The 57,671-nt window shown below is 41.6% G+C and carries 52 protein-coding genes, 1 tRNA gene, 1 pseudogene and 1 riboswitch (1 of these 55 cut by a window edge); of the genes and pseudogenes, 29 read left to right on the top strand and 25 right to left on the bottom strand.

The genetic code is table 11. The features are described 5' to 3' along the window. On the top strand, nucleotides 1–749 hold the 3' portion of the coding sequence (gene glnA, locus U2718_RS29895) for a type I glutamate--ammonia ligase (RefSeq protein ID WP_342001106.1). Its footprint begins 667 nt before the window's first position; only the last 749 of its 1,416 coding nucleotides appear in the window; its start codon lies off the left edge, out of view; its stop codon occupies nucleotides 747–749. Nucleotides 750–1,190: 441 nt separating this feature from the next. Here glnA and U2718_RS29890 read toward each other — a convergent pair whose 3' ends face one another. After that, entirely contained in the window at nucleotides 1,191–1,391 is a 201-nt protein-coding gene (locus tag U2718_RS29890; RefSeq protein ID WP_016873337.1) for a hypothetical protein, read from the bottom strand. A gap of 485 nt (nucleotides 1,392–1,876) precedes the next feature. On the opposite strand from U2718_RS29890, the gene U2718_RS29885 reads away from it, so the two are divergent. Continuing rightward, entirely contained in the window at nucleotides 1,877–2,776 is a 900-nt protein-coding gene (locus tag U2718_RS29885; protein ID WP_342001104.1) for a ferritin-like domain-containing protein, read from the top strand. A 283-nt stretch (nucleotides 2,777–3,059) separates the two neighbouring features. Here the strand turns inward: U2718_RS29885 and U2718_RS29880 are convergent, their stop codons facing one another. From U2718_RS29880 to U2718_RS29870, 3 genes are all read right to left on the bottom strand, one after another. Continuing rightward, nucleotides 3,060–4,838, bottom strand: coding sequence for an FAD-dependent oxidoreductase (locus U2718_RS29880; RefSeq protein WP_342001103.1), 1,779 nt, complete (start codon nucleotides 4,836–4,838; stop codon nucleotides 3,060–3,062). A 321-nt stretch (nucleotides 4,839–5,159) separates the two neighbouring features. Continuing rightward, nucleotides 5,160–5,507, bottom strand: a complete 348-nt coding sequence (locus tag U2718_RS29875) for a hypothetical protein (RefSeq protein ID WP_342001101.1) — start codon at nucleotides 5,505–5,507, stop codon at nucleotides 5,160–5,162. Nucleotides 5,508–5,587: 80 nt separating this feature from the next. Further along, on the bottom strand, nucleotides 5,588–6,451 hold the full coding sequence (locus U2718_RS29870; protein ID WP_342001100.1) for an SHOCT domain-containing protein: 864 nt from the start codon (nucleotides 6,449–6,451) through the stop codon (nucleotides 5,588–5,590). Nucleotides 6,452–6,695: 244 nt separating this feature from the next. Between U2718_RS29870 and U2718_RS29865 the strand changes: the two genes are divergently transcribed. The 7 genes from U2718_RS29865 to hetR all read left to right on the top strand — a co-directional run bounded on the left by U2718_RS29865 (nucleotide 6,696) and on the right by hetR (nucleotide 14,424). Next, nucleotides 6,696–7,130: a helix-turn-helix domain-containing protein gene (locus U2718_RS29865; RefSeq protein ID WP_342001099.1), complete on the top strand. Its 435-nt coding sequence runs from the start codon at nucleotides 6,696–6,698 to the stop codon at nucleotides 7,128–7,130. Between the two features lie 29 nt (nucleotides 7,131–7,159). Then, nucleotides 7,160–7,495, top strand: coding sequence for a PIN domain-containing protein (locus U2718_RS29860; protein WP_342001097.1), 336 nt, complete (start codon nucleotides 7,160–7,162; stop codon nucleotides 7,493–7,495). A 48-nt stretch (nucleotides 7,496–7,543) separates the two neighbouring features. Beyond that, nucleotides 7,544–7,693 (top strand): hypothetical protein, encoded by a 150-nt coding sequence (locus U2718_RS29855; RefSeq protein ID WP_342001096.1) that lies wholly within the window; start codon nucleotides 7,544–7,546, stop codon nucleotides 7,691–7,693. Nucleotides 7,694–7,784: 91 nt separating this feature from the next. Continuing rightward, nucleotides 7,785–8,834, top strand: coding sequence for a zinc-dependent dehydrogenase (locus U2718_RS29850; protein WP_342001094.1), 1,050 nt, complete (start codon nucleotides 7,785–7,787; stop codon nucleotides 8,832–8,834). A gap of 128 nt (nucleotides 8,835–8,962) precedes the next feature. Then, nucleotides 8,963–10,222, top strand: coding sequence for an inorganic phosphate transporter (locus U2718_RS29845; RefSeq protein WP_342001093.1), 1,260 nt, complete (start codon nucleotides 8,963–8,965; stop codon nucleotides 10,220–10,222). A gap of 653 nt (nucleotides 10,223–10,875) precedes the next feature. Further along, nucleotides 10,876–12,786 carry a DMT family transporter gene (locus U2718_RS29840; RefSeq protein WP_342001091.1) on the top strand — a complete coding sequence of 637 codons (1,911 nt, stop codon included), beginning with the start codon at nucleotides 10,876–10,878 and terminating at the stop codon, nucleotides 12,784–12,786. Between the two features lie 738 nt (nucleotides 12,787–13,524). Beyond that, complete coding sequence (hetR, locus tag U2718_RS29835) at nucleotides 13,525–14,424, top strand: heterocyst differentiation master regulator HetR (RefSeq protein WP_342001090.1); 900 nt, start codon at nucleotides 13,525–13,527, stop codon at nucleotides 14,422–14,424. Nucleotides 14,425–14,647: 223 nt separating this feature from the next. Here hetR and U2718_RS29830 read toward each other — a convergent pair whose 3' ends face one another. After that, nucleotides 14,648–15,364, bottom strand: coding sequence for a hypothetical protein (locus tag U2718_RS29830; protein WP_342001089.1), 717 nt, complete (start codon nucleotides 15,362–15,364; stop codon nucleotides 14,648–14,650). Between the two features lie 633 nt (nucleotides 15,365–15,997). Between U2718_RS29830 and rpsD the strand changes: the two genes are divergently transcribed. Next, nucleotides 15,998–16,606 carry a 30S ribosomal protein S4 gene (gene rpsD, locus U2718_RS29825; RefSeq protein WP_342001087.1) on the top strand — a complete coding sequence of 203 codons (609 nt, stop codon included), beginning with the start codon at nucleotides 15,998–16,000 and terminating at the stop codon, nucleotides 16,604–16,606. 63 nt (nucleotides 16,607–16,669) lie between these two features. Here the strand turns inward: rpsD and moaA are convergent, their stop codons facing one another. Then, nucleotides 16,670–17,659 (bottom strand): GTP 3',8-cyclase MoaA, encoded by a 990-nt coding sequence (gene moaA / locus U2718_RS29820; RefSeq protein WP_342001086.1) that lies wholly within the window; start codon nucleotides 17,657–17,659, stop codon nucleotides 16,670–16,672. 341 nt (nucleotides 17,660–18,000) lie between these two features. On the opposite strand from moaA, the gene U2718_RS29815 reads away from it, so the two are divergent. From U2718_RS29815 to U2718_RS29790, 6 genes and pseudogenes are all read left to right on the top strand, one after another. Further along, nucleotides 18,001–19,179 (top strand): phosphoserine transaminase, encoded by a 1,179-nt coding sequence (locus tag U2718_RS29815; protein WP_342001084.1) that lies wholly within the window; start codon nucleotides 18,001–18,003, stop codon nucleotides 19,177–19,179. Between the two features lie 155 nt (nucleotides 19,180–19,334). Then, a complete protein-coding gene (locus tag U2718_RS29810) occupies nucleotides 19,335–19,661 on the top strand; it encodes a DUF433 domain-containing protein (RefSeq protein ID WP_342001083.1) in 327 nt (108 codons plus the stop codon). A gap of 3 nt (nucleotides 19,662–19,664) precedes the next feature. Then, nucleotides 19,665–20,006, top strand: a pseudogene (locus U2718_RS29805) (DUF5615 family PIN-like protein). Nucleotides 20,007–20,150: 144 nt separating this feature from the next. After that, nucleotides 20,151–21,182: a hypothetical protein gene (locus U2718_RS29800; RefSeq protein ID WP_342001079.1), complete on the top strand. Its 1,032-nt coding sequence runs from the start codon at nucleotides 20,151–20,153 to the stop codon at nucleotides 21,180–21,182. Between the two features lie 145 nt (nucleotides 21,183–21,327). After that, a complete protein-coding gene (locus U2718_RS29795; RefSeq protein ID WP_342001078.1) occupies nucleotides 21,328–21,591 on the top strand; it encodes a hypothetical protein in 264 nt (87 codons plus the stop codon). Nucleotides 21,592–21,787: 196 nt separating this feature from the next. Further along, nucleotides 21,788–22,132 carry a DUF760 domain-containing protein gene (locus tag U2718_RS29790; protein WP_342001077.1) on the top strand — a complete coding sequence of 115 codons (345 nt, stop codon included), beginning with the start codon at nucleotides 21,788–21,790 and terminating at the stop codon, nucleotides 22,130–22,132. Between the two features lie 288 nt (nucleotides 22,133–22,420). Here U2718_RS29790 and U2718_RS29785 read toward each other — a convergent pair whose 3' ends face one another. From U2718_RS29785 to hetF, 3 genes are all read right to left on the bottom strand, one after another. After that, nucleotides 22,421–22,786: a DUF2237 domain-containing protein gene (locus U2718_RS29785; RefSeq protein WP_342001076.1), complete on the bottom strand. Its 366-nt coding sequence runs from the start codon at nucleotides 22,784–22,786 to the stop codon at nucleotides 22,421–22,423. A gap of 93 nt (nucleotides 22,787–22,879) precedes the next feature. Beyond that, nucleotides 22,880–23,743: a tetratricopeptide repeat protein gene (locus U2718_RS29780; protein WP_342001075.1), complete on the bottom strand. Its 864-nt coding sequence runs from the start codon at nucleotides 23,741–23,743 to the stop codon at nucleotides 22,880–22,882. A 215-nt stretch (nucleotides 23,744–23,958) separates the two neighbouring features. After that, the gene (gene hetF / locus U2718_RS29775; RefSeq protein ID WP_342001074.1) at nucleotides 23,959–26,520 is read right to left on the bottom strand and encodes a cell division protein HetF; all 2,562 of its coding nucleotides are present in this window, start codon (nucleotides 26,518–26,520) and stop codon (nucleotides 23,959–23,961) included. Nucleotides 26,521–27,790: 1,270 nt separating this feature from the next. Between hetF and U2718_RS29770 the strand changes: the two genes are divergently transcribed. Next, nucleotides 27,791–28,117 (top strand): thioredoxin family protein, encoded by a 327-nt coding sequence (locus U2718_RS29770; protein WP_342001073.1) that lies wholly within the window; start codon nucleotides 27,791–27,793, stop codon nucleotides 28,115–28,117. Here the strand turns inward: U2718_RS29770 and U2718_RS29765 are convergent. Both U2718_RS29765 and U2718_RS29760 read right to left on the bottom strand, forming a co-directional pair. Beyond that, nucleotides 28,104–28,337 (bottom strand): hypothetical protein, encoded by a 234-nt coding sequence (locus tag U2718_RS29765; protein ID WP_342001072.1) that lies wholly within the window; start codon nucleotides 28,335–28,337, stop codon nucleotides 28,104–28,106. The genes U2718_RS29770 and U2718_RS29765 overlap by 14 nt on opposite strands. Nucleotides 28,338–28,426: 89 nt before the next feature. After that, nucleotides 28,427–30,277 carry a DUF5942 domain-containing protein gene (locus U2718_RS29760; RefSeq protein ID WP_342001071.1) on the bottom strand — a complete coding sequence of 617 codons (1,851 nt, stop codon included), beginning with the start codon at nucleotides 30,275–30,277 and terminating at the stop codon, nucleotides 28,427–28,429. A gap of 185 nt (nucleotides 30,278–30,462) precedes the next feature. Here U2718_RS29760 and U2718_RS29755 point away from each other — a divergent pair, with 185 nt between their 5' ends. From U2718_RS29755 to U2718_RS29735, 5 genes are all read left to right on the top strand, one after another. Next, the gene (locus U2718_RS29755) at nucleotides 30,463–30,891 is read left to right on the top strand and encodes a hypothetical protein (protein WP_342001070.1); all 429 of its coding nucleotides are present in this window, start codon (nucleotides 30,463–30,465) and stop codon (nucleotides 30,889–30,891) included. Nucleotides 30,892–31,088: 197 nt separating this feature from the next. Beyond that, nucleotides 31,089–31,430: a hypothetical protein gene (locus tag U2718_RS29750; RefSeq protein ID WP_411813388.1), complete on the top strand. Its 342-nt coding sequence runs from the start codon at nucleotides 31,089–31,091 to the stop codon at nucleotides 31,428–31,430. A gap of 45 nt (nucleotides 31,431–31,475) precedes the next feature. Beyond that, nucleotides 31,476–32,291, top strand: a complete 816-nt coding sequence (gene thiD, locus U2718_RS29745) for a bifunctional hydroxymethylpyrimidine kinase/phosphomethylpyrimidine kinase (protein ID WP_342001069.1) — start codon at nucleotides 31,476–31,478, stop codon at nucleotides 32,289–32,291. A 178-nt stretch (nucleotides 32,292–32,469) separates the two neighbouring features. Further along, nucleotides 32,470–33,036: a hypothetical protein gene (locus U2718_RS29740; RefSeq protein WP_342001068.1), complete on the top strand. Its 567-nt coding sequence runs from the start codon at nucleotides 32,470–32,472 to the stop codon at nucleotides 33,034–33,036. A 387-nt stretch (nucleotides 33,037–33,423) separates the two neighbouring features. Next, nucleotides 33,424–33,762 (top strand): P-II family nitrogen regulator, encoded by a 339-nt coding sequence (locus U2718_RS29735; RefSeq protein WP_016873782.1) that lies wholly within the window; start codon nucleotides 33,424–33,426, stop codon nucleotides 33,760–33,762. Nucleotides 33,763–33,948: 186 nt separating this feature from the next. Here the strand turns inward: U2718_RS29735 and rdgB are convergent, their stop codons facing one another. From rdgB to U2718_RS29705, 6 genes are all read right to left on the bottom strand, one after another. Beyond that, nucleotides 33,949–34,524: an RdgB/HAM1 family non-canonical purine NTP pyrophosphatase gene (gene rdgB, locus U2718_RS29730; protein WP_342001066.1), complete on the bottom strand. Its 576-nt coding sequence runs from the start codon at nucleotides 34,522–34,524 to the stop codon at nucleotides 33,949–33,951. A gap of 225 nt (nucleotides 34,525–34,749) precedes the next feature. Further along, on the bottom strand, nucleotides 34,750–36,189 hold the full coding sequence (locus U2718_RS29725) for a phosphoglucomutase/phosphomannomutase family protein (RefSeq protein WP_342001065.1): 1,440 nt from the start codon (nucleotides 36,187–36,189) through the stop codon (nucleotides 34,750–34,752). A 370-nt stretch (nucleotides 36,190–36,559) separates the two neighbouring features. Further along, on the bottom strand, nucleotides 36,560–37,090 hold the full coding sequence (locus U2718_RS29720) for a plasmid segregation centromere-binding protein ParR (RefSeq protein WP_342001064.1): 531 nt from the start codon (nucleotides 37,088–37,090) through the stop codon (nucleotides 36,560–36,562). 5 nt (nucleotides 37,091–37,095) lie between these two features. Further along, nucleotides 37,096–38,238 carry a ParM/StbA family protein gene (locus U2718_RS29715; RefSeq protein ID WP_342001063.1) on the bottom strand — a complete coding sequence of 381 codons (1,143 nt, stop codon included), beginning with the start codon at nucleotides 38,236–38,238 and terminating at the stop codon, nucleotides 37,096–37,098. Nucleotides 38,239–38,497: 259 nt separating this feature from the next. Then, a complete protein-coding gene (locus tag U2718_RS29710) occupies nucleotides 38,498–39,112 on the bottom strand; it encodes a DedA family protein (RefSeq protein ID WP_342001062.1) in 615 nt (204 codons plus the stop codon). 289 nt (nucleotides 39,113–39,401) lie between these two features. Then, nucleotides 39,402–40,493, bottom strand: a complete 1,092-nt coding sequence (locus U2718_RS29705) for a Gfo/Idh/MocA family protein (protein ID WP_289791499.1) — start codon at nucleotides 40,491–40,493, stop codon at nucleotides 39,402–39,404. Between the two features lie 449 nt (nucleotides 40,494–40,942). On the opposite strand from U2718_RS29705, the gene queC reads away from it, so the two are divergent. Beyond that, nucleotides 40,943–41,629 (top strand): 7-cyano-7-deazaguanine synthase QueC, encoded by a 687-nt coding sequence (gene queC / locus U2718_RS29700; RefSeq protein WP_342001061.1) that lies wholly within the window; start codon nucleotides 40,943–40,945, stop codon nucleotides 41,627–41,629. Between the two features lie 55 nt (nucleotides 41,630–41,684). Here the strand turns inward: queC and U2718_RS29695 are convergent, their stop codons facing one another. Beyond that, nucleotides 41,685–43,046, bottom strand: a complete 1,362-nt coding sequence (locus U2718_RS29695) for a hemolysin family protein (RefSeq protein WP_342001060.1) — start codon at nucleotides 43,044–43,046, stop codon at nucleotides 41,685–41,687. A gap of 124 nt (nucleotides 43,047–43,170) precedes the next feature. Continuing rightward, on the bottom strand, nucleotides 43,171–43,860 hold the full coding sequence (locus U2718_RS29690; RefSeq protein WP_342001059.1) for a hypothetical protein: 690 nt from the start codon (nucleotides 43,858–43,860) through the stop codon (nucleotides 43,171–43,173). Between the two features lie 193 nt (nucleotides 43,861–44,053). Here U2718_RS29690 and U2718_RS29685 point away from each other — a divergent pair. Beyond that, a tRNA-Ile gene (locus U2718_RS29685) sits at nucleotides 44,054–44,126 on the top strand. Nucleotides 44,127–44,323: 197 nt separating this feature from the next. On the opposite strand, the gene U2718_RS29680 is transcribed toward U2718_RS29685, so the two are convergent. Continuing rightward, nucleotides 44,324–44,800, bottom strand: a complete 477-nt coding sequence (locus tag U2718_RS29680; protein WP_342001058.1) for a hypothetical protein — start codon at nucleotides 44,798–44,800, stop codon at nucleotides 44,324–44,326. Nucleotides 44,801–45,059: 259 nt separating this feature from the next. On the opposite strand from U2718_RS29680, the gene pyrE reads away from it, so the two are divergent. Next, entirely contained in the window at nucleotides 45,060–45,674 is a 615-nt protein-coding gene (pyrE, locus tag U2718_RS29675) for an orotate phosphoribosyltransferase (RefSeq protein ID WP_342001057.1), read from the top strand. 106 nt (nucleotides 45,675–45,780) lie between these two features. On the opposite strand, the gene U2718_RS29670 is transcribed toward pyrE, so the two are convergent. From U2718_RS29670 to U2718_RS29660, 3 genes are all read right to left on the bottom strand, one after another. Then, nucleotides 45,781–47,058, bottom strand: a complete 1,278-nt coding sequence (locus U2718_RS29670; RefSeq protein ID WP_342001056.1) for an FAD-dependent oxidoreductase — start codon at nucleotides 47,056–47,058, stop codon at nucleotides 45,781–45,783. 81 nt (nucleotides 47,059–47,139) lie between these two features. Then, nucleotides 47,140–48,513 carry a phosphomethylpyrimidine synthase gene (gene thiC / locus U2718_RS29665; RefSeq protein ID WP_342001054.1) on the bottom strand — a complete coding sequence of 458 codons (1,374 nt, stop codon included), beginning with the start codon at nucleotides 48,511–48,513 and terminating at the stop codon, nucleotides 47,140–47,142. A gap of 7 nt (nucleotides 48,514–48,520) precedes the next feature. Next, nucleotides 48,521–48,617, bottom strand: a riboswitch (TPP riboswitch). A 99-nt stretch (nucleotides 48,618–48,716) separates the two neighbouring features. After that, nucleotides 48,717–49,589 carry a phosphodiester glycosidase family protein gene (locus U2718_RS29660; protein WP_342001053.1) on the bottom strand — a complete coding sequence of 291 codons (873 nt, stop codon included), beginning with the start codon at nucleotides 49,587–49,589 and terminating at the stop codon, nucleotides 48,717–48,719. Between the two features lie 204 nt (nucleotides 49,590–49,793). Here U2718_RS29660 and U2718_RS29655 point away from each other — a divergent pair, with 204 nt between their 5' ends. The 4 genes from U2718_RS29655 to U2718_RS29640 all read left to right on the top strand — a co-directional run bounded on the left by U2718_RS29655 (nucleotide 49,794) and on the right by U2718_RS29640 (nucleotide 56,315). Then, complete coding sequence (locus tag U2718_RS29655; RefSeq protein ID WP_342001052.1) at nucleotides 49,794–50,411, top strand: pseudouridine synthase; 618 nt, start codon at nucleotides 49,794–49,796, stop codon at nucleotides 50,409–50,411. 240 nt (nucleotides 50,412–50,651) lie between these two features. Next, nucleotides 50,652–52,325, top strand: coding sequence for a PAS domain-containing sensor histidine kinase (locus tag U2718_RS29650; protein ID WP_342001051.1), 1,674 nt, complete (start codon nucleotides 50,652–50,654; stop codon nucleotides 52,323–52,325). Between the two features lie 277 nt (nucleotides 52,326–52,602). After that, nucleotides 52,603–54,768 carry a serine/threonine phosphatase gene (locus U2718_RS29645; RefSeq protein WP_342001050.1) on the top strand — a complete coding sequence of 722 codons (2,166 nt, stop codon included), beginning with the start codon at nucleotides 52,603–52,605 and terminating at the stop codon, nucleotides 54,766–54,768. Nucleotides 54,769–55,103: 335 nt separating this feature from the next. Beyond that, nucleotides 55,104–56,315 (top strand): FHA domain-containing serine/threonine-protein kinase, encoded by a 1,212-nt coding sequence (locus tag U2718_RS29640; RefSeq protein WP_342001048.1) that lies wholly within the window; start codon nucleotides 55,104–55,106, stop codon nucleotides 56,313–56,315. A gap of 295 nt (nucleotides 56,316–56,610) precedes the next feature. On the opposite strand, the gene U2718_RS29635 is transcribed toward U2718_RS29640, so the two are convergent. Beyond that, the gene (locus tag U2718_RS29635) at nucleotides 56,611–56,829 is read right to left on the bottom strand and encodes a DUF4327 family protein (protein ID WP_342001047.1); all 219 of its coding nucleotides are present in this window, start codon (nucleotides 56,827–56,829) and stop codon (nucleotides 56,611–56,613) included. Between the two features lie 474 nt (nucleotides 56,830–57,303). Then, nucleotides 57,304–57,504 (bottom strand): hypothetical protein, encoded by a 201-nt coding sequence (locus tag U2718_RS29630; RefSeq protein ID WP_342001045.1) that lies wholly within the window; start codon nucleotides 57,502–57,504, stop codon nucleotides 57,304–57,306. Between the last annotated feature and the right edge of the window lie 167 nt (nucleotides 57,505–57,671).

Raw genomic sequence — 57,671 nt, 5'->3', positions numbered from 1 at the left:
GCTTCCGCTTTGGTAAGTTAATCGAAGCAGCTGATTGGTTGATGACATATAAGTACATCATTAAAAATGTAGCTAGTAAATATGGTAGAACCGTCACTTTCATGCCCAAACCAGTCTTCCAAGACAATGGTTCTGGGATGCACACCCACCAATCCATTTGGAAAGACGGACAACCTTTATTCGCAGGCGATAAATATGCTGGTTTGAGCGAAATCGCTTTGTACTACATCGGTGGCATCCTCAAACACGCGCCTGCACTTTTAGCACTCACCAACCCCACCACTAACTCCTACAAGCGCCTCGTGCCTGGATATGAAGCACCAGTAAACTTGGCTTACTCCCAAGGCAACCGTTCTGCTTCGATTCGTATCCCTCTGTCTGGCACCAACCCCAAAGCCAAGCGCTTAGAATTCCGTTGCCCTGATGCTACATCTAACCCTTATCTCGCATTTGCTGCCATGCTCTGTGCTGGCTTAGATGGTATCAAGAACAAAATCGAGCCTGGCGAACCTTTGGATAAAAATATTTATGAACTCTCCCCAGAAGAACTGGCGAAAGTTCCTTCTACTCCTGGTTCTTTAGAATTGGCATTAGAAGCCCTAGAGAACGATCATGCCTTCTTGACTGAACCAGGCGTATTTACAGAAGACTTCATTGAAACTTGGATTTCTTACAAGCTAGATAATGAAGTTAACCCCATGCGGTTACGTCCCCATCCCTATGAATTTTCTCTCTATTACGACTGTTAATTTGCAGGGGCTAGGGGAGCCAGCGCCGTGCGGAGGCTCCGCTCCGTTAAGGCGACTGGCGTGCTAGGGACTAGAGGCTAGTAGTTCATCGCATTAATTACGATGGTTGTATTAATTTCGTAGTCAGGACTTTAGTCCTACTCTGAAAATAAGGCAGACGGCAGAAGGAACCCTAATTTTCATGGGTAATGCTTTACTGCAAATTCATAAGCTACTAAAGTCCATGAGCGCTAAAGCGCTTACTACGAACACCTCAAAACAATGCGATAGCTCACTAGGAACTAACATTTTAACGCTGACGGCAAAACTAGTCCCAATCAATGCATATGCATAAATTTAGCCACCCACTAAGGGGTGGCTTTTTTGGCTTTTTATTTGTTGGTCGTTGGTTGTTCATAACAACTACCACCTTTCAACTCCCAACTATCAACCTCTAACTATCTAGCTCATAGCTGCGTTGCTGCGATCATAAGTCATCCGAGCATTAGGATCTATTTTCCCTTGAATCGGGTTCCAGTAATGCGATACTTCTCCAGGAAGACCGATTTCTTCGCCTGTGCGTTCCAGCATCGACTGTTGACGATTTTTAATAAGCTGATAATGACGCATCATTAAAGCACGAGCTCTTTCTTGAGTAGACATAATATAACTTCTCCCTGCTGTTCTAGTATATTTTTCTCCTCTATTAATAATCTACCAAATCAATTCTGTATCAGTTGTTACTTATTGATACATTTTAACAAAAATTAATATTAGCTGCGATCGCGAGCCAGTGCGAATGGAGTAGTGGGCGTTGATTGCCAGATTAAAACCTCTGAAAATATTCCCATTTCGCCAAAAAACAAATAATGAATAACATCCCTCTTGAGATTTGTTTAACTTGGGATGTAAATCCTTCTTAAGGTGAATGATTTCTCAGTTAAAAATATTAAATTTAGGTAAATAAAAGTAAATCAAAACTACACTATTTCCATCTCTGATATTTTTATCAAGCTGAATTCAGGAAGGTTGTTAGCATAGAAAATCTACTATAAAGTTTGTCACAAAATATTAAGCTTAGATTTGAGAAATTAATTTTTTCCTACGTTAATATTAGAAATAAGTTTTACAAAACTTCATAAAAGCAGATGACTGTCGCTTATCCACGGAAATTTCAGAACGCTTTGAGTGCTAGGGATATTTTGAAAGGAGTGATCGGCGATCGCGAACTCCATCTCATCACCCTCAACCGTTATCGTTATAGTGAGCAACGTAGTTGCAAAGATCTCACAGAATTAATTGAAAAATTGGACGGCAAGCCAGCTCAACTGGTACGAGACTTGTCTCACCACATTAGTGATGAAGCTCGTCATGCTAGCTCGTTAACTGATCTGTTGGATGAGTTGGGAGCCAATGTTGGCAATCCCCCCGGAAATTCATATATCGATGAATTTGAACGGCTGCTTGATCACGAACAAAAAGATCCAGCCAAAGATCGTGACGACTTTGTAATTTCTGCCCTTGCCGCTATCAACGTCACAGAAAAACGAGGTTGTGAATATTTCTCTGCTCATATTTACGCTTTAAAACAAGCACCGCAGACAGAAGAAAATATTAAGATTCGCGAAACAATTGAAAAAATTTTGCCAGAAGAAGCAGGACACGTCCGTTGGGGCAATCGTTGGCTAGGGCAACTAGCAGACAAAAGTCCAGAACATCGACAAAAAGTCGAACAAGCCAAGCGTAAGTACGCTGCCATTGAACAAGCAGCATTTGAAGCTGGCATGGATATCACGTTGGGAGCAGAACTTCGACGACTAGCTAATTTGGTAGAAGTAGCAAATACAATGCCGCTTTGGCAGCGTCCTCAGTACCTAATGGAACGCTTACCTCAAACTTTGCTAGCTCCTGAGTTACAATTCACCAGAATTGAAGTAGCGCAGAGAGTTTGGCGGCGAGATCCACAAGCCTTTATCGAAAAGTTTGTGCCAATGTTTCTTAATGGCTTAAAGGCTAAGGATTACAACAGTCAGAAAACAACTGCTTAAGACAGGCAGAATTAATATATTCCTTTGACAATTCACAGGGGTTCTACAGCCTCTGATAATTTGTGTGGCGAACTACTCAATAAGGGCTGACGCGGAGAAATTCTCTGCGTCTTTTTCATTTTTCAATCAAATCGTTATTAACCTATAGGAATCATATTTGATTTTTGAAAAACACGTAGGGTGTGTTGTCGCAAAGCGCAACGCACCGTTTTCAACGGTTGGGTGCGTTAGACTTAATTTTTCAGTAATCAAACCGGATTCCTATAGATCTTGAAATATTTGTTTAGCAATCAATCTTTTCTACTAGCAACCAGTTACCAGCATGATTTAAACTTCCGTATATTTTAAGCGTTTGCTGGTTGTGGAGACTATTTTGTAATTGCTCATCTATGTGCGATCGCAAAGTTACAAGCTGCCAAGTTTGCCCCTGATATGGGGTTGGCACAGTAATGGTAAATCTGTAATCTTGCGGTGTCAGTTTGTGTAAAATTCCTACAAAAAAGTTAAAATTTTGTCCTAGTATAGTATTTTCACTAACGTTAAAGTACTGAGAGTGTAATAAATCAGGACAATTGCCACTAATTGGATAAGCCTCTGGGTTGTCTAAATAATGTAGTTGCCATTGCAACCACTGAGGATGAAGAGGTGATAAGTTCAATAACGGAACAATTGCTGCGGGCGATCGCTGGCTTCTTAGTAAAGCTTGCTGCAAGTCTCTTATAGGTAAATCCCTCGGTTGGCAACTCAACTCTACACAAATAGCAGCAGCCATTCCCGCCGCTTGACCGATACCCATCACTACAGGTTGCAATCTCGTTGCTCCGTTAGCAATATGAGATACAGAAATATTCTTTTCACACACCAATAAACCATCTGTGTTTGCTGGAATGAGACAACCGTAGGGAATTGTAAAAGGAGTACCCGTCCAACGCCCACCCCAGCGAATAGATTTTGGTTGCAACTCAAACTTGACACCTGGATAGTGATGATCGTTAGCATAATTGCCAATAGCGATCGCATCTTCTTTTAGCGCTGCAACTCTAGCTCCTGTCATTGGTAAAATGTCTTGTTCTGTTACAGTCGTTAGCCCTACTAAGCGACGACTTTCCCGGTAGTAAGGATGAAGTGCAAAAGCGCCTATTTGATTTAAAATTTTGGGAAAAACATCATTTGCCAGACCAAAACGACGACCTAATTGGGATTGAATATAAAAGGCAAAATTTTGACTATGGTAGAAGCATTCTGTTTCAAACTCACGTCGCGCCATTTCAGACTCGATTAGTCGTGCTACTCCTTCAGCATAGTCATTGCCGCAAATAGGCCAATTAATCATAAACAGGCCCCCTGGCAACCGTCCATAATTTAAAAATGTCTCTGCACCGTAGTTATCCCAAGCGCCAGCAAACAGTGACGGATCGTAATTCGGTGCAGCCTGTATTTCTGGGGCAACAACCTCACCATAATTTTGTAACAAGACTACCCAAGTCGGAGCTTGCACTGGATATTTTTTGGTTAAAGCATTAAAACTAACTGGAGCGCTAGGTTCTCCCCACTCAGACTGTAATTCCCAACCCCAACGGTAAGGTATCTCAGCCAAATCCAACAAATCTCCTAATTCCGTTCCATCGAGAATCACCTTGGCTTGGACTGTAAAATCTTTAAATTGTACGGCTGTTACACAATTTCCTTCCCGAACAACCGAGCGCGGTACTTGTCCAGAAATCCAACTCAGATTTGGCACCTCCCGTACCCAATCTGCAAAAATCTCTGCACCAACACGCGGATCGTAACTAAAAAAGCTTACCCAACTGTTATCTAATCCTCCTGATTGTCGCTGCTGCAACTCCCTTAAAAACTCACCCCATAAACCTGTTTGAAAAGCTTCTAGCTCATTGCCATCAGGTGCAGATACTCCAGCAGAAGTTAGCATTCCTCCTAACCACGGAAATTCACTCACGAGGATAGTTTTTGCTCCCCGCCGCGCTGCTTGAATCGCAGCAGCAGTTCCCCCTGTTCCGCCACCGACAACTAAGACATCAGCTGTGTATGTCTGATTAATCATATTGTTTTATGTGTTTCAAACAAAAAATCCTACACCCTAAAAGGGTGAAGCTATACAAACCAAGCCTGCCTGCCAGGCTGAAATCTTCTAGCCCACGAAGGTGGGCTTTGTCTTAGTAGCGATACCCTTATAGGGTATTGGATCAAAATAGGAATGTTCCTCTAGTTTTAGAGCTACTGTCCGTTAAAACGAACTGAAAACCATACCCAGTCTACTTTAGTAAACTTTAGCTTTGAGCTAAGAAATTTCTTTCTTGGCAGACAAGAGCATAGATACAAAATCTGAGCAAGCCTTGCATTGATTTCAGATGCTATTTATTTTTCAATAATCGTGGAGTGGGGTAAGCGTTCGATTAGCCAAGCTTGAATAAGATAAATCACACGATCCATGTATATCGAGAAAACTATGGTTTGCTCCGTGAATAACTTCAAGACGAGAACCTCCACCGAGGTAACACAAACCTTGACGCGATCGCTCTAGCAGTTGCCTTTCTTCCTCGCCATTATCACCGTGGATAATCAGGATTGGACATTTAACTCTGTTTAGTAGTTGCTGCTGATTAATCTCTGCAAATTTCTTCAGCATTTGAGCTTCCACAATCAGAAATCCTGTCTTTACCAGTACTTGTAGCTGTTTGGGCGAATAGTATTCGTTCCAATTGTAGTGCATTAAACAAGTGTTAGCCTGCTGCGGTCGCCTCACTGATGGGAAGAGACAATCGCAGCCACAATCTACTTAAATGCTGACTTTTAGACAAGCAACCCTAGTTTTTTCTTCTCGAATTCTTCATGGGTAATGATTCCAGCATCTCTAGCGTTCTCAAGCTGCTTAATTTTTGCAGCAAGTTCGGATTGCTTCTCTATCGCAGCCTTCTTGCTCTCATACTCCTCTTGTGTCAGGACTCCCGCAGCAACAGCTGCATTGAGCTTAGAAATTTGAGCATCCAATTCTGAATTAGAAGATTCTCGCATCAATTCAGCCTTTTTCATCTCAAATTCACCCTGGCTTAAAATTCCTGCATCAAGTAAGCCCTTGAGTTTTATAAGTTTTTCTTCAGTATTGGCATTCTGCTTACTAGCTTGCATCTGAGCTTCCATTTCCAGCTTTTTGGTGTTGTAAGCAACTTCATCAATGAAGCCCTGTTCATAGGCATCTTTAAGCTGTTTGAGTTTCTCTTCCAAAGTGCTTTGAGTCTTCATGACAACTAATTCTTGAGTAGACTTAGCTTTTTCGCCAAACATCACTTTCTGATCGATGAAATTCCACAAATCACTCTCTATCTTCTTCGACCAGCCTGCTGTAAAGCCACTGATAAGTAGAGTAGCACCACCTGTCAAAACTGCTGCAATGCCGCCAGCGGCTAGATTTGATGCCCATTCACCAGTGCTAAGTTCCACAGAAAAATCATTCGTTTGTCCTTGAATCAAAACGTTGAATGCTCTGGATGCACCAACCGCTTTCCGCCACATCTCGGTTTTTGCAGCTTGCAAGAACCAAGCTCCGTCCGTTCTATTAGTTTGTGTCTGATAACCCTGTTCAGTGAACCAGGTTTCAATATCTCTAAACAAAGCATCTAGATCCCGATTTTTGTTATGGTAAGTTTTTTTAGCCATATTTTTCCCTTATGAATACTTGTATGCAGGATTTTGCAATCTGCCTTGCTTATGATTCCCTACGTCTAAGCCGGATTCACATTGACAATGCATAACCCAAACTTTTTACCAAAGTCGAGAAGAACAATTAGCCTTAAACTTATAGCTTATTTTTCGGATATTTCGTTTATGTAATATGTAGTATGTTATTCTGAATGAGCTAGAAGTATAAAGCATCATGTTAAGGCAACCAACAGAGTCAGTAATGGCTAAACAGCAAGAAGTGGAATCTATCAAGCAATTGGCACGCATACTGACACATGAAAGCTCCCAAGCAAAACTTGTAGGAGCTAACGGAGAAGAGATTTACATTCCTGAAAGTCTTTGTCAAGTGCTATGTCAAGTTTTCAGTGCAATGGCATCTGGTAAAGCTATATCTATAGTCTCCCAAGAGCAAGAGATGACAACACAGCAAGCTGCTGACTTTCTCAATGTTTCACGCCCCTATTTAATCAAGTTATTAGAACAGGGTGAAATCCCTTATATCAAGGTGGGTTCCCATCGGCGTGTGCGCTTAGAGGATTTGAGGAAGTATAAGGAACAGCGTGATAGTAAACGTCGGAAAGGGCTGAAAGAACTGACTCAGTTTCTGCAAGATGAGGGGTTCTATGATGAGGAGAGTTACGAATTAGACCAGTAAAATGGCTTTTCTCTCTGTAGTGTTGGACAGTGTTGGACTCCTGTGTCCTCTTTCCTATGCCTTTATGCGATACCTTATTACGTGCTGCTGAAGCAGGATTATACCAAGTTCATTTTTCACAAGAAATTTTAGATGGTGCTACTCGTAACCTTATTAACAAAGGAAGAATGACAGATGCCAAGGCAACACACTTTCCGGAAGCGATGGTGGAAGTATCCGATCGCCTAATTGCAGCGATGATAAATCATCCAAGCGATCACCATGTTGTTGCTGCTGCTGTCGTTGCTCAAGCAGAAGTCATTGTTACTTTTAATTTCAGACACTTTCCAGCAGAGGCATTAGCTCCTTGGGGTATTGAAGCATGACATCCAGACGATTTTCTGGTTTACCTTGACAACCTTTTTCCGGAAAAAATGATACAGGCAATTCAACAACAATCTGAGGATCTCAAAAATCCTCCCATGAGCGTGATTGAGTTGCTTCAAAGATTAGAAATAAATAATAAAGTACCGAAATTTGTAAGTAAAATTCGAGAGCGTGGCTTGGATGATGTTTTGTCGTAACACCAGCATTACAAACAAAAATTTCAAAATTCATAGCTTAAAGAACGCCTGTAGTGTTAAATCTAAGATCGTTGAGCGGTGAGAGATCAACGTGAAAGCACAGGTATTTAGAGGCGTCAATCAACTTTCTTACGAAGATATCCCCGAACCTACACTCCAAGCAGATGAAGTTCTGGTACAAGTGCGGGTAGTGGGATTGTGTCAGTCGGATATTAAAAAGATTCGTTATCCCTTATATGAACCACCGCGCATCTTTGGACATGAAACTGCGGGAACCATTGCAGCAGTGGGTGCAGAGGTAAAAAACTGGCAAGTTGGGCAAAGAGTAGCAGTGATGCACCATATCCCTTGTATGCGTTGCGATTACTGCCTAAATGACAATTTCTCGATGTGCGATACCTATAAAAATATCTGCACTACAGCAGGATTTGCACCCAGTGGGGGCGGTTTTGCCGATTATGTGAAGGTTCCTGGTCATATTGTCCGCAATGGTGGGTTAATTCCCATCCCCGATAATATCAGTTTTGAAGAAGCAAGCTTTGTTGAACCAACTAATTGCTGTCTTAAGGCAGTGAAAAAAGCTCAAATTGCTCCTGGGCAAACAGTTTTGATTACTGGGGCGGGGCCAATTGGGTTAATGTTTGTGATGTTGGTGAAATATTTTGGGGCGAAAGCGATCGCCACCGATTTACTACCGTCGCGCATTGACAAAGCTTTGGCTGTGGGTGCAGAAGCGGCATTTGATGCCCGCGATGCCGATCTACCGAATAAAATTAAAGCACTCACCAACGGTATGGGTGTTGATGTCACTCTGCTTGCCGTTCCTAGCGAAAAAGCTTTCTTCCAAGCCCTAGATTGTACTCGCAAAGGCGGTAAAATCCTCTTTTTTGCCGAGTTTCCTGATGAAGTGGAAATTCCTCTTAACCCGAATATCCTCTACCGTCGAGAAATTGACTTGATCGGCAGTTACAGTTCATCTTACCGCTTGCAAAGTCTATCGGCAGATATTGTCTTTAATCGCCGCATTGACGTGCAAGCATTAATTAGCGATCGCTATCCATTAAAAGATTTATCTCAAGCTGTAGAACAAGCGATCGCACCTACGCCGGATACGTACAAGATTTTGATTTATCCACAATGATTTAGGTATTGGAAATTGGGGATTGGGTACTGGGGATTGGGGATTGGGAAAAATTTTCATTTACATTCCCCTTGTCTCCTTGCCCCCTTGTCCTCTTCCTAGCCCCTAACCTCTAGCCTCTAGCCCCTATGCTCATAGTTGCCTTACTAGCTTTCTACCTCGCCTTCAACCTTGGCGCAAATGACGTTGCTAACGCAATGGGAACGTCTGTAGGTTCCAAAGCAGTTACTCTCAAACAGGCATTGATAATTGCTGGTGTATTAGAATTTACAGGTGCTGTTCTGTTTGGGCATAAAGTCTCGGAAACTCTAGCAACAGAAATTGCTAACCCCAGCTTATTTGTCGATACGCCACAAATGTTAGTTATTGGCATGGTGACGGTGCTGATCAGTTGCGGTTTATGGCTGCAAATTGCCACCTCACGGGGTTTACCTGTTTCTTCTTCTCATGCTACTGTTGGCGCGATCGCTGGATTTAGTTGTGTAGCTTTTGGAATCAGTGCGATTGATTGGTCATCAATTGGACTCATCACTCTCGGCTGGATTGTCACACCGTTAATCAGCGGTACAATTGCTGCTTTATTCTACAGTCAAATTAAACGCTGGATTTTAGAGCAACCGCATCAATTAAAACAATTAAATGAGTGGATTCCCTGGTTAAGCACCATTTTGCTAGGAATATTTGGCGTTATTGTCTTACCATCTGTCACTCAACCAATCGCTAATTTTTTGATTGGGGAAGTAGGAATCAAAGTACCTGCCCATGATATTCCATTATTTGTGGGAGGAATTGCAGCAGTTGGGCTTAGTCTTTACAGTTGGCGACACTTGGATCGGGGGGAAAGCAAGCCAAGCCAATCCAAATTTCAAAATCCTGTTGAAAGTTTATTTGGGAAATTTCAGTTACTAAGTGCTTGCTTTGTTGCTTTTGCCCACGGCTCTAATGATGTTGGCAATGCGATCGCCCCTCTAGCAGCGATCAATTACATTAATGCTACTGGTAGCGTACCCATCAATGGCATTACTATTCCCATCTGGATTTTAATTTTAGGCGGTGTTGGCATAGTTACTGGCTTGGCTATCTGGGGCAAAAAAGTTATTGCCACAATTGGTGAAAGTATTATTTCCTTGCAACCTAGTAGTGGATTTTGTGCTGAACTTGCAACTGCTACCACAATCCTACTCGCCTCCCGTCTAGGGCTACCCGTTTCCACTTCTCACGCTCTTGTCGGTGGTGTAGTTGGTGTTGGATTGATACAAAATCCTCAGTCAGTTCAATTGAAAACTCTTCAAGGTATCGCTGCTGCTTGGCTTGTGACTGTTCCTGTTAGTGCTGGACTAAGCGCTGCTATCTTCAGTATTGCCAGAATTTTAGATTTACAATTTTAGATGCAGAGTCAAATAACCTGGCAAAACCTATAAGTCAGAGAATTAAGCACTTCAATCAAAGAATTACAAATTCTTCAATCTGTTCCCTATCCCCTGCTCCCTGTGTTTCTTAAAAGTACAGGCAAGTTATACCAATTTTGGATTTTGGATTAAAACCATTGATTAGTAGGCTTGTCCAGAATTTTGAAACAAGACTCCCGCTTGCCTTTTAGTGTTACGCAAGTATTTCTTACCGATCATTATTTTTTTAAATCAGTCTTGATACTTTCACTAATACTGTAGATAGATGTACTAAAAAATACATTACTTTTACTTAAAATTATGCGGTCACGCGCTGTATGTAATCGTCATAAACAAAAAAGCCGTTTCTTATAGAAAGCAGTTCTAGTAGATTATTCAGGAAGTGAAAACTAAAATAGTGAGTAATCTTTCAAGAATCGCATGATAAAAATAATACTTTTAAATTCTTATATGAGAATTCAGAAAAATCATGGATTAATGTGATATTTTTTATCATAAAAAACAACCCAGAGTAATCGTTGATTTTAACTAAATGATTTATCTGACACAATATGGGAAATATTTAAGAAGCAAAAACGGCGACTAAGTGAATGAAAAGCAGCTTGACTGTTAAGGATCAGAGGTAAAAACCAATGGGGCGATTTGAGAAGCGATCGGAAAACTCCCGAATACAAGGTGATCCATTTGGAGACGCAGATACTGCTTTACGAGCTTTAACTGATGAATTGCAAATTATTCAAAGGACTTTACTCAAGTCTTTGCGGGAAGATGTCAAACAACTGCAAGGAGACAAAATTCGCTTAAGCGAGGATGTCAAACGTCTGCAACAAGAAAAAGAAGAACTGCTTCAGGGTTTGCAGGCAAGTGAAATGCAAGGATTGTTGCGTCAGTTAGCTCAAGTCTTAGCAACTCATATTTCCTCGCAACTCCAATCCTCACTAGAAGCTTTCGCTACTCAAGCTATTGAACCAAGTAGTGAGGGCAGAAGTAACTCCATAACCGAAAACGAAGTCAGACAACTGCTTGGATCTTTAGATGATAGTCTCACCATCACTTTTCACACTCTCCAACATGAGTTGAAAAATTATCAAAGCAGCCTTTCCCGACAATTGTCTCAGATGTCGATGCAACAACGACAAGGGGAAGAAATCTTAGCAGAGTTGGTGAATCGCTTACGCACAGAATTAGAAAAAACCACAACAGAATCTCTTCCAACTGTAATCCAAGCAGCATCAGCTATTGAGAATGAATTTTTTCAAAAAGGGCAGCAAGGTGGCTTTGAGGCTGTGACAAAATTGCAGGAAGATACCATGATCATAGAACCTAAAACGCCACAAACAAGTCTACCATCCACACCCTCAACAGCTAGTTCTCTTGTACCAAGAAAGCTACAAAACAGCGACAATATATCGCCTTCATCTTCTGCAATAACAATTACACCATCCCAGCCGCCATCGGTACCCAAGCAAAAAGTTACACCTACACCAGCACCAGCACCATCAATGCCAGTGACAACAACATCGTTGTCTGTAATTGGTGTTTGCTTATTAGTTTTATCTACGGTGGTTTCATCGCTGTATAACATAGCTATTAAAGTAATTTTCCATTCAGATACTCAGATCTTTGGAGTATTTGAGGTAAAGCAGCTGTTACTGCCAACGCTAGGTAATATACTGTTGATTTTAACACTGAGAATGGCAGTAGTTGTACCGATGATGTTGGTGCTAGCTCCCATACTACACTCCCAAGTCTGGGAAGACTTACAAACCTTGATGGAGTCCTCACAAAAAAAGCGCTACAAAGCTAATAGCAAATCTAAGCAAGTATTGCTTTTATCCGCACTGAGTGGATGCTTTTTATTTTTATCGCAAGTATTAATCTATTCTGCTGTTAGTCAAATTGCCACAGGAGAGGCGATCGCCTTGTTCTTTATTTATCCAGCAATTGGTGGGCTATTGGGGTGGTTTTTATTTCGCGAACGCCCTACTTCTGTTGGTTTGGTTGCGATCGCTTGTATTTGCTTGGGGCAGATGTTGGTTTTAGGAGCCTCTACAAGTATTGGTACGGATGTTGCTGGCGGTGGAATCATAGCGATCGCCTCAGGAGTAGCTTTTGCCATCTACGTGATTCTGACTCGTATCTGTGCTGCAAAAATACACCCAGTAACTTTTACATTGATCAACTTCGCTACTATGCTCCTACTATCCTTCGTTAGTTTGATACTCACACTACCGACTGACTGGAGCCTTCAACTTCAATCCAACAATTTCATAGAGTTAATTCTCAGTGCTTTCATCTTAGGTGTATTCACCCTATGCGGTTATCTGTTTAATAACGTTGGTATTCGCAAAGTAGGAGCTTCGCGTTCCTCACTTTTAGGTGCAACAGTTCCTGCTTTAACCACGATTTTCGCTGCGTTGATTATTCAAGAAACCTTGCAACTAGTACAAGTATTAGGAGTTGTATTTGTGACTTGTGGCGTAGCTGCTTTTAGCTATGAAAAAATGCGAAACAATACCAAAACTTCTCAAACAACTAGCTAATCAAAATCTAAAGAAAAACCAAAATTTTAGAAAAGCCTTTGGGGAGAAACACAAAAATTTTACAAAGCTGAGACATTGATAGAGGTTTAAGCCGCTTTAGAAATAAACGTTTGCACCAAAAAAGCAAATTTGTAAATGTTTTTACATATGAGCTGAATGAAAATTGCTAAGATAACCAAAAATCTTTATAAAAGACCAAAGGTTTCTTCTGCGTTGAATCATCACCTTAAATTTGAGGACTATGACTTTCCCTCAAGACAGCCCACCTTACAATCAAAACTTCACCATAATTTTGGCAATCCAAAACAGTTCGCGATACATATTGTGTTCTGTGATTGGCTAGAAGTACTAATGGCAAAGAGTTGGTCAACTCACGGTTTGCTGGGAATGGGAAATTTATTGTTGTTGTATCCTCATACTTGACTAAATTGCTATGATTTTCTGACAAAAAAATTTGCTTCTTCACAAGCATTGTGAGCTTCTAATTACACACATTGCCCAAACACAGACGTTTGGGCAAAACTTGCTTACAACGCCCCCAGAAGAAGAATTTGAATCAGGTAGACAATTCTGCCAAATTGCCAGAAAATACTGAATAAATCACTATTATGACTACCAATAATTCACATTGTTAAAGCATAATAGATCATCTGAGTAAAACATCGCTTTCAGTCGGGTGTATATCACATAATTCTCATTGACTGAAAACTGTAAACGTGCTAAACGGCTGTCTGTAATATGAGTAACGACGTAGATCTGATTAAACGCCTCGGCCCCAGTGCGATGGATCAGATCATGCTTTATTTGGCTTTTAGTGCCATGCGGACAAGTGGACACAGGCATGGGGCATTTTTAGATGCAGCCGCAACCGCAGCTAAGTGTGCCATTTATATGACTTATCTAGAGCAGGGACAAAACCTGCGCATGACAGGGCATTTGCATCACTTAGAACCGAAGCGGGTAAAAGCCATTGTCGAGGAAGTTAGACAGGCATTAACTGAGGGCAAATTGCTGAAGATGCTCGGTTCTCAAGAACCGCGTTACCTCATTCAATTTCCTTATGTCTGGATGGAAAAATATCCTTGGCGTCCAGGACGTTCCCGTGTACCTGGTACAAGTCTAACTAGCGAAGAAAAAAGACAAATTGAGCAAAAATTACCGCAGAATCTTCCTGATGCTCAGTTAATTACTTCCTTTGAATTTCTAGAGCTAATTGAATTTCTGCACAAGCGCTCACAGGAAGACTTGCCCAAAGAACACCAAATGCCTTTGAGTGAAGCCCTAGCGGAGCATATCAAGCGCCGCCTGCTTTATTCTGGTACAGTAACTCGCATCGATTCTCCTTGGGGAATGCCCTTCTATGCTCTGACTCGTCCTTTTTATGCTCCAGTTGACGATCAAGAGCGCACTTACACCACAGTGGAAGACACAGCTCGCTACTTTCGTATGATGCGAGATTGGGCAGAAAAAAGACCAAATACCATGCGAGTTTTGGAAGAACTGGATATTCCACCAGAAAAGGTGGAGCAAGCTATGGAAGAATTGGATGAAATTATCCGTGCTTGGGCAGATAAATATCACAAAGATGGAGGAGAACCAACAATTTTACAGATGGTTATTGGTAAAAAAGAAGACTAACTCTCACATACAAAAAAGCTGTCTTTATATTTATATTGGGAAATTGATAGCAGTAAATACCCGTACCTTGAGTCCACCAACTGGTGGATTCAAAGCCAAGATTATTGTGCTAAAGAAAATAGATACTGGCTTATAGAGCAAGATCCCAATCAGATCCCCTTTAACCCTTCATATACTATTAGGATTTGGGGAAACTGACTTATTGAAGATAATATTTTTAGTACTATCTGGGATTGAAATTCTCTGGTGGAACTGAACTTGGTTCTACCGGAACTGTATTTGGATTTTCCGGGGGAAATGTATTTGGTTCTACCGGAGTTGGTACAGTTTCAAAACTTGGTTGAAATGGTGTATTTGTGGGGTTGGCAGGAACAAAAGATGGCAAAAAGCCGGTAACCCCGAAATCGCTACCATCAATACAAGTATTCAAAGCTTGGGATGGATCTAAGTCGTTTGCTAAACGCAAACCCACCACACACTGAGCAAAGCGCACTGGCAACAAACTGCGACTGCAATAATCTAATACTGCTGGATTAACTGTCTCCTTCGTATTCTGACTAATAGAAACTACACATCTACGTAAATCATCAGGACGCCGCGCTTGGCGACAACGAGGAAGGGCATCCACTGCGGCAATTTGCGTCTGTCGTTCAATTCTAGTGACGCAGGACGATAAATCTCTGGGACGCAAAGCAGCTGCACAAGCTTGTGATGCTGGTTCTATAGCGATTCCCGCGTTTACAAGTTGATCTGCACAAACACGATAATCCTGAGGATTCCCGTAAGATTCGTATGAAGCCATACTGGGAAGAACCATTGCTACCCATCCCAGCATAGTCAACGTTGGTGCAGTTATAACAGTGCCAACAGCTCTCCAAGGGGCTAGTTTAGCTTTGAGCATAAATTTGTGTGGATATTTGCTGTTTCTTCTTTGTAGCATTTCCGTTCTGCTCCAATCACCCAATGTTATGCTATCCGATCTTAAAAGTTTGCTTGCGCTCCTTCCATTAAAATCAATGGTATTTCGGCAAGAAGCTTTAGAGTATGCCAACCCGCCAATAAGTGGAAGGCAGAGGGCAATCCCTACGAAACAAGTTTTACTTGCTAAAGATGAAAAAGGTTTTTTCTCCTCTACCCCTAAACCCTTACACCCCTACACCCTCTTTTAGATATAATGCGTAATGGCAACCTAAAATCTAAACCAAAAAGTACTGCAAAACTAATACTTGAGGTTTAAACAGTACGACGAGGCACGTCGAAGCTGGCTCTTAGCTAATAAGAGTGAACGCTTGGCAGGCACTGTGTTGGGGAGGCAGTCAATTACCCATTAAAATTTTTGAGTGATACAACCGCTTCTCAGAGATTTAGAGGGTTTCCTCCGTTGCAGAAACTACTGTTGACTCTGCTCGACGGTCTAACCAGTGCTCTAGACAAAAGCAACTTTAACATGGTGTAGGTAACTACATCAGATTTGAGTACGCGCAATCAACCAAGAATCTCTGCTCTTTTCGTCAGAGAATGTCACAATAAAAAATTTGGCAACATTTGAATCAGGATTAGATTAAGGAAACTCATGTCCCGATACAGAGGACCACGTCTTAGAATTGTACGTCGCCTGGGCGAATTGCCGGGATTAACTCGTAAAAGCGCCAGACGCTCTTACCCCCCCGGACAGCATGGACAAAACCGTAAAAAGCGCTCTGAATATGCTATCCGTCTCGAAGAAAAGCAAAAACTTCGTCTCAATTATGGCTTAACAGAAAAGCAACTACTGCGCTACGTGCGCAAAGCCAGACGTGTGACTGGTTCTACCGGTCAAGTGCTGCTACAACTGTTAGAAATGCGCTTGGATAACACAATTTTTCGCTTGGGTATGGCTCCCACTATCCCAGCAGCCCGCCAACTAGTAAATCACGGACACGTCACAGTGAACGGTCGTGTCGTTAATATTGCCAGTTACCAATGCCGCCCTGGAGAAGTTATTGGCGTTAGAGATAGGGAAGCGTCCAAAAAGTTAGTGGAAGCTAACTTGCAATATCCCGGTTTGGCAAACCTGCCCAGTCATCTAGAGTTTGACAAAAATACTTTAGTTGGTAAAGTCAATGGGGTGGTTGAGCGCGAATGGGTAGCTCTAAGTGTTAATGAACTGCTCGTGGTGGAATACTACTCACGACAAGCCTAAGGAAAGGATGAAGGATGAAGGATGAAAAATCTAATATTTCAGACTTCAAACTTCAGACTTTATTTACCCGCCAATTTGCGACATGGTGCGAGTATAAGCACCTGTCCTAGTTCCCGCAAAGCGCTGTTTAAAATTAATTTCTGGCTTGAGTGCCAATAATTCCCTCACTTGCTCCCGTAATTCAGCAGTACTGATGCCTGCACGAAGAGCAGTTTTTAAATCTATTTGCCCAGTTTCATTTAACAAACACGGACGCAACCAACCATCAGCAGAAAGGCGCATCCGGTTACAACGATCGCAAAAACACTCCGACATCTGACTGATAAATCCCAGTGTTCCCTTCGCTCTCGGAATCTGAAATACATCAGCAGGCCCGCTACCACGTACTTTACTTTCTGTCAATCCCCAACGTGCGCGGATGCTTTGCCGTAACTCTTGCGAAGATATCCAACCGCGATCGCCAAATAATTGAGCATTGCCAATCGGCATAAATTCAATAAATCGGACGTGCCATTGTTTATCAATGGTTAAGGCTGCCAGATCTAAAACTTCGTGGTCGTTGACATTGGGGATCACGACTACATTTAGTTTTAGGGGATCAAAGCCTACACGATAAGCTGCTTGAATTCCATTCCATACATCTTGCCAATGCGATCGCCCGCGATTGCCAATAATTTGGTCAAAAATATCGGGATCGAGAGAATCCAAACTGATATTAATGCGCCGCAAACCAACATCGTAGAGGCTTTGTGCCATTGGAGCGAGTAAAAACCCGTTAGTCGTCATTGACAAATCTTGGGTTTGGGGAAAAGAAGCGATCGCTCTCACCAACTCCACCACACGTGGACGTAAAAGCGGTTCCCCTCCAGTCAATCGAAACCGGGTAAATCCAACAGGAATAAACACCTCTTCAATCAGGGTGAGCAGTTCCTCATCAGTCAATAAATTTTGCTTGAGAATGTAGTCTAGTTCTGCTCCCTCTGGCATACAGTATTGACAGCGGAAATTACAGCGATCAATTAAACTAATTCGGAGGTAATCTACCTGGTTCATGATTTAATAGAGTTATATTATTGTCTCTATAAGTAAAAACACGATTTTGTCAAGTTAAAATTTCTAGTTATTTTGTAAATTTTACTGACTTTCTTTTAAGCTAGCTTGAATTTGACTAGTTTGCTAATTTAGCTTTGCTCAATCAAAATATCAATTATGCAACCTCTGCATACTTCTGAACGTTGAACCTCAAATTTTGCTTATATTCTTTTGAACAAACGCGTATTAATCTGGCATGATCTTTCCATTCGTTTCTAATTTTTTATTGAACATGTACAGACCCGGTTTCTGATAGGAACCGGGTTTCTTGTCCTCCATTTGTGATTTCGCAACTTTAACGTATGTTAGCAACTCTTACTCCTCCAACCACCAAGCCTAGCCGTCCGCATTTTTCCTCAGGCCCATGTGCCAAACGTCCTGGCTGGACTGTTTCTGCTCTGCAAGATGCTTTTGTAGGGCGCTCTCACCGTTCCGAAGGTGGGAAAGCCAAGCTCAAAGAAGTGATTGAGCTATCCAAGAAAATTTTGGGTGTACCCGCAGATTATCGCCTGGGTATAGTCCCCGCTTCCGATACAGGTGCAGTGGAAATGGCGCTGTGGTCAATGCTGGGAAAACTGCCCTTAGATATTTTGGCATGGGAAAGCTTTGGTCAAGAATGGGTAAAAGATGTAGTGGATGAACTACAGTTGCCCGATACTCGCATTCTCAAAGCACCTTACGGGAGTTTGCCAGACTTAGAGCAAGTCGATTTTAGCCACGACGTAGTATTTTTGTGGAATGGAACTACTTCCGGCGTTCGCGTACCGAATGGCGATTGGATTGCCAGCGATCGCGCAGGGCTAACTATCTGCGATGCCACATCAGCAGTTTTCGCAATGGACATACCTTGGGATAAGTTAGATGTAGTCACCTATTCTTGGCAAAAAGTCTTGGGTGGAGAAGCCCAGCATGGCGTCATAGTCCTTTCTCCCCGCGCTGTAGAACGTTTAGAAACCTACAAACCATCACGTCCCTTGCCCAAGCTATTTCGCATGGCCCAAAAAGGCAAGTTGATTGAAGGGATTTTTCAGGGAGATACCATTAACACCCCATCAATGTTGTGCGTAGAAGATGCATTAGATGGGCTGAAGTGGGCAGAAAGTATTGGTGGACTTTCTGGTTTAATTAGCCGCAGCCAAGCTAACCTCGCAGCTATTGCTAAATGGGTAGAGCAAAGTAGTTGGGCAGACTTTTTAGCTGAAAATCCAGAAGTTCGTTCTTGTACCTCAATTTGTCTCAAGATTACTGATGCTTGGTTTACTGAGTTAAGCCCAGAACAGCAAGGACAATGTGCGAAAAAACTAGCTAAACTCCTGGAAAAGCAAGAAGTAGCTTATGATATTGCTGCCTATCGGGCGGCACCTCCTGGAATCAGAATTTGGGGTGGTGCAACAGTCGAAACCGCAGATATTGAAGCTCTGTTACCTTGGTTAGATTGGGCATATGCTACTGTAAAAGCCGAGATGAAAGAAGCAGTATAGGTAAAGTAGGTAACAGGGTACAGGTTACGGGGAACAGGTAAAGTTGAACTCGTCTGTCCCCTGTATCCTATCCTCATCCTAAGAGTGCGATACTCCTTGCACCCTTGATAAAATTGTAAATACTGCCTTCCAATAAATTAGAGGATTTACATCCCGTGACACTCAAAGACTTAGAGCAATACCTTCTTGCCCTCAGTCCTAGTGAAAAAGTGCAGGCTATTGGGCTACTCGCTCAAAGTCTCAGTAGCAACTGGCAAGGAATTGAAAAAACCCCTGGAATCTGTGGTGGAGAAGCTCGTATTGCCAAGACTCGTATTCCCATTTGGGTACTTGTGGAAGCTCGCCGTCTTGGATATACTGATGCCGACCTTTTGAAGAGCTATCCAACCATCACAGCCACGGACTTAGCTAATGCTTGGACATACGCAGAAGCTCACCCTGATGAAATCGAACTGGCTATTGAGCGCAATGAAGTAGCCTAGCCGATGGCACGCTTTTATGCAGATGAGCAGTTTCCGTTCTCGGTTGTGGAATTATTGTGTACTTTGGGGCATGATATTTTGACAGTGCAAGAAGCAGGCAATGCAGCTCGAGGTATACCTGATGAAGAAGTATTGGCATTTGCCATCAGCTAAGAGCGCTCGATATTAACTATTAACCGAGATGATTTCATCCGGTTGCATCGTCGTGACTCCAACCACTTCGGCATTATTGTTTGCACTAATAATCGAAACTGGAAACAATTTGCAGCACAGATAGATGAGGCTGTGACAGCAGAGGGAACTTTACAAGGAAAACGGATTCGTGTGGTACGTCTAGCCAATTGAAGAAGGCAAGCTGCGATCGCTTGCTTGTGATTTGTCATACTTGTATTGTAAATGTGACAAGTAAAACATAGTAATGATATCGATTTCTAGATAGCAAGAGTATGTAATAATAAGCCGTCGCATACTTTAATTACTTTCCCAGCCGTGCAATCAACCGATAATTTCGATCACATAGCTGCTGCTTTACAACAACCTGTAGATTTAGATTTTGAGCTTCCCGATCCAGAGGACGAAGAAATTCCAGAAGTAGAATTTCAAAAGCAACTAGATATAGCTTGGCAGGTGTGCGATCGCTTTGATTTACAAACCGAAATCTGGCGGGGACGAATTTTACGGGCAATTCGAGATCGAGAAAAAAAGGGTGGAGACGGACGAGGCACGGGATTTCTCAAGTGGCTAAAAGAACGGGAAATTAGCAAAAGTCAGGCTTATGCTTGGATTCAACTAGCTAATAGTGCAGATACCCTCTTAGAAGAGGGAAAGCTAGATCCAAACGCGATCAACAATTTTTCCAAACGGGCGTTTGTTGAAACCGCCAAATCAGCGCCAGAAGTACAGGTAATGGTAGGTGAAGCGGCACAAAAAGGCGATCGCATTACCAGAAGGGAAGTACGTCAACTTACTGATGAATGGACAGCAATGTCCTCAGAATTGTTACCCGAACCAGTCAAGCAAAAAGCAGCAGAAAACGCTCTCCCTCCGCGTTACATTGCACCTCTAGTAAAGGAAATGGAGAAATTACCAGAATCACACCAAAAATCTCTGCAAAAAGAAATTGCTCAAAATCCTGATGTAGAAACTGTCAAACAAGTAACCGCAGATGCGCGGAGCTTGGCAAAATATCTCAAAGCAGCGGCTCAAGTTCAAGCCTTGAATGAAGAAGAAGTTGATATTGAAACAGCACTTATAGAAGCACAAAGAGTTGGTTGCTTAAGTATTGCTGCTGACTTGGTGAATCAGGCGTCACAGATAGAGCAAACAATTGGTAAGTTGTACATGACTTGGAAGCGGATCGGCAATCTAGCAGATCGGCTTTACGTAGATACCGGTGCAAGTACACCGCAGTTGCGATCGCTCTTGAATTGCTTGGAACCTCTAGGTGGTGAGGTGATGGAATTGCAACTTGGTAGTGTTGGGGAACGAACTATTCGTCTGCAAATTCAGGAAACGGCATGAATTGGCATATGAGAATATATTCTCTTGCTCATAGCCGAAATCCTCTTCAGAGGACTAGATTTTACTCCTATTAGTGATTACAATCCACTTAAGTGGACTTGAGCTATTAGCCAAGAAATAAATTTCTTGGCAGACAAGAGCTTAGATGCAAGATAAGACAATAGTTGTAGTCCGAAAGCAAGATGAAGTTTCTGGCAGTTGGAGCAAACTAAATAATAGACAAGCACCAACAATAAAAGCCATGACAACAGAAAAAACCAACAATCCCAAGCCCACCCAAAATCAGAGTGAAAGCAAACAAGATCTAAATCAAAAAACATCAGTTCAATTTTCGATTAGCCTGATCGTAGGAATTTTAGTAATTATCATTCTGGCTATCAGCGGCTACTACGGAATCGTAGGTTTCTAAGTCTTGGGTTGTAGGTTATTGGTTAGAGTCAATTAAAATAGCTAATAATCAATAACCTTCATAATTGTCTTTATTCACGGTAACTTAATTTGTAGAACAAACCGTCATTTTCTGGTTCGGTTAAGCTCACTATTCTTAAGTAAAAAAGTTGGTAAATTTATTAATAAGAGTTGTGTAAGAGCGTATCCATAGAACCGTGAACAATCTGTCAAATCACAACCCAGAATTCTTTGGTAGTGAGGTTTCAAGCAGTAACTTACTTTGGCAATACGTCAAATCCATGAGCCCAGAAACAGTTGCTCAATTGTCTAAGCCAACATCACCGGAAGTATTGCAAGCAATTGAACACACAATTATAAGTATGTTGGGTGGTTTACCTTCAGAAAACTTTAATGTGTTGATTACCACTAATCGGGATAATCTGGGAAGACTTTTGGCTTCTGCGATGATGAATGGTTACTTTTTACGTAATGCCGAGCAGCGGATGGAACTTGAAAAGTCTTTGCAATTCGTAGAAGCTGATGCATCAGATTCTCACTAATAAATTGAATTATGATGTAATTCTGTAAAAAACCTCAGTTAAAAAGCTGGGGTTTTTGATTACAGCAAATTTTATATATTTGAACCACAATTTTTTGTCCGGGTGAGTTTAGCAAATATCCTTTCGGTTTGAGTTAAAGATTGAAACAAAACCCGCCCTTACAGTATCGTGTGGTTTATTCATTTAAAAATGGCTATAAATAAACAAAAATATAGATTCCCAACTTATCTCAAAAGTAGGGAATCTTACAGAGCAAATTTTACCGTTTCATCCAGTTATTCTACTGACTTAGGCTTCATCGAGAGCGTGTTGCTTCAATTCATCTAAAGAAGCATATTCCAAAGCTGATGCGTGAGTGGCTGACAAAATTACAGGTGGTGCAACTCCAGCATCCAGTGCTTCCTTCCAGCGAGAAGCACATAAACACCAGCGATCGCCCGGTTTTAAACCTGGAAAGTCAAATATGGGAACGGGTGTACTCAAATCGTTTCCCCTTGACTTGGTAAATGCCAGGAACTCTTCTGTTAGTTGTGCGCAGACAACATGAGCACCAATATCACCCGCACCTGTGTTACATATTCCATCTCGATAAAAACCTGTCATTGGCGAGGTGCAACATATTTCTAATGGTTGTCCTAGTACATTATTCGTCATAGCAATAACTTGTTAATCCAATGCTTTCAATTGGTACATTACCGATATTTACTGTTTACAAACAAGATTGATATGAGCAGAGTTGAGAAAATATCAATATAAACAATTAGTTTCGCGTAGCAAGTCTCCCAGCAAACCTTGAGCTCGAACTACTTGTAAATCAGGATCTGTTTTCAGCAGTACCTGAAAATTAGGATTAATTAGCAACGCAGACTCAAGGCATTCTATTGCTAATGAAATATTTCCTAGTTGAGCGGCACAGCAAGCACTGTTATACCAAGCATATTCATCATCTGGTTTGATATCAATGGCTTCTTGATAGGTGGTAAGTGCAGCTTTATAACGCCCTACATATCTCAATACATCTGCTAGTTTGTAATTAGCCCAGAAATCATCTGGTTCTATCACTAATGCTTCATCGTAACTTTTAATTGCATCATTGTAACGACCTAGATGTCTCAAAGCATCTCCACGCCGAAACCAAGCCCAATAATCATCACGACGAATTGATAAAGCTATATCGTAATCAGCGATCGCTTCTTCGTAGCGGCCTAATTGTCGTTTGGCGTCTCCTCGACGAAAATATGACCAGTAGTCTTTAGGGCGTATTTCCAAAGCCTGATTAAAACTTGCGATCGCCTCTTCAAACAGATCTAAATCTTCTAATAAAATACAGCCTCGGTTGTACAAAGCCCAATAATCATTAGGGCGTACTATCAATGCTCGCTCAAAACTCGCTACCGCCTGTTCGTATTCACCTAATTCCCGCAAAACGCTGCCTCGATCATACCAAATCCAGTAACCCTCTAAACAATCTGCTAAAGCTTTGTCGTAACATACAATTGCTTCTGCATAAAGCTCTTGATTGTCGAACTGCTTGCCCTGTTCGTACCAGTACTGCCTGTCTATTGTACCCAGCGTTAGAATATCTGCCCTTGCCCCTGCTGCTTGACTCATCTTTGTTGCCCCAAAAAGTTATTGCAGCTACAGAAAAAATTACCCTCATATATTACCGCGTCTAAGCTTGTTTGGTAACATATTTGATGCAATAATTGACGCAACAAGATTCAAATCATAAGTAAAATTCTACTAGCAAATTCAGGAAACTCCTTTATCCTATGTTTGCTTTGATGGTGCTGTAGTTCGGTAGCAGGGATTGTAGTAGCAATAGCTTATGATTCTTCTTCCTGAGATGGAGGAGAGGGTAGCTGAAGGAGCGATTTCCAATCTGTAATTGCTTTTTCTGGCCATAGCCAATTGTTAGCTAATTTATGAATTTGAAAATGGCTTGGATCGTCTTTAACTACCATTTGGCGTAGCTTGATTGCTTCATTAAAATATCGCTCTCTTTTAGAAACTGGCTGGTTAAGGGCAGATTTATACAATCCAATAGCTAAACCAGCATAGGCAGTCAAAGCATCATGATTAACTTCTTTCGGTGTTGGTGCTATGGCACTGGCAGATGTATTTTGTTGTTTGATAGCTGCATTCAATGCCTTGAACCAAGCATCATTAGCACGATTAATATTACCTTCTGCATAGTAAGCAAAACCTAAAGCATTAGCATATAACAGCGAATCCGGTTCAGCTTTTACAGCACTTTCCCAATAACGGCGGGCATCATCAATACTATAGTTTTTATCTCCGGTTTGAACTGATTGCCACGCTAACCGTCCCTTGAAAAAGTTAACAGATGGATCTTCAATTTTATGATTGGGAACAAGAGCCAGAGCCGCTTTAGCATTAGAAAGAGCATTACGATTTAGTAGTTCTTCCACAGCTACTAGCCCATTTTGCAAGTCTCCTTTGCTTACTTTTTCAATTGCATAGGCTGTAACAATTCCAGTTTCCTCTGTCTTTAAATTACGTTCAGAGACATCAGGGTTAGGTTGAGACTGGACAGTCGGAGTTAATGGTAGATCAGGTAATTGTGACTTTTGGTGACTATTCCACACACTTAAACCAATAACTGCTGCGATCGCACTTACTCCTACAACCCCAACTCTAGACCAAAATCGACCTTGAGCGCGTTGTCTGGAATTAGTTTTTTGGGGTGGAGCGAAATTAACTGATGGAGGGAAATTATTGGGCAAATCTCTTGCCGAGTTAGCATCATTCAATAGTGCATGACGTTCTGCCTCAACTTGCCTGCCTTGAATAGTCTCCTCTGGCAGTTCTCCCCGCAAACTACTGCTGAGATTATGATCTGGTGATGAAACGTCTCCTAAAACCTCTTTGTTGTCAATATTCTCTTCCCCATCCTGCTGTACTACTTCCGGTGCGATCGCTGTTTCCTCATTCCCAACCGTTGATTGCTCTAATTGGCGCAATAAATCAGAAACTATAGCAGAATCTTCTGCATAGCCCGGATCGTCATACTCAATTTCATCGACTAAATCGCCCCAAGTATCTTCACCTAACCAGTCAGAAGACTCATCTGCCAAACCCGAAGGCATAAGTTCATCAATTGGTAAAGGCATATCGGCATCATCTGCCCTTGGCGAGAATATGGTTGAGGTGGAGTTTAAAGCTGGATCGTAATCGTTATAAAACTGCCCCATTTGGGGTAAATAAATTTCTGGGTTGAGATAACCGTCAAACTCACGCTGGAGATATAAAATTGGTAATGCCCAGTACATCTGGTGCGAACCATAGGCAGAAATTAATCCTTGGCGCACTCGACTTACACACAAATCCACTGGATATCCTTGAGCAAGATTCCGATAAAACAATTGTGTAAGTGTCAGCGCTACTTCGTCGGGAATGCGCTCTGACATTGCCAGAACGCCTCTGATCCCCCGCCTCACCAAACTTTCTGTTAAGTTACGTTCGCCAGTCTCTCCTTGGAGGTTGACAGTGGCTGGGTATGCTCCCAAGCAAGAATTAAATACAGCTATTTGAATATTATTATTGACAAGCAAACCGGCTAAATCATCACCACTCAAGATTTCTGTTAAACCAGTCCTCCTACTGACAAGATAAATTTCACCACCATTAGAACCAACATTACTATGACCGGAGTAGTGCAGAACATGAAACCTTCCTTGTTCTAAGGCTTGTGTTAATTCCTCTCGCCCTGGTTGTTCTAGCAAAGTAAGTTCAATTCTCGGCAGAAAATGGCCAGTTTCACTGATACGTGGTGATTGACGGTGAAGTTCCTCTTGCAGCTTGATTGCTTCTTGTTTAAGCAAATCCAATCGAACTTGATCCGTAGGAGAAGAAATGATCATCAATACTCTGATTCCGCCTTCTTCCAGAGGTACAGGCATATTTGTGGATGGTAGCCTAGATACCCCATTCATCCCACTTTGATAACGTGAAAAAGCGATGTAAGGGCCTGTTGCTATTGGGCGATCGCCTGCATGCATCACTTCCCAAGGCAAACGTGCTAGCCTGGTATCTTTTAGCCCCAAGCGCAAGCGCAGTACTTGTTGGTGATTTTGAGCAATACCCTGGGCAGTAATCCAACTATCTCTGAGAGTGCCTTGAAACAGCGTATTATAAAGTTGCTGACCTAATGCTACCAAGTTGACAGAGTTGAGTGCGATCGCATCTCCCTGTAACATCGATTTCAAAGGATCATTCATTAAATGTCCAGCAGCCGTTAACCAATCAGCTACAGGCCAAGTCACTAATTCTTCTGCCAAAGGCACCCCAGGCGCGACTTGTTCCGTCCGCACTAAGTAGTCACTTTGCCCTACTGGAGTTACGGAAAGGTGAAATTCCTGGGTCACAACTTCTTCTGTTTGCCTCCTCAAATTTGGTTTTCAACGCCAAGAGCTAATGTCGATGTTATAGCCTGATCTAATAAATTTAGATGTATCTTGTAACTTAGATGTTTCTAAATTTATTTGTTTTAGTAAGTTGCTTCTACAACTTTAGTCCGGATTTCAACAACTGTGTCTAGAACATTTTGATTGGTAGATGCGCCTTGAACTTTAACTCCCCTGCTTGAGTGATAAACTTAAGGGAATCTGTCTATGGCCTAGCAAAAATCTCCAATACACACAAATTTATCCTGAGATTGATAGTCACAGTCAGAACATACTTATTAGTAGATGTACCTTGATTACTCAATTCCCTAGCTGGTTGGCAACCACTAGGGATTTACTTTATATGACAATTGCGATCGCCTCCTAAACAGGCTCATTTGTTCTCTAACTTTATGGATAGTGAGAAATTAAATTAGTTCAATCATGCTCCTAACCAGCTACTTACGCTAGTAATACCAAAGTTGCAAGCGGGAGTCTTGTTTCAAAATTCTGGCCTAGTCTATTCATCAATAGCTTTAATCCAAAATTGGTATAATTCTTTATTCTTTCTCAAGCTATTTACTTTAATCTTAATCAATTTATCCGGAGCATACTGGTTGTTGATGGAACATAAAGATTAGTAGATACACCCTGATAACTACTTCCCCTGGCTAGCCATATGGCTTCTAGGGGATTTTTTCTTTAGTAAAATCAATGTTCATTTATAATTTATACAAAATTTGCACAATTTTATCCGGAAACTACTGGGTGTTCTTATAACATAGAACTTGGTAGATGCACCCTGATAACTAATTCCCCTAGCTAGCTGTTGGCTAATGTCAACTCCTGGGGGATTTTTTCTTGTCAAAAAAATTTCATTTATAATTTGTCCAAAAGTTGCACAATTTTATCCGGAAACTACTGGTTTTTCTAAGAACATATAATTTGGTAGATGCACCCTGATAACTAACTCCCCTAGTTTACTGTCGGTTACTAGGGGATTCTTTTATTTACTCTAATTAATTACCAATCAATTTACTTTATTATTTTAAATTTCTGTCAATCCTTAGTTCTTTACATCTCTTCATATAGATACAGTTACATCACAGAAGCGAACAGATATAAAGCCTGTTTTATCTGTATTCTGATGAGTACTCTGCTGTATTTTAAAGATGATTTAGTGTGGTGAGGATGTCACTTTTGATATGCTAGTATTCGATACTTAAACAAATAGTCAAACAGTTGCTAGTCCATGCCGTTAACTGTGATTAAATTTTCCAGTGAAGACTGTGGTCTGTGCCATAAAATGTCTTTTTATGACCAAAAGGTGGCTGAAGAACTGGGTTTGCAATTTATTGACGTAAAAATGCAAGATACGGCGATGTATCGTAAATATCGCCAAATACTATTGGCGCAATATCCAGATAAATCAGAAATGGGTTGGCCCACCTACATTATTTGTGATTCTCCAGAAGAAGAATTCCAGATTGTGGGTGAAGTTAAAGGCGGGCATCCCAAAGGCGAATTTAGAAATCGATTGCAAGCGGTTGTTGACTCCACAGGCGTTAGTCAGAACTAATTAACTCAAATGATTTAACTTCTAGGGCAGGGCCAATCATAGCCATTGTCATCACATCTTCACGTACCTTACCCGTGACTTTCGCTTTTTGTCCTGGGTGAAGTAATTTTTTGTCAGCACCTCTGAGGATCTCGTAGGTAACTCCTTCGTCAGTGACTAGCGCCCAAGCACCAGTGCCAATATCACGGCGTTCTATCGTTCCTTGAACTGTGATACTCATAGTTACACAAACTCCTAAGTCTTGAAAAACAGAACACGGGGACGTGGGGAAATTCTCCATGTCTCCGTGTTTCATAGTCTCCACGTCTTTTAAACGGGTTGTTCCTCATTTTTGACGGCTAAACGAGCTAGTCCTAAACAGAGTAGAGCGTTGATAATCAAGAATATCCGAGCCACCATGCCACTTCCAAGTCCCCAAACAGCGGGATCTGACACAGCACTGACTCCTAAACATGCTGCTACACCTAAAGATGTACCGATCGCGAACCATTTCCATTGCGGATGTCCGAGCAGTAGTGCCACTAAGACAAAAGGAATGATAACGCTAGCAAACAGAGGGTTAAAAGCATTAGTTCCCTGAAGAGTATTACCAAGTTCAGGAATAGAACTGCCCAACAACCGGAAAGGCCACTGGGGCAAATCAAAAATGTAGATTGGTTTGAGGAAGAATAATCCCGAACTGCCAGCAATTAAACCACTTGATAAACTCCAACCCCAGGTAAACGGAAAGTAAACTCGTAAAAACCAAGCCAACAAATAAGAACCCAATACCATTGCAATTTTTGGTAGCAGTGCCACAGCACCGCCATCGATCCAAAAGCGGGGGTTTAGATAGCCATTATCTCGCAGCCAACGGAAAAAGTCTTGGAAACTAATTTGTCCCTGTGAGGCACGTGTAACTGCGGCTTCGGCATTCAGTTGTCCAGCGCCATAGTAGTTTAAACTATCGTCCTGGATGCTTCTTGCTGACTCTTTAAGTACTTTCAAAACATCATCTGGTTCTTTTACACCAGTTGCTTCAACTAGTGCAGCCACACCAGCAACGTGAGGAGAAGCCATGCTTGTACCTTGCAAACCCAAAAATACCGCTTCGCCAGTTTCGGGATCGATGGTTTGTTGCAAAACTTTGCCTGCATCGCTACCACCAGGAGCCGAGATATCTACCCCTGCACCAAAGTTAGAATAGGGGGCTTTTTCTCCATCGGGGCCTAATGCCGAAACGCCTATGACGCGAGGATAACGGGCTGGATAGGCAGCAGAATTCTGACTTTCGTTTCCAGCCGCCGCAACGATGACTACACCTTTTTTGTGGGCATATTCTATCGCTTCTTTCATCAGGTTGCTTTCACCGCCACCGCCCAAGCTCATATTAATTACATTTGCGCCGTTGTCAGCAGCAAACTTAATCGCTTCAGCGATATCGGCAACGGTTCCACCGCCATATTCATTCAAAACCTTTAAAGGCATCAAATTGGCTTCGTAAGCAATTCCTGCTACACCATAGTAGTTATTGGTGGCTTCCGCGATCGTTCCAGCAACATGGGTGCCGTGTCCGTTATCATCCTTGGCTTCTTCGCGATCATTGACAAAGTCATAACCTTTGACAAACTTTGTTTCTACTAGATCGCGCACACGAGTTACACCAGTGTCAATCACCGCGACAGTTACACCACTACCTTTAGTTTGGTTCCACGCGCCGATCACACCGATGTTGTGCAGGTGCCACTGCTTGCTGTACATAGGATCGTTAGGATCGCCAGCAGTGGCTGTTGTCGTTTCACAATCTCCGGGCGAATCAAATTCTGCTAAGTGGGCAATTTTGCCTAGTTCAGGAATTCTGTAAATATAATTTGGCTCAATAAATTCTGTCGCTTTGGCAATTTCAGACTTTCGCAGTTTTTTAAGTCGTTTTTTGTCACCTTCGATAATGTATACGTTATCTCTAGCTGAGAATTTATTATCTAGTCGGGGTGTAACATTGTACTGTCGAGCGATCGCTTCCAGTTTTTGCTGCACCACCTCTTGAGGAAGATCTTCCCGAAAATCTAGTAAAATCGTCTCAAATTCACCCTTCGCTGCCAGTCCCTGAAAATTCAGGAAACCAAATATCGCAGCGCTCAACCCGATGACAAACAAGCAAAATAATAAAAGCCTTCTCATATCAAATCATCACCGCTTTTTGCCAGTTGTTCACTAACATAGCTTATACAGACTCTAACAAGCTCTTTATTTGCAGAATAGTTACACAAAATATAAAGATGAGAATGTAAAAGTTAAAAACGGTAATTTTTTTCTTTTACCTTTTGCTTCTCTTTTTCATGTTTCTCTAGAGTTAAACTTCCAATATGGAACGTGGTCTTTTATGGCTGCCTCTATTAGCAGCGTTTTTCTGGTTAGCTTGGCAAGGCTCGAAAGAGTATCAAAAAATCGAAGCCTATCGTACCTGGGCAGAGCAATTTGAACGAGCAAAGTATGATATTTATGCTGTTTTAGGTCAAAAAGGTAACTCAATCACCTGGGGCAAACCCACACCTCAAGGCCCAATCAAGCTAGAAACCTTTTCTTTGAATGATGTTCAAAATATACATCTTATGGTAGATGGCAATATTATTGATGTAGAAAATCCACCACAGAAAGGTAAGACTATTGAGTTGGAATTCGACTTAGTAGAACCTGCTCAATCAGTACGAATTCCATTTACAGAAATTCCTTTAGCAGCAGAATGGGGTAAGTATTTGCAAGGACAATTAAAACGTTTAAAAGATAATTTATAAAGTAAACCTTCATTTAGGGTGTGTTAAAGCGGCGCGTAACGCAACGCACTACATGATTGTGGTGCGTTACAGCAAGTTCTCACTCTCATCAACTCTCAAATTTTTCCATAGCCGTAACACACCCCAACTTCTACTACTGATACTATAAACTTTCAAACCTCAAAATATAATTTTGTTTTCTGTCAGGGTAATAACTCTTGGACATTCAAACCTGGAACTTTACCTCAAGAATTAAAACAGCAAAATTATCCAGAATATTCTCAACAGATAATACACTTTGGGTAGGCACGGGTAACGGCGTTTGTCAAATCAAATTGCAAACTGCTGATAATCCTGAAAATTGGTTTTGTTGGCGGTTTGCAGCAATGGCTAAATTACCACAAGCAGGTTTACTAGTTTACAGTGAATTATCAAATCAAACTCCTGCTTTGACTTTATCTCCTACTAATTTGCCGCATATGCAACCTCAAAATCCCCAACCAAATCCATTAGAAGCGATCGCCAAATCTTTAAAATATATTTCACCTAAAAATAGGTAATAGAGAATAAGAAAAATCCCTTATTCCTTGTGCCTTAAAACATCTATGAATACCAAAATTACATCTATTGTACCCGTTGCTTTAACTATTGCCGGTTCAGATAGTGGCGGTGGTGCAGGAATTCAAGCGGATCTGCGTACCTTTGCTTTTCATTGTGTCCACGGTACTAGTGCCATCACCTGCGTTACAGCCCAAAATACTTTGGGCGTGATGCGAGTTGATGCCATGCCACCTGAAGCGGTGATAGCCCAAATTCAAGCAGTAATGGAGGATATTGGCGTTCAAGCGGCAAAGACGGGAATGTTACTGAACAAGGAAATTATTGCCGCAGTTGCCCAGCAGGTAGAAGCTTTACAAATCAACAATTTAGTAGTCGATCCGGTAATGGTATCGCGTACAGGGGCGCAATTGATTGATGATGACGCTGTGAAAACTCTCCGCGATGCCCTGATACCGCTAGCAACAATTGTGACACCAAATCGTTACGAAGCTCAAATTTTAAGCGGTTTACAAATTAATACCCTAGATGATATGCGTGCCGCTGCCCATATCATTCATCGCAATCTAAAAGTGAAAGCCGTGTTAGTTAAGGGTGGTGGTATGCCAGGTAACGGGCGTGGAGTAGATATCTGGTTTGATGGGCAAAAACTGGAAACTTTGACAACAAAACAAGTAGATACAAAAAATACTCACGGTACTGGTTGTACATTATCAGCGGCGATCGCTGCAAATCTGGCACGGGGTAATGACTTATTAACAGCGGTGCGACAAGCCAAGGAGTATGTCACCAATGCACTCTATTACGCTTTAGATATTGGCAAAGGACAAGGCCCGGTTGGGCATTTTTATCCGTTATTATGATTGGATTCGGCATTAAGAACTAGGGACTAGATAAAAATAAGGGTTTTAGTGGGTATATTTGCTTTTATACCCTGAATTAGAAAGTGTAAATAAAAAAACCTTTGCCCTTAGAGTATTTTTCTATTATTCTTGGGCATATCTCTAGCTTTTTTGTTTAATTTTTACTCGTGAACTACAAATGCGAACAGTAAACAGTTCTGTTTATACCCATAACAAAAGTACAACCAGCCAATCCTACTCACCCTCTGTACCATTGTCTGTATATCGGGAATTGGCAGCAGAGTTGCAAGCCGCGCAGACGAAGCTAGATGCACTTAGTACTAGAAATCATCAATTAGTACAAGAAAATCAACTGCTTCGCGAAGAAATCGCCAAAACCGTTCAGTCGGTTTTACACCTACAAAATCTACTTAATTCTCCCACTCAGACTAGCTATCACCAAGTTCCCCGTTCTGCTCCCGATATTAAAAGTGATCCTAAACGTCAAGTAAATGCTAAGAATCGGCGTCAGCAAGTACCCCGCCCACGTCCATCGGTTGCTTACACAGAAATGGAAATTCCTGCTTATATGTCAGCACCAATATTCGTAGAAGGGCAGGAAGTTGTAGCTTATCCTCTCACTCAGCCAGAACCAGGGGAAATCAATAACTGGTGGTTGTGGATAGCGATCGCGTTAATAATATTTCTCGGTTTTGGTGCTGGTTATTTAGTTGTACGTCCTTTTTTTGCACACCAGAGTCGCTAGTATCTTTACCTTGGCAGCCAAAAGTCATCCATAATTGTTAGCTTTCAATTTTTTGTTCAACTGGTTAGTTCCTTGTCAACACCTGTACTATATAAATTGACTTTCTGATGCTGCTAGCCTGATTTAAATCTAAGTGATCACACTAATGTTATTTGTTTCAAAAATAGTAGATTGGGAATTCTACCAAACTGCTACTTCAATTAATAAATATAAATAAATATAAGTATTATTTATTGATTACTAGACTGTTTAATGAGTAAGAAATATACTTAAAGAATTTGTAACTAATCATACTTTTTAATAAATATGGGTTGCGCTACTCGTTAAATCTCTAGACAAAGAATCTGATTAGATAAATAGAAGCTACTCAAAAGACAGGAGACAAGAATGAAAAAAGTAGAGGCTATCATCCGTCCCTTTAAGCTTGATGAGGTGAAAATAGCTTTAGTCAATGCCGGTATTGTCGGAATGACTGTTTCTGAAGTTCGAGGATTTGGACGTCAGAAAGGGCAGACTGAACGTTATCGAGGTTCTGAGTACACTGTTGAGTTTTTACAAAAACTCAAACTGGAAATTGTTGTTGAGGACAATCAGGTGGATATGGTTGTAGAGAAAATTATCTCTGCTGCCCGTACTGGGGAAATCGGCGACGGTAAAATTTTTATATCGCCAGTAGAACAAGTTGTACGGATTCGTACTGGAGAAAAGAATACAGAAGCAGTTTAAAAGGTTGGCAAATAGCTAACGAAAATTAGTTAGTAGGTAGAGACGCGAGGAACATCGCGTCTGTACAATTAATGGTTAGAGGGAAATAACTAACAATTAACAACTAAAAACTAGCTAAATAATCATCATCAACTGCGTACATCGGAAGGCATGAAACAACTTTCTTTACCTACTGCCTACTACCTCCTATGCTAAACTTGGCAACTTTTGAAGTAGAGCCATAAAAGCCTTACCTCGATGGCTAATTGTGCGCTTCAATTCTGGTGTCATCTCAGCAAAGCTCATTTGCTGCTCTGGCACGTAAAAAATGGGATCGTAGCCGAAACCACCATTACCACGAGGCGCATGAAGAATTTCACCACGACAAATACCTTCTGATTGTAGAACGATCGCACCATCGGGACGAGCGATCGCTATTGCACAGACAAATTGGGCTTGGCGATTCGATTTGTCACCTAATTCTCTCAACAATCTACCAATACGTTCGGCATCGGTATTGCCGTAACGTGCAGAATAAACTCCTGGTACACCGTTTAAAGCATCTACCTCTAAACCAGAATCATCAGCGATCGCCCAATTGCCTGTTGTTTGCGCCACTTGAGATGCTTTGAGACAAGCGTTGGCGGCAAAAGTTTCCCCTGTTTCTTCAATTTCCAATTCTTCAGGTTTTAGCGTTAATTTCCATCCAGAATCAGCCAAATAAGCTTGCATTTCCCGTAACTTACCTGGATTTCCTGTAGCAACTACGAGTAATTTAGTCATTAGTCATTGCTCATTGCTCATTTTTTCGTAGGTACGGCTTCTTGTAAGGGTATGCGAACCCCCGTACTCCTACTCTACGAGAAGGGCTACGCCCAACAGAGAACCCGCAGGGTATCCGAAGAACTGCTCGCAGAGTACCCGGAGGGTTAGTGGTTAGTAGTTAATAGGTTGCTTGTCCCCTTGTCCCCTTGTTTTCTTTCCTTCTGCCTCCTGCTTTCCGCCTTCTCATGATTCTGCCCACTGTTTAGCCCAAGCCAAGGTTTGATGTACTTGATCGAGTGTGGGGGCTTCGCAGTAAAGACGTAATACTGGTTCTGTACCGCTAAAACGAATCATTAACCAGCTATTATCTACGAGGCGGAATTTATAACCATCTATTGTTTGACAATCAATTACTGGTTTGCCAGCAACTTCTTTTAATGGCTGCTTTTGCAACTGTTCTAAAAGATGATCTCGCACTTCCATGCTGGCTAGAGGTAAATCAATGCGATCATATGCGCATGTAAAACCTGTTTGTTCTTGCAAGCGACTGTAATAATCACTTAAATCCAATCCAGATTCGACGATCGCCTCTAGTACATATAATGCCGACAGCAGTGCATCTCGTTCTGGAATATGGCTACCGTAACCTATTCCTCCCGACTCTTCCCCGCCTAGCAATACCTTTGTTGCCAGCATTCTGTCAGCGATGTATTTGTAACCTACTGCTGTCTCAAATACTGATAATTTATGTAATTGTGCTACACGAGGAATCAGATCAGAACCACTGACAGTTTTAACAATTTCGCCGCTAAAGCCACGCCGTAGAGTTAAATGGTCGATTAAGATTGGAATTAAAATTTGCGAACTTAGGAAATTACCTGCACCATCTACAGCAGCTATGCGATCGCAGTCACCATCAAATACCAGTCCCACTGTTAAGCTTGTCGGATGCTCTTCTCTGTGAGTTCGCATTACCTGAAAGAGTCGGGAAAGGTATTTTGGCAAGGGTTCTGGCGCACCACCCTCAAAGGTAGGATCGCGATCGCTATTAATTTCCCTGACTCGATCCCCAAGTAACATTGCTAGTCCACCAGCAGCAGCACCATGCATCACATCAGCAAATAGTGTCAGCTTGCCAGAGTTGATAGCATCGCGAATTGTAGCAATGTTAACTTTTCCTTCTAATTCTTGACAATAACTGTCCCAAGGATTAAATTTTTCTGTCTTACCTGCTATGGATGCAGGAGGTAGTTCCTCTACTAAGAGTGCTTCTATCTTTTTGGTAACTTCTGGCGGTGCAGAACCACCAAACGCACTTTTAACTTTTAAGCCCAAATACTGTGCGGGGTTGTGACTGGCAGTAATTACCAAGGCACCCAAGGTATGACGTTGTTTTGCTGCCCAACTAAAAGCCGGAGTTGGTGCATAAGTCTCGCTGAATAGCACATCAAATCCGGCAGCAGAGACGACATTGGCAACTTTCCAAGCAAAGTCCTCTGCCATGAATCGGCGATCATAACCAACTACAATCGTTCTATTGCCTACTTTGTCTCCGTAGGTTTCAAATAAGACTTTTGCTGCGATTGGCGCGACTAAGGCTAGACGTTCAAAAGTGAACTCATCGCCAATAACGCCGCGCCAGCCGTCTGTACCAAACTTGATTGAGTTAGCAGCAACTGGCATCGAGGTATCCCAACTTCTGTTAAGGAGGATTTTATCATTGACACAGGGAACTCAGTCAGAAATGAGCAAGTATCAAAATCATGCAAGTAATACACTAGTATTAATAAGTAGGTGGACAGAATTAAACGTAAAATCCTTATCGCCAGAAACTATATCGGATAAATTTTTTCCTACCTGCGGAAGCTGCTCCGCATCTACCGCATCTACGTGTCTACTGCCATCTGTCTCCTGCCTTCTACTTAGCAGCAAGAGAATACCAGCGATCGCCTGACTGTAGTTTCTAATTATGCTGAAAGATATTAAACCTCCTTAATAGAAAATACTACTAAGGAGATACACAGTAAAAAATATTCCCACACTTAAGTTTTTCCTAGAAATCATCCAGATACTGACTAAGCCGACTAATTAAAGGGTCTACCTCTTGGGAAGGTGTAACAGCAGAAGTAGTAGTAGTACTGCTATTGTGAGTATTATTTAATACTTCTACTACTTGTGGTGATTGAGTCGATGTCTGGATGACTTGCAATTTATTAACCATCATGCCTAACTGTGCAACTTGTTGACTGAGTTGCATCAGGTGCCGTTCCATCATCTCCAATCGATGAGATGTTTTAGCAAAAAAACGTTCCTCCAGGTCAGTCAATTGACTTTGCAAGTCGGCAATTTGCGGTTCCAATCCCCCTGCTGCTGGTAATTTTGTCGATGGCGGAGGTGACTGCGGGTTTGGTCGTACAGATTCCGGTACGCATAAAGACTGCCACAGGGCCTCTTTACAGAGGTCGCTGAAAGTTTTTTCAGGATCTTTCTCTAAATGGCTTTCGACAAGCGTTAACAAACTTTCGTCAGCCACCCCTGGGTTGAACGTAACCGATTTAACTACCTTTTTTGACCATTGGAACATTCGAGTTAAGCTTTAGAAGAGCGGTTAGCAAGCTGTGCTTCTGCGTATATATATTGTCCCAGAGCGTTAGCCTGCCGAGAAGGAGAAGCTAAGTGGGCATTAATTTTTGCTTCCTTCAGCAGACGTTGAACGTCTTCCCAGAAGTACTCTCCACCACCACCGGTTAGAATCACATCAGTGACGCGCTCTGGTAGCCATGCTAGCACACGGCTGCAAATTTCCCGCGAAAACATTTCGGTGAGATTAGGAAGAACATCATCTAAGTTCGCAGGTTTGCTAGCACCACGAGGACGGTAGAAGCGATCGCCTTTGGGTCGATTAACAGCTGCAATTAATGCCAAAGACTGGCTATCAGCTCCTTCAACCTCAGCGGCTACTAGTTCATAAAACTTGCTCATACCAAAGTCTTCGCTCTTAGAAGCACCTCTAGCAAAGCGGAAATTGTCCACCATCAAACAATCAATAGTTTGATGCCCAATATCGACAATCGCTGCCGAAACTTTAGTAAAGTCAGGCATCGCACCTTTTTGGGGTTTACCTTCACACCATAGTAGACTGCCATAACCTTCTGGCATCACCCATACTTTATTCACGTTCAGCGATACTGATTCGCTGCGAAAGTTCATGACATGAGGCCCTTCTAATTGACTTATTAATTGGGCTTTTTCCTTTTCAAACTGCTCTTGAGAAAGGTAAGGCAAACCCACTACAACAGAAATGTCGTCTTTAAGCTTGAAATAACCTGCACAAGCCAAGACTTTTACCAGTGCGTCCTCGACCTTAGATTGACCTACTCCCAAATTGGCACCAAAATCTGCTGCTAGTTGACCTACAGCATATCCACTGCCTTGATACTCCAACCATAAATCCATCAAGGGATCTGTGGCACGGGCTTCAAATACACCTCCTCGCACCTGTTCCATTGACATTTCCTTGACGTTGGCAGAAATGAATATGACATTTCCAGGCTCGCGGGTAATACAGGCTTTTGTGGAAGTTCTACCTAAATCAACACTCAGTATTTTTTTACCAGTAGCTGAGTTATTAGGCACTACGGGATTGGCATTAATGGGAGTAGATGCCGAAACTCTATTCATAGGTATAGCAGCGGCATTCATTGGGGTCGCGGCAGTTGGTTGGTCTGTCATGAAAGCTCCTAGTACTTACTTAGCTTTAACAAGTTACCATGCTCATCTTACAAAATTCGTGTATCAGAAATTCTTGGTGGCGTCAACTGTGGCAGTAAACTTACCAATTATTACTGAATATATTAGTGCAATTTATACATTAAATTGCTGTATAGAAGGTAACGTGAGTTGATCAGGAAATAGCGAAGGTGTACCCTTCTTCACGATACTTTTTTACACTAAAAAAATGTTTTTGTAATTCTATTTAGGAGACAAGTTTTTATCTTCTCCTACTTTTGCGCTTGCGTTTTAGTATCCAGAACGCAAATGCTAGGATCAGACCTCCAAGGACAAATTTGGATACAGGAGCAAGATACTTGTCCACAAGTTCATATTGACTACCTAACACGTATCCTGTGTATGTTAGCAAACCTACCCAGCATGCGCTACCCACAGTTGTATAAAATAAGAAAGATGGCAGGTGCATATCGCTGATGCCCGCAGGAATAGAAATCACAGTACGGATTCCAGGCACAAGCCTACCAATCAACACAGCTTTTTTACCTTGCTTATTAAACCAGTGCTTTGCCTGGACGATTTCTTTGTTAGATATTCCTAACCAACTGCCGTATTTATCAGCTAATGCTTGCAAGCGTCTTTCGCTGAGAAACTTGCCAGGATAATACCAAATCAGCGCACCTAGTACCGAACCTATCAATCCTGCAAAAAACACGCCGTAAATATTCAGCTTTGCCCCTGGTAAATTTGCTGTATACCCTGCCAGAGGCATAATCAATTCTGAGGGTATAGGCGGAAACAGGTTCTCTAGGAACATCAACAGAGCAATACCGACATAGCCCAAAGATTCAATAGTAGTTTTGATCCAATCAGTCATTTAAGTAGATTCCTAATAGTTGCTATCAAATTCTAGTTACTAAATTCAGAGCGATCACCTCTGGGAAATAGGGGAGACACCCAGACGCGGGGATAAGGGGAGGAATAGACAAGCAATCTATTAACTACTAACTACTGTACAGGCGGGTTTAGAAGATAAATTATCAGTTTGAACGGCAAGATTATCAACAAAACCCGCCCCTACTACCACCTCTACATAAAAAGGGAGAAGGAAAAAGGTAATTACTTACTTTCCCCACTCTCCCAGTTTTTAAATTTCCCACTCTTTTTTAAACAGTGGGTGTTAGAGATTGCACTCTCGGTTCAGATTCCCAATCTAATGGATTCCAAACTTTTTCCTCCAAAGCCATCTGTTCAACTAAACTAGCCAACCTCAAAGCTTTGAGTGCCTGTTCGCCACCAACTGAAGGTTGATTGCCGCCCCGCACACAATTAACAAAATGTTCTAATTCTGCACCTAACTTGTCTGTATTGCTAGTGTAAACTTTTTCAATCAAGCCATCCTGTTTATAAAGTATTTGCCGATAGTCCGTTATTGAATTACCAGTAGTGTGTCGGTGAATCAAAATTTCGTTTTTGAGAAAATCTGCCTCAGTGTATGAATTTTTGCAATGAGCAACAATACTACGGATCTTGCGGTGAGTAACTTTGCTGGCAGTCAGAGTAGCGACAATACCATTAGCAAATCCCAAGGTTGCAGACACGTAATCTAAATAACCAGAGTCCAAAGTGCGGTTGCCACTAGCTGTCAACTTGACTACTGGAGAGGCAGCCAATTCCAAAAGTAGGTCAATATCATGGATCATTAAATCCAAAACAACTGAGACATCATTAGCACGATTTGAATAAGGACTCATTCGGTGCGCCTCTAAAGCCAGTACTTCCTCAGTCTTCAAGACTTTGCTTAATTCTTGAAATGCTGGACTAAAACGCTCGATATGACCTACTTGCAAAATACACCCAGATTCAGCGGCAGCATTTACGAGCGATTCTGCTTCAGAAATACTTGCAGCAATCGGCTTTTCAATCAAAACATGAATTCCTGCCAAAAGACAGGTAATGCCGACGGCATAATGCAGGCGCGTGGGAACGGCAATGCAAACTGCTTCCACATGGGGCAGCAGGTCACAGTAATCCTCAAAAAAACGCACCTTGTATCTGCTGGCGGTTTCTAATCCTCGCTCAACATTAATATCTGCTACACCAACCAGTTCAACGTCTTTCATCGAACTCAGGACACGGGCATGATGCTGACCCATGTTACCCACCCCGATGACGCCTATGCGAATTGGGCGGGGTTGGGTGCGCTGTCCGTGTCCGTTCTGTTCTCCTGCTGACATGCTGCTATCTTGCACTCTCATTCTCTCCTCAACCACCAAATTTAGAGACGCTGGTCGTTGGCTTTGATACTCAAATTGCCAGTGACGAGTCGTCTAAAACCATCCAGATGGTAACATAGAGGTTCTATTTATGAAGAATTTCAAAGTTTGTTATGAGTTCCCACCACTAACCTCTGTTTTGTATATTTAGTAGAGTGTAATGTGTTTTTTGCAACGCTACGCAGTATAATTTTTGTCTGGTTGCTTACTGCAAAAAAGTAAGTGTAAAGTGTGTTAATCTCATTTTCACGTTCAGATAAATTTGATTTAACAGTATAGTCATTTAACTACATACCAGTGAAAGCCCATTCATGTTTGTCTGTTAAATTACCAAATACTGAGAGAGTATTCTTCATAATTTTGGACTAGAAGTCACCTCCAGTAAACTCAGTAATTAAAAATTGAAAATCAAATAAAATAATTATCGACAGATGAAAGCTGTAATTCTACTGTCTGGGGGATTAGACTCTTCCACAGTTCTCTATCAAGCATTAGCTGATGGTTGTGAGTGTTATACCATTTCCTTTGACTATCAGCAACGACATCGACGAGAGTTACAATCGGCATTAGCGATCGCACAAACAACAGGTGTATTGCAACATCAAGTAGTAACTTTTGACTTACGGCAGTGGGGAGGATCGGCGCTTACGGACAACACAATTGATTTACCCGAAGGGCGCTCCCTAGAAGAAATGTCGCAGAATATTCCTGTTACCTATGTCCCGGCGCGGAATACCATCTTCTTAAGTTTTGCCCTCGGTTACGCCGAAACTATTGGTGCCGAACGTATCTACATCGGCGTTAACGCTTTAGACTACTCTGGATATCCTGATTGTCGCCCCGACTATATCCAGGCAATGCAGGAAGTATTTCGTTTGGGGACAAAACAAGGGCGTGAAGGTAAACCCATAAATATTGTTACACCCCTGCTCCACCTCAAAAAAACAGAAATTATCCAACTTGGCAATCGACTGGGAGTCCCCTGGCAGCTAACTTGGTCTTGCTATGCAGGCAAAGAAGTCGCATGTGGTTTATGTGACGCTTGTCGCTTGCGTCTTGCTGCTTTTGCTGAACTAGGGTTAAAAGATCCGTTGGCTTATGCTCAAAATCGGGTATAGGGGTGTGGGAGTGTAGGGGTATAGGTGAATTAATTTCCCTTATACCCTTGTACCCTTACTCCCTTATACCCCCCTCTTCTAAGCGCCGCACTTGAATTTGATGCAAGCGAGGCCCTTCAACTGACATGACAGTAAATTCCAAATTTTTATAACGGAAGGTTTCACCAAGTTCTGGTACTTTCTGTAACTGGTAAAGCAAGAAACCGCCAAGTGTTTGGTACTCCTTGCCTACAGGTAAATCAAGATGTAATACTTCGTTCATCTCTTCTAAGTTGATTTGTGCTTGCACCACAAATGTCCATCGATCTATAAGCTCAATCAACAACTCATCACTACTTTCTACTGCACTAGTCTCTCCAATAATTTGGGCAATCACATCTTGAATAGTTACTAATCCTACAGTCCCACCAAATTCGTCCACCACTATTACCATGCCTAGCTTCTCTTGCTGCATCATCGGTAATAATTCATTTAACGGTGTTTGTTCTGGCACAAATCGTGCTGCACGTATCCAAGGCTGGATTTGTGTGTCTAAAATTAGCTGACCTGTAGTTAAGGGTTTGGCTAAGTCTTTAAAGTAAACAATGCCATGAATCTCATCTAGAGATTCACCGATAATAGGAAAGCCAGAATAACCAGTATCAGCCATCTGCTCGAAAAAATTCTGCAAAGTAGCATTTTGAGGCAGCGTTACTACATTTGTGCGGGGGATCATGATTGCCTGTGCTGTTACCTCCCCAAACTCAAACACGTTTTTTAACAGTTCTCGTTCTCCAGCTTGCAAACCAGTAGATTCACGTTCTGTGGAAATAATTAATTGCAATTCTTCTGGAGTAACAGGTGGTCTCCAACTTTGACCCGTATACTCTATGCCAAACAATCGCAACAGACAGCGTGTTGATTGATTAAGAATCCAAATAAAGGGGCTAAAAAAGCGTACGATCGCTCTAACAGAAGGGCCTAAAAATCTTGCCAACTGTTCTGAGTACAACATCGCCACAGATTTAGGACATAATTCTCCCAATACAATCTGGAGATAGGCAATTAAAAAAAATGTGATTGGAATGGATAGTGAATGAGCCATAAAGGCACTGATGCCTCTTGGTAAAGGCCAAGATTGCAGCCACAATTTTACTAGGACTACCATCGTACTTTCTCCAATCCACCCCAGTGCCAAACTAGAGAGGGTAATGCCTAACTGGGTTGTAGATAGCAATCGATCAATACTGCGTTGCAAAACCTCAACGGTGAGCGCTTGAATATCACCAGCCTCAACTAACTGATGAATGCGCGATCGCCGCACTGTCACCATTGAAAACTCAGCCGTGACAAAAAAGGCATTTATGACAATCAGGAGCAGCACTAATAAAAATCGCAGCCCCACATCAGTCCAACTCAAACTCAGAAAACCTCTCACTGCCAAGCTAGTTTAAACGCCCTTATTTGGGGATGGGGTACAGGTGATCAGGTACTGGGTATCGGGGATTGGGTATGAAAATTTCTTTATTCCCAATCCCTAGTCCCTAGTTCCTAGCCCCTATTTATCTTTCTACAGGAATATCTGATACTTCTAGCTTCAGTTTTTGAGCTGGATAATCAGTGATTGACAGTGAGATGCTTTTAACATCATCAAGTAAAGCAGTGGGAATGCTCACAGTACCAGAAAATGTCGGCCCATTGGCAGGTAATTCTGATGGCAAGCCATCTGTACTACCACTTAGGGTTCGTCCTTTATTGTCTGTAATATCCAAAAAGCTATAGAGGAAACGGACAGAATCCTTGCCTTTGTTCTGCAAATTCACTCGCAACTGCAAAGCACCGCCAGAATAACGAGCAGATTGTACAGAAAAATTTACACCTCCACTTTCAGCCGTAACCGGAAATCCTGCCTGGGGTTTTTCTTGAATCTCTTCTTGCGGCTTTTGCTTTTGCTTATTAGTAGTTATATCCTCTTCTTCTTCTTCTATTTTTTCTGACTTAGTACGAGTCTTGCCTTCGATGCGCGCTTTAACAATTTTTAAGATTTCTTCTTCTTTTAAGAACGTTCCTCCATGTTGAGAACTGCCTGTCTTGGCACTGTTGAATTTGGTAGTAGGACGCGAATCTGGAGTTGTCACGCCTTTAAGTGCTTTACTACCTATATCAAATCCTAAAAATGCACTCACAGAGCCAGATCCCAACATCAGAGTTAACAAAGTTAAAGTAAGAAGAACAGTAGAATTTATTCTCATTGCTGACAAGCCATGGCAGAAGAATGCTAGTTTATTTCAAAGTACTGAATTAGTTTACCTAAATTCTTAAAGAAACTTAGTTTAAGTATTAGTCTGTGCGATCGCACTACCTAAATTATCTACTCAAAAAATTTGATCAGCTACTTTTGAGGTACACAAGTAGTAAAATTATGCTAAAATCAACAAGTTGTAACCAGGGTTGGCCGAGCGGTTGAGGCAGCGAACTCATAATTCGCCCTAGGCAGGTTCAACTCCTGCACCCTGGATTTATTTTTTAATGAACTATGAAAAGGTTCCAAAAGATTTTAAATTTAGGTTTATATCTAAAAATATAGTCCGAAATTTATGGAAAGGTTGAATTACCATCAGGGTTTCACCATAATTGATGAAAACTCTTTGATTAATCAACCTCTAAACTAGCTTATTTTTAAAACCAAAGTAGTAATATCTGTTCAACAGAAGACTATTGACTGTTTTTTCCTGACCTCTCATAGTCGGATTTGAGACGAGATTGCGTCTCCTCAAAGCGATACTCAGTTCCTAGTTTTAGTTGATTGGCATTCAAACTAGGAGACATTAACAGCGAAGTGTTATAAGGATTCGGTAAATCTGGTGTGCGAAGATAAGGGTCACTACTAACCTGTTGGTAGAGGGTGTCCTGATAGACAATATTGATTAATTCAGCATCTCTTGCAATTTTATTTTCCGGGAAGGAGTTTCGGAACAACGAACCAGGGCCGAGGATTAAGTCTATCTGGCTTTTAATGTTGTTACCGTTGTAGAAATTGGGAGAATTTTCAAAAAAAGCTCGCTCAATTACTTCTGTGGGTATTTCATATTCATAGTTGGGTGCTTGTGTCTCTGCAACTACAGACGGGGCTGCGATCGCACTAGTAAACATAACCAATAAACCACCCAAGCCTTTTAATTTTAAAGCCATGTTTCTTACTCCTATTTGTTGGTACGAATTTTAACTTATGCTTATTCTCAGAACTCTTGGTAGGGTTGGTGCAAACAAATATGATTTCCGAGCGGAGCTTGATGTCCTACTATTAATGAGATACCTCACGTAGAGTAAACTTAAGCGCCTACAGCGATAACTAACTACTTACTGCTAGTAATCAGCATAGTTATTATTTGTTACACCCTCTTACTTAGTAGTTCAACCTTTGGTTTAACACAATTTTTAAGCTTTTGTAATGACTTCTTCAGCTCAAACCCTTACCCCATCTGATTTTTGGGCAGATACTGCCGATTTAAAAACCCTGCGTCACAAATTACTAGATTTATTTTGCCAACTGGCATATCAAGAGGGCGATTTTGTTCTCTCTTCCGGACAACCGAGTTCCTATTACATCAATGGCAAGCAGGTAACTCTTCATCCCCAAGGTGCTTTGGCAATTGGTCGTATTCTCTTATCACTCTTACCACCTGATACTCAAGCAGTAGCGGGATTGACATTAGGAGCAGATCCAATCGTCAGTGCCGTGAGTGTAGTTTCTGCTTACGAACATCGGCCAATTCTAGCGCTGATTATTCGTAAAGAAGCTAAGGGACACGGAACCAAGGCATATATAGAAGGCCCTAATTTGCCAGAAGGTGCAAAAGTAGTGGTTTTGGAAGATGTCGTTACTACCGGACAATCTGCCATGAAAGCAGTGGAACGATTAAGAGTAGCAGGATATACTGTCAATCAAGTAATATCTCTGGTAGACCGCCAACAGGGTGGAGCAGAGTTTTACCAGTCAGTAGGGTTAGAATTTCAAGCAGTGTTTACAATTGCGGAGATACAAGAGCGATATAAACAAATTTAAGTAGACATTGGCTGCTCATACCAAGTTGCGTTCAAACATATTAGTTTTGGCAGGCAGGGGGGCAGGGGGAGAAATACTACCTCGGAATTGCAACTAAGTATCACAACTAAACTGCAAATTCTTCGATGATACGTTCAGCCTCCCTTAGTCCGGAGAGATAAGCACCATGCACAGTGGATGGATACTGCTGTGAAGTTGCTTCTCCGGCAAAAAAGAGGCGATTTTCTACAGGTGCAGCTAAGGTAGTGCGATCGCTTGCTTTAGCGCCTACAGGCATTGTTAAATAAGAACCGCAAGCAAAAGGATCGGTAGCCCATTTTGTTCTGATTACTACTTCCGGATCTGGTATAGTATTGCCGTACATTCGCCGTAGTACTTTCATTGCCCGCTCTCCAACCTCTACCTCAGATAAAATCTCCAGACTACGGGCAAATTTTCCACCAGTCAAAGCCACCAGTACAGGTACTTCAATGTACCGCTTTAAATTCAAAAAGTCCGAGAAATCATTTTCCATCTGGCTAGCATAGCCGATCGCGTCATGATTTTCTAACCAAAAAACTTTCGAGAACTTCAAAACTACCTTATTCAAAACTCCCATATCAAGGCGATTAATAGCTATAAGTTTGCTTTCAGGCAGGGGAGGAGAAAAAGCTACGCTAGCTGATTTTAATACTCCTAAAGGTAAAGTAATCACAACTGCATCGCCAGCAAAAATTCCAGAATCAGTTTTCACTGATACGCTTTTATCGTCATATTTAATATCAATAACTTTTTTTTGTAGGCGAATATCAATACCTTTTGCCAACCCCTGAATAATGTCGTCATATCCGTTAGTAATTAGGTAATTACCACCTGCAAAATTTTCATACTCATCCCATTCCCACAGCGAGTAACTGTCTAAATCTGTTCCTTCTTGCACTTCTCGCCCAGTAAAAAACCATTTCATCAGAGTTTTTTGTAGGGGAGAAAATTCTTTTTCTAGTAATATGCGTTGTATTGCTTCAGCAACTGAAATATCTTGCTTTAAATTCTTCCCTAAAGCTTTAGCTTTCCTAAAAATTTGCTTGTACAGTAAACGAGCATTCTCTAACTCTTTTGCTTCTACAAGTTCACCATTGCTGCCGTAAACAGGAATATTTTCAAAGTCAGTATACTGAATGCGAACTTTAAAATTTTGCGCTAGTTGAGTAATCGGATTTTTATTGATTCCATGAATCCAAGAAGCACCTAAATCTACAGGAAAATCAAATTTTCTATTAGTATAAATTCTGCCGCCTATACGATTTCTTGCTTCTAGAACAGTAACTGAAAAGCCATGAGATTGGAGTTTGCGGGCAACTGCTAAACCAGCAATACCTGCACCAATTATCAAAATATTTGTCATGCCTAATTTCACCCTTAAAAACGCAGAGGTTAACAGAGAAATTTTTCATATTCTCCATCTCCCTCTACGTTATTTAAAAGGTTAACTTTGGGTTACAGTTTCTTTTGCCAAGAACTTTTCTAGTTCTGTCAGCGCATCAGCATCAACCTTGGTTTGCATCGGGCAGAATTTGGGGCCGCACATCGAGCAAAATTCAGCAGTTTTGTAGATATCTGCTGGCAGAGTTTCGTCATGGTATTCTCTAGCTCTTTCAGGATCTAGCGCTAATTCAAACTGACGATTCCAGTCAAAGTTGTAACGAGCATGGGAGAGTTGATCATCTCTGTCTCTCGCTCCTGGGCGATGTCTAGCAATATCAGCTGCATGAGCCGCAATTTTATAGGCAATTAAGCCATTGCGCACATCTTCAGGATTTGGTAGACCTAAGTGTTCTTTGGGTGTTACATAGCACAACATTGCAGTACCATACCATCCAGCCATTGCTGCACCAATTGCCGAGGTAATGTGGTCGTAACCAGGAGCGATGTCTGTTACCAATGGCCCCAGCACGTAGAAGGGCGCTTCTGAACACTCTTCCATTTGCTTCTTGACATTGAACTCAATTTGATCCATTGGTACGTGTCCAGGGCCTTCGACCATTACTTGTACATTATGTTCCCAAGCTTTGCGGGTCAATTTTCCAAGAGTTTTGAGTTCGGCTAACTGTGCTTCATCGGAAGCATCGTGAGTACAACCAGGACGCAGTGAGTCACCTAAGCTAAATGAGACGTCATACTTCTTAAAAATCTCAATGATGTCACGGTAGTGAGTATACAGTGGGTTTTGCTTGTGGTGATGGAGCATCCACCTTGCTAAAATGCCACCACCACGAGAAACAATGCCAGTGATGCGGTTTCTAACTAAAGGTAAATATTCAATCAAAATCCCAGCATGGATAGTCATGTAGTCTACACCCTGCTGGGCATGCTTCTCTATCACATCCAGAAAATCATCAGGAGTAAGATTTTCTATCCTGCCATGAACACTTTCTAAAGCTTGGTAGACTGGCACTGTGCCAATGGGAACGGGCGAATCATTGATGATGGCAGTACGAATTTCATCCAAATTACCACCACCCGTGGAAAGATCCATGACGGTGTCAGCACCATATTTTACTGCCAGTCTGAGTTTTGCCAGTTCTTCCTCAATGTTAGAAGAATTGGGAGAAGCACCGATATTAGCATTGACTTTACACTTGGAGGCAATGCCAATACACATTGGCTCTAAGTTGGTGTGATTGATATTCGCAGGAATAATCATCCGCCCCCGCGCTACTTCGTCTTTGATTAGCTCAACGGGGAGATTTTCCCGCTGGGCGACGTAGTGCATTTCTTCGGTAATCACCCCTTGACGGGCATAGTGCATCTGACTGACATTGCTCTGCCCGCGCCGCTTGGCGACCCATTCTGTCCGCATATTTGCTTTCCTCGATAAACAGCTTCCCTTCGCCGGTATTACCCGGATGCAGGTTCTAAGGGTGTAATCTCAGCCTCTTAATGCAGGCACCCCTAGCATGGTAGTGATTGTACCACTTTAGTTATGGCTGGGGGCAAGGAGTTAACAATTCATGAGGTGGATAGTTTACATAGGTAAATACACAAGCGCGATCGCTCTTCAATTTAACTGCCAGGTATTACAGGGCGCTGACCTTTCTGAAACCTCTCCCATGACTTTCGCAGATCTGTAGGAGCTGGGTGCTTGGCATCATACACTACGATTGCATTCGTCAGACGTCGTCTTGCAGGGATTATGATTCTGCCATTTGCGGCTAAAGCCCTCGATGTTCCTCCATCTAAATTCATCGCTTCATAACAACCAATTGCTCTCATTGCTCTTGCTTCTTGCTCTAAAGTAATCGGTTTCTCGAAATGTACTAATATCAATTTTTTGCCACTAGCCGGAAACCCGATCGCCGCGCGTGTAGCTATACCTAAAACATGGGGATCTTTGAAACCTTCTAATTTTGGTTTCACCCAGATTTTTCCCCGTCTTAGCAGTCGAGGGCCACAAGTGATAGAAAACCAATGTTCTTTCCATTTGGGTTTGCCATCAACCCGTGCTGTGATCATTTCCGGTTTATTTCCTACTCGTAAGCCCAAAGTAGTGCCAAAATTTTCCCACTTACTATACTTCAGAAATCTTCCTCCCGCCACCATGTTGCCCATCACAGTTTTACGGGAACTTTTAGCAAAAAATGTGCCATTGGCAACAACCGCAGCATGATAACGAGCTACCATCCGATTAAAATCCTCGTCTCCATTGCTACGTTGTGCTGTATTAGCAAAAGTTGCATTATTAGCTAAACCAATAGTAATAAAGGTTTTAGGATCAGTGAGGTCAATAATTACTCGATAAAAAGAGATACCATTTATCTTTCCCTTGTTTACTTGTACAGTTTTGGCAGCGGCTGGCTGTAACATTGCGAATCCTTTACCCAAACCAGCACCTGCCAACAACAGGAAAGACCGACGGCACATCTTGGAAATTGCCATAATATAACTTCTCACTCAATTGTCTTGATTGAAATGCCTAAACTCTTATGATTTCTGTCAATTTGCAGGCAAGATGGGAGTAATGGGGGGAGTGGTGGAGTACAGACAAGGAGAATGGGGGCAAGGAGATAGGGAAATGAGGAGAGTGGGAGCAATAAAAAATTAACAACTAACAACTAACTATTAACCACTAACCAATGATCAATGACTAACCACTATCGATATATCCTCTTCTACAAACCTTATGGTGTCCTCAGCCAATTTACCCAAGATACTCCAGCTCGCAGCACGTTAAAAGACTATATCCAAGTTCCTGATGTCTATCCTGTGGGGCGTTTGGACTGGGATAGTGAGGGTTTGCTGCTGCTGACAAACCACGGACAATTGCAAAATCGCCTTTGCGATCCTCAGTTTGGACATGAACGTACTTATTTGGTACAAGTTGAACGAATTCCTGATCCAACTGCTCTCAAAAAGCTAGAAGCAGGTGTATTAATAAAAGATTACCGCACTCGACCCGCAAAGGTGCGACTTTTGAACGAAGCACCTTCTTTAAGCGATCGCAACCCGCCGATTAGATTTCGCAAAACCGTACCTACTGCATGGTTAGAGATGAAATTGACAGAGGGCAAAAATCGGCAAGTACGGCGAATGACCGCAGCTGTTGGATTTCCAACCCTAAGACTTGTGAGGACAGCGATCGCTCATTTACAAATAAATGGTCTCCAACCGGGACAGTGGCGTGACCTCAAATCTAGAGAATTAAAATTGTTACACAAATTGATGTTTCCTGTGGACTTCTTAAAAAAGTATAAATACTGATAGTAAAAGTTATAAAGTTAACTATTCTTTGTTTAAACCAAAATAAACACAAATTGTTAAATACCTGACGTCTAGTGTTCGGAGTTACTGTTTAAAGCTAAATATAGAAAACAAGAGATTCTGTCTGTTACATAAGTTTTTATTCATGATTTTGTCCAAAAATTACGCTATAAGCAGTATAATGATTTTCTATTTTTTTTGCATAGTAAACACCAGCGCTTGGGTGCAAGTTTAAGTCTTATGAGCCTTAATCAGCCATCTAGCTGGCATCATTCCTGCCAAGAACAACAGAATATAGCGCCTGTACCACCTGCACGCTTGGAACTTGTACCAGAACGAGCTTCAGATGTAGAGATTTGCACATCCGAAACCCGGCGTCGCATTGAAGACGAACTCTTATGGTACCGTAATCTGTATGAAAATACTCCTTGTGTGTACTTAACCTTGGATAGAAACGGGATTATTTTATCTGTGAATAAGCAAGGAGCAAACAGCCTCGGTTATTCTCCAGAAGAACTAATCCACAAGCCTGTTTTTAACTTATTCACTCAGTCTGAACAACAAAGATTATTTCACGCCTTAATGCGATTGTTTCAGGAAGTACCAGAGAGTGAAGCTAGTTGGGAATTCCGCTTGAACTGTCCTGTTAGTAAAATGCAATGGGCAAAAGTGGTTGCGCGGATATTGGATTCTGGGAAGGACAATCAACTGGTTCTAATGATATTTGAAGATATCACTGCGGAAAAACTTTTTAATTGTGGCTTCCAAGAAAATGAGCAACATCTGTATTTGATAGCCAATACATTGCCAGTCATGTTGTGGGTAGCTGGAGCTGAAGGTTCATGCAATTTTTTGAATCAATCATGGTTAGAATTCACTGGAAGTACCAGGCAACAGCAACAAGAATTTAATTGGTTGGAGCAAGTACATCCCGAAGATCAAGACTTCTGTAGGCAAACTTATGAATCTGCATTTAATATACGTGCAAAATTTCAGATAGAACATCGCTTAAAGAATCTTGATGGAGAGTCCCGATGGATCTTAAATACAGGACTTCCAAGGTTTAACTCCAGCGGTAAATTTATCGGTTACATAGGGTCTGCAATTGATATTACAGAACGTAAGTTAGCAGAGTTAGCTCTCAAGAAAAGCCAAAAAGCTGCACAAACACAATTAAAAGAAATAGAAAGATTCAATCGTCTTAAAGACGAATTTCTCAGTACAGTTTCCCACGAATTACGTACACCGTTAACTAATATGAAAATGGCGATCCAAATGATGGGAATTGCACTGAATAAAGAACATAATTTATTGTTAGAAATGGCAAAGCCATATGCCGAACGCTCAAAATTTGCTCGTTATTTCCAAATTTTAAACAACGAGTGTGAACGAGAAATAAATTTAATAAATAACTTCCTAGATTTACAACGGCTGGATACCAGTACTAAACCTTTAGTCTTAGAGAAAATTCAAGTCAATGAATGGTTGGAGCGAGTAGTAGAGCTATTTAAAGCACGTAATCGCAATGGCTGTAAACACAATTTAAACCTGAAGATTGCTTCCAATCTTCCTCCCCTACTATGCGATCCATTTAGTCTAGAGCGCATTTTGATAGAATTGCTCACTAACGCTTGTAAATTCAGTCCACCAGAAGCAGATATTATCATTGCTGCTCAAGCAAAAGTCAACAGCATTCAATTGCAAGTAAGTAATTACGGTGTAGAAATACCCGCCTCTGAATTACCGCATATTTTTGAGAAGTTTTACCGCATCCCCAGTAACGACCCTTGGAAACAGGGAGGTACAGGTTTAGGACTAGCACTGGTACAAAAGCTCACCAAGTATTTAGGAGGAACAATAGAGGTTGAAAGTAAGTCAAACTGTACTTCTCTAACTGTTCAACTACCACTTTAAAGTGAAAGTTCGACACAAGTAGAAGCTTTGAAACCGTAACTACTCACCAATAAATATTACAATCCAGTTCCAGATTCCAGAGGTGGTTACAATTATTTGTAAGAACTTGTCTAGTCTAAATTTAACTAGACCATACATAAAAATTAAGACTGCCTCAAAAATCTGCTTGTGAAACTACAATCATTTGTAGATCTGCTGCTGGCAGTAGTGTCGAAGATGGCACTTTAAATCGTAATGGTTAAAAGCACCTTGGAGCGGGAATTAAGGAACTTCCACAATGCTGATTTGCCCTCAGTGTAAATTTGAAAATCCCAATACCAATAAATTTTGTCAAAACTGTGGGGCGTCCCTAACCCACAAGGTCTGTTCTGAATGTAATGCTGAAGTACCTTTAAATGTACAAATTTGTCATAACTGCGGTGCAGAATGTGGCACAATTTGGTGGGCGATTATTGCCAAAGTAGAGAATTTTGTCATAGGGGAAACAGGCTTTGATAATATCGAAAAAGAAGAACAGCGTGATTTAGAACCTTCGCCTCCTACGCTCGATGGCATTGGCGAAGTGTACTCGGACAATCTGGATTTGGAGAATATTCCCACTGTTGGAGATGTAAAGCAGTTTCCACAACCAGAAAGTGGTGAGCAACTGATTAACCTGGAGGGCGATTTGGAAAGTGAAAATGCCCCCGTCTCACCCCGCCCCTTTATCTCGGTATATCCTTCTGCCCCATCTTCTTTTCCAGAAGGCTCTTATTTAGATCCACAAAAACGCTATCAATTGCTAGAATCGCTACCAAATTTGGAAGAAATGCCCACTAATACTCAGTGGTGCGTTCGAGTTTTGGACTGTCAGCCGTTTCAAATTTCGCTCCTGGAGGCAATGCTAACCAATCAAAATCTGGAGTTAGTATCGTCAACAAGCCCAGCTGTGAGTCTGCCTGACATTGCTAAAACTTATATTGCTCTCCAATCTTACACTAACCAAGGTATACCTCCAATTCATGATGCATGGCAGCAAGGAGATATACAGGTAGTGGTGATTGAAGACCGCGATCGCTGGCCCTATCTAGTTGACTTGTGGCGCGATGACAAAACGAGTTCTTTGCAGATGATTAACTATTTGTATCAGATGAGCCGACTCTGGGCGCTGCTAGAACCATTAAATTGCCGTCAAAGTCTTTTGAAGTTATCCAATCTACGTTTGGATGAAGACCAAGCACTAGCCTTACAAATGTTGTATGTGGAGCCATTAAAAAATCTCCCAGTTACTCAATCAATAACCACGTCCACAGAAGATTTAACCCTCCAAGCTTTAGGAAATGTTTGGCAGCAACTATTTAAAGAGTCTCAACGTACTCAATTTGGCTCTTTGTTACAACTGTTAGGAGATTTGGAGGTTGGCAACATTCAGACCTTGCTAGAGTTACAATCACGTTTGCAGGCGATCGCTTCTGATCTGCAAGCTCCCTCTAGTACTAACAAACCAAATATGACATCTGCGGCAAATCAAGATCATGACTCACCGCCAATTCCGCAATTCAATGAACAACAAGACATTGCCACAAAAATTGATGATCTGCCAACAGTGGTACTGCCAATGCAGTTAATCAGCCTCGAACACGCTGGACTCACTGACGTTGGACGACAAAGACATCATAATGAAGACTACTTTGGCATTGATACCAAAATAGCAAAGCTGGAATTGCCCAACACTCGCAACTTACAAGCACGTGCTTTGTATATTCTTTGTGATGGTATGGGTGGACACGCTGGCGGCGAGGTAGCTAGTGCTTTAGCAGTAAACACTATACGCCAATACTTTAAAACTAATTGGATAACCAGCGAATTGCCTACAGAAGAACACATCCGTGAAGCAGTACGGCAAGCCAACCAGGCAATTTACGATGTAAATCAACAAGATGCCCGTTCTGGTATTGGCCGCATGGGTACTACTTTAGTCATGCTCTTAATTCAAAATACTCAAGCAGTAGTAGCTCATGTCGGTGATAGTCGCCTTTATTGCGTAACTCGCAAAAGAGGTATAGAACAAGTAACTGTAGATCACGAAGTTGGCAGACGGGAAATTTCTCGTGGAGTAGAACCTAGCGTGGCTTATGCCCGTCCAGATGCTTATCAGCTTACTCAAGCTCTTGGCCCGCGGGATGAGAATTTTATTATTCCTGATGTTAAATTTTTTGAAATATCTGAAGATACCCTTTTTGTCTTAGCTTCAGATGGCTTGTCAGATAATGATTTACTAGAAACTAATTGGCAGACTCATCTACTTCCCTTACTCAGTTCTGGCGTAAATTTAGAAGATGGCATCCGAGACTTAATTAACGTAGCAAACGATTACAATGGTCATGACAACATAACTGTTGTACTTGTACGGGCAAAAGTACGCCCTGACCTGGAAAGTCAAAAGGAAATAGTTACTGGTTAATCATAAATGGTAAGCAAGGGAAAGCAGGAAAAGAGCCACTACACAGGCGTGCGATACCCTCTTTGCAGTCCTAATTGGGGAGTCAGCACTGCCCTTATTTGCAGACGACTACTTTAAGCGCACAAGCTCAAGAGAGAGTAGCCGCAAACACACGCAGTCTATTTTCTCTTCAGGCTAGTAATTTTACTAACTACTATCTTCTGTACAAAAGGGTTTGCTGATTATTCTCTAGTTCAAAATAACAATTTATCTTCTCAACCCCCACGGTAGTCGCTACAATGCGCTGCCTCCCCTACTACTACACTAACTACTATCTACTAATAATTATCCGTAATGTGGTTATTCTGACCCTGCTAGAACCGCAAAAAAAAACGCCTCTCCAACAATGGCACTTTAAGAACGAGCCTGTAATCCGAGTTGGTCGTTCCACTGACAATGACGTTGTTTTAAATGACACGCTAGTGTCTCGATATCATTTAGAGATCAGACAACTCAGTCCTAATCAAAATGGTGGTTCGTGGCAGGTAATTAGTAAAGGTACAAACGGTACTTTTATAAATGAAGTTTTGATAGTTCAAAGTCTGTTATCAGATAATTCCTTACTACAACTAGCACGGGGAGGCCCGATTCTCAAGTTTCAAATTGAGCAGGAAACATCCCCAAACCAATCAAGTACTTCATCCGACAGTTGCACTCACGAAGGAAACTCCCCCAACAACCTATTTTGTATTCACTGCGGACAACCCATATCTGTGCAGCAGACAATCCGCAACTATCAAGTGTTACGGACGCTAGGACAGGGGGGTATGGGTACAACCTATTTAGCTTGGGATAAAACAGGAGAAATTGCCGGACACCCGCAGCTACTAGTCTTAAAGCAGATGAATGCTGATATGGCTAAAATCGCGAAAGCTCGTGAATTATTTGAGAGGGAGGCGCACACCCTCAAATCTCTTCATCATCCAGGTATTCCTTTGTACTACGACTTCTTTGTAGAAGGCGGAAAAAAATACCTAGCAATGGAATTAGTTCACGGACAGGATTTAGAAAAATTGATTTTGCTTAAAGGCCCTGTCATACCTTCTGTTGCGATCGCCTGGATGATTCAAACCTGTGACATTTTAGATTACCTGCACAGTCAAGATCCTCCACTCATTCACCGTGATATTAAACCCGCTAACCTCATGGTGCGAAACTCTAATAATCGCATAGTTGTGTTGGATTTTGGTGCAGTCAAAGAAATAGGTACTACACCCGGCACTCGTATTGGCGCAGAAGGTTATTGCGCACCTGAACAAGAACGGGGACAACCCGTAACACAATCAGATCTGTATGCTATTGGGCCGACACTAATCTATCTACTAACTGGCGAAAATCCTTTCAAGTTTTATCGCCAAAAAGGACGTAACTTCCGGTTCGATTTAACAAAAGTTCCTACTGTTACTCCTGAATTAAGAGAAGTAATAGAACACGTCACAGAACCATTGCCACGCGATCGCTATCAAACTGCCAAAGATTTAGCTATTGCATTAGCAGATTGCCAATAATTTACATGATAAGTGATTTGTCAATAGTCACTAGTCAAGTATTAGCAGTTAGTGATGAGTTGTCTTCGCCTCCTTTGCCTTCTACTCTTCATGTTTGCCAGCAGTCTCAAGAACACTAAACTACAGGCGGATATAGCCAGTATTTGCAGGCATTATAGATTGAGTAATCAACTCAACCCACACCTTAGATGTTATTACCTGAAAGCCCTATGTTATTTACCAAAACTGAGGATTTTGGGAAACCCAAGTTATAAGAAACTTTTAAGGGCATACTGGCTCCGTTACCAACTACTAGCTACTCTTCATCCCAAGCTTCTACTGCCAATAATTCACTGACTGGATCTTGCATACTAAAACCGAAGTCTAGTAATTCCTTTTTCCAGTGTTGCCATTCATTGCCGTAAAGCAAAGCTATTTTCCAAATACTGTCAGTTGGCTTGATAATTTTTGAGTCTACGAGTGATTGCACGTTACGTTGCAATTTCACCATTGGGTGAATCACTTGCTGATTCATAACTTCGATGTTAATTCAGATTTGGTTTCCTAAAATACTTAATCAAAACTGCTTTCCGCGTGGAAGTTATCGCCTATGCGTAGAGTAGATTACTTTGGCAAAGCAAGTCTTAACCACTTTACTATATCATAATTAACTCTACTTAGTTGCTCTCAAATTCGGTTTTGTACGGTAATTACCACCAAAACACTCAATGTACGTTCACCTAACTTTGCTGACGCTCATCAAAAATGCTCATAAGTTATATAAAAAGGGCAACTCTGCCGGGAAAGAAGGGAACCCTTGCAAAGGAAAGGGGAACTCTTAACAATGGGTTTGGATCTGGAACTGTTACCCCAACCTAAACTTGCAACAAGCGCTCCGGTTGGGTTTTAAACTCCTCATAAACAAACACAAAGAAATTTGAGGGTCTAAACCTAAGGACGTCTAGTACCTCATATTCACAATCTCAGCACATATCTTTTGTTTTCTCCATTAATAAATTAGGGGCTTATAACCTAATGAGCCAGCAGGCAAAAAGCTTACTAAAAACTCTGTAAAACCTTTTGCCATATGTATTTGAACTTCTGTCTTCTGATGAAGTTGCTCATCAAAAAATATATGGTGTTTTGGGGATGACTTGCAAAATCTTATTTGTGTTTTTTCCTGCATTTGTACTTTATCTAACAAACCCATAGATCAAAAGGGGGCTTGATCAAAGGTGTTTAAGGCTAAGATAAACTCTGCAAGCTTGAGATATCCGCTATCTCTAGCAAATTTCTATATACAATATCGCAAACATACGGAAAATGATAAAAAAAACTGACTCTTTTATAAAAATTTAATGATTTTGGTTAAAAGTC

Origin of the sequence: Chlorogloeopsis sp. ULAP02 (assembly GCF_038404745.2) — a bacterium.
GTDB lineage: Bacteria > Cyanobacteriota > Cyanobacteriia > Cyanobacteriales > Nostocaceae > Chlorogloeopsis.
This window is presented reverse-complemented; position numbering and strand designations above follow the sequence as displayed.

Excerpts from the sequence above, each read along its gene's own strand:
- U2718_RS29770 (WP_342001073.1), top strand. The coding sequence starts at position 27,791 with ATGCCGTTAACTGTGATTAAATTTTCCAGTGAAGACTGTGGTCTGTGC.
- U2718_RS29780 (WP_342001075.1), bottom strand. The coding sequence starts at position 23,743 with ATGAGTCAAGCAGCAGGGGCAAGGGCAGATATTCTAACGCTGGGTACA.
- hetR (WP_342001090.1), top strand. The coding sequence starts at position 13,525 with ATGAGTAACGACGTAGATCTGATTAAACGCCTCGGCCCCAGTGCGATG.
- U2718_RS29760 (WP_342001071.1), bottom strand. The coding sequence starts at position 30,277 with ATGAGAAGGCTTTTATTATTTTGCTTGTTTGTCATCGGGTTGAGCGCT.
- U2718_RS29795 (WP_342001078.1), top strand. The coding sequence starts at position 21,328 with ATGCAAGATAAGACAATAGTTGTAGTCCGAAAGCAAGATGAAGTTTCT.
- U2718_RS29630 (WP_342001045.1), bottom strand. The coding sequence starts at position 57,504 with ATGGGTTTGTTAGATAAAGTACAAATGCAGGAAAAAACACAAATAAGA.
- U2718_RS29880 (WP_342001103.1), bottom strand. The coding sequence starts at position 4,838 with ATGATTAATCAGACATACACAGCTGATGTCTTAGTTGTCGGTGGCGGA.
- thiC (WP_342001054.1), bottom strand. The coding sequence starts at position 48,513 with ATGCGGACAGAATGGGTCGCCAAGCGGCGCGGGCAGAGCAATGTCAGT.
- U2718_RS29755 (WP_342001070.1), top strand. The coding sequence starts at position 30,463 with ATGGAACGTGGTCTTTTATGGCTGCCTCTATTAGCAGCGTTTTTCTGG.
- pyrE (WP_342001057.1), top strand. The coding sequence starts at position 45,060 with ATGACTTCTTCAGCTCAAACCCTTACCCCATCTGATTTTTGGGCAGAT.
- moaA (WP_342001086.1), bottom strand. The coding sequence starts at position 17,659 with ATGAACCAGGTAGATTACCTCCGAATTAGTTTAATTGATCGCTGTAAT.
- U2718_RS29705 (WP_289791499.1), bottom strand. The coding sequence starts at position 40,493 with ATGAGAGTGCAAGATAGCAGCATGTCAGCAGGAGAACAGAACGGACAC.
- U2718_RS29690 (WP_342001059.1), bottom strand. The coding sequence starts at position 43,860 with ATGAGAATAAATTCTACTGTTCTTCTTACTTTAACTTTGTTAACTCTG.
- U2718_RS29740 (WP_342001068.1), top strand. The coding sequence starts at position 32,470 with ATGCGAACAGTAAACAGTTCTGTTTATACCCATAACAAAAGTACAACC.
- U2718_RS29670 (WP_342001056.1), bottom strand. The coding sequence starts at position 47,058 with ATGACAAATATTTTGATAATTGGTGCAGGTATTGCTGGTTTAGCAGTT.
- U2718_RS29635 (WP_342001047.1), bottom strand. The coding sequence starts at position 56,829 with ATGAATCAGCAAGTGATTCACCCAATGGTGAAATTGCAACGTAACGTG.
- U2718_RS29680 (WP_342001058.1), bottom strand. The coding sequence starts at position 44,800 with ATGGCTTTAAAATTAAAAGGCTTGGGTGGTTTATTGGTTATGTTTACT.
- U2718_RS29785 (WP_342001076.1), bottom strand. The coding sequence starts at position 22,786 with ATGACGAATAATGTACTAGGACAACCATTAGAAATATGTTGCACCTCG.
- U2718_RS29815 (WP_342001084.1), top strand. The coding sequence starts at position 18,001 with ATGTTAGCAACTCTTACTCCTCCAACCACCAAGCCTAGCCGTCCGCAT.
- U2718_RS29765 (WP_342001072.1), bottom strand. The coding sequence starts at position 28,337 with ATGAGTATCACAGTTCAAGGAACGATAGAACGCCGTGATATTGGCACT.
- U2718_RS29890 (WP_016873337.1), bottom strand. The coding sequence starts at position 1,391 with ATGTCTACTCAAGAAAGAGCTCGTGCTTTAATGATGCGTCATTATCAG.
- thiD (WP_342001069.1), top strand. The coding sequence starts at position 31,476 with ATGAATACCAAAATTACATCTATTGTACCCGTTGCTTTAACTATTGCC.
- U2718_RS29655 (WP_342001052.1), top strand. The coding sequence starts at position 49,794 with ATGACTAACCACTATCGATATATCCTCTTCTACAAACCTTATGGTGTC.
- U2718_RS29855 (WP_342001096.1), top strand. The coding sequence starts at position 7,544 with ATGATACAGGCAATTCAACAACAATCTGAGGATCTCAAAAATCCTCCC.
- U2718_RS29660 (WP_342001053.1), bottom strand. The coding sequence starts at position 49,589 with ATGGCAATTTCCAAGATGTGCCGTCGGTCTTTCCTGTTGTTGGCAGGT.
- U2718_RS29710 (WP_342001062.1), bottom strand. The coding sequence starts at position 39,112 with ATGACTGATTGGATCAAAACTACTATTGAATCTTTGGGCTATGTCGGT.
- U2718_RS29735 (WP_016873782.1), top strand. The coding sequence starts at position 33,424 with ATGAAAAAAGTAGAGGCTATCATCCGTCCCTTTAAGCTTGATGAGGTG.
- U2718_RS29650 (WP_342001051.1), top strand. The coding sequence starts at position 50,652 with ATGAGCCTTAATCAGCCATCTAGCTGGCATCATTCCTGCCAAGAACAA.
- U2718_RS29875 (WP_342001101.1), bottom strand. The coding sequence starts at position 5,507 with ATGCACTACAATTGGAACGAATACTATTCGCCCAAACAGCTACAAGTA.
- U2718_RS29715 (WP_342001063.1), bottom strand. The coding sequence starts at position 38,238 with ATGACAGACCAACCAACTGCCGCGACCCCAATGAATGCCGCTGCTATA.
- U2718_RS29830 (WP_342001089.1), bottom strand. The coding sequence starts at position 15,364 with ATGCTACAAAGAAGAAACAGCAAATATCCACACAAATTTATGCTCAAA.
- U2718_RS29870 (WP_342001100.1), bottom strand. The coding sequence starts at position 6,451 with ATGGCTAAAAAAACTTACCATAACAAAAATCGGGATCTAGATGCTTTG.
- queC (WP_342001061.1), top strand. The coding sequence starts at position 40,943 with ATGAAAGCTGTAATTCTACTGTCTGGGGGATTAGACTCTTCCACAGTT.
- U2718_RS29840 (WP_342001091.1), top strand. The coding sequence starts at position 10,876 with ATGGGGCGATTTGAGAAGCGATCGGAAAACTCCCGAATACAAGGTGAT.
- U2718_RS29865 (WP_342001099.1), top strand. The coding sequence starts at position 6,696 with ATGGCTAAACAGCAAGAAGTGGAATCTATCAAGCAATTGGCACGCATA.
- U2718_RS29845 (WP_342001093.1), top strand. The coding sequence starts at position 8,963 with ATGCTCATAGTTGCCTTACTAGCTTTCTACCTCGCCTTCAACCTTGGC.
- rpsD (WP_342001087.1), top strand. The coding sequence starts at position 15,998 with ATGTCCCGATACAGAGGACCACGTCTTAGAATTGTACGTCGCCTGGGC.
- U2718_RS29885 (WP_342001104.1), top strand. The coding sequence starts at position 1,877 with ATGACTGTCGCTTATCCACGGAAATTTCAGAACGCTTTGAGTGCTAGG.
- U2718_RS29720 (WP_342001064.1), bottom strand. The coding sequence starts at position 37,090 with ATGTTCCAATGGTCAAAAAAGGTAGTTAAATCGGTTACGTTCAACCCA.
- U2718_RS29725 (WP_342001065.1), bottom strand. The coding sequence starts at position 36,189 with ATGCCAGTTGCTGCTAACTCAATCAAGTTTGGTACAGACGGCTGGCGC.
- rdgB (WP_342001066.1), bottom strand. The coding sequence starts at position 34,524 with ATGACTAAATTACTCGTAGTTGCTACAGGAAATCCAGGTAAGTTACGG.
- U2718_RS29645 (WP_342001050.1), top strand. The coding sequence starts at position 52,603 with ATGCTGATTTGCCCTCAGTGTAAATTTGAAAATCCCAATACCAATAAA.